The sequence below is a fragment of the Pseudomonas sp. LH21 genome, assembly GCF_036549575.1.
In the GTDB taxonomy this organism is placed as follows: Bacteria; Pseudomonadota; Gammaproteobacteria; order Pseudomonadales; family Pseudomonadaceae; genus Aquipseudomonas; species Aquipseudomonas peradeniyensis.
In genome coordinates, this window is record NZ_CP144367.1 from 4,410,823 (window position 1) to 4,468,493 (window position 57,671).

Genomic DNA, 57,671 nt, shown 5'->3' on the forward strand with positions numbered 1-57,671 from the left:
GCCCTTTTTACCGATCAAACAGAACTCAGTTCTGCTTGGCCATTGCTTCGCGCAGCAGCGCAGCCATGGTGGTGTCGGCAGCCGCTTCCGGAGCGTTTTTCAGGCTCTGGATGGCTTCGCGCTCTTCAGCGTCGTCCTTCGACTTGATGGACAGGCTGATGACGCGGGACTTGCGGTCGACGCTGATGATCTTGGCTTCGATCTCTTCGCCTTCCTTCAGCACGTTACGGGCGTCTTCAACGCGGTCACGGCTGATTTCGGAAGCTTTCAGAGTAGCTTCGATGTCGTCGGCCAGGGTCACGATAGCGCCCTTGGCGTCAACTTCCTTGACGATACCCTTGACGATAGCGCCCTTGTCGTTGACAGCAACGAAGTTGGAGAACGGATCGTCTTCCAGCTGCTTGATGCCCAGGGAGATGCGCTCGCGCTCTGGGTCAACCGACAGGATGACGGTTTCCAGCTCGTCGCCCTTCTTGAAGCGACGCACGGCTTCTTCGCCAGCTTCGTTCCAGGAGATGTCGGACAGGTGAACCAGACCGTCGATGCCGCCGTCCAGGCCGATGAAGATACCGAAGTCGGTGATCGACTTGATGGTACCGGTGATCTTGTCACCCTTGTTGAACTGGCCGGAGAAGTCTTCCCATGGGTTCGATTTGCACTGCTTGATACCCAGGGAGATACGACGACGCTCTTCGTCGATGTCCAGAACCATGACTTCCACTTCGTCGCCAACCTGAACGACTTTCGACGGGTGGATGTTCTTGTTGGTCCAGTCCATTTCGGAAACGTGCACCAGACCTTCAACGCCTTCTTCCAGCTCAGCGAAGCAGCCGTAGTCGGTCAGGTTGGTGACGCGAGCAGTCACGCGAGTGCTCTCTGGGTAACGGGCTTTGATAGCAACCCATGGGTCTTCACCCAGTTGCTTCAGACCCAGCGAAACGCGGTTGCGCTCGCGATCGTACTTCAGGACCTTGACGTCGATCTCGTCACCAACGTTGACGATTTCCGACGGGTGCTTGATACGCTTCCAGGCCATGTCGGTGATGTGCAGCAGACCATCGACGCCGCCCAGGTCAACGAACGCACCGTAGTCGGTGAGGTTCTTGACGATACCTTTGACCTGCTGGCCTTCCTGCAGCGATTCCAGCAGAGCTTCGCGCTCGGCGCTGTTTTCGGCTTCCAGGACGCTGCGACGGGAAACGACAACGTTGTTGCGCTTCTGGTCCAGCTTGATGACCTTGAATTCCAGCTCTTTGCCTTCGAGGTGGGTGGTGTCGCGCACTGGGCGGACATCAACCAGGGAGCCCGGCAGGAACGCACGGATGCCGTTAACGTCGACAGTGAAGCCGCCTTTAACCTTACCGTTGATAACGCCCTTGACCACTTCTTCAGCAGCGAAAGCAGCTTCCAGAACAATCCAGCACTCGGCGCGCTTGGCTTTCTCACGGGACAGCTTGGTTTCGCCGAAGCCGTCTTCGACCGCGTCCAGCGCAACGTGAACTTCGTCACCGACCTTGATGGTCAGTTCGCCAGTTTCGTTGTAGAACTGCTCGAGCGGGATGACACCCTCGGACTTCAGGCCAGCGTGTACGGTAACCCAGTCGCCGTCGATGTCGACAACGATACCGGTGATGATTGCACCCGGCTGAAGATTGAGGGTTTTCAGGCTTTCTTCAAAGAGTTCTGCAAAGCTTTCGCTCATTTTAATTCCTGTAGATTCGGGCGAAAAAGACGCCCATAGCCACATTCCAGACAATGTGGGTTTCGTTAAGTTAAGAAGCGCTGACAGGACGTTGACTGGTGCCCCTGCCCGCTCTCCTCTCCATCAGGCCAGGTCGCGCAGGGCGAGCTCGCTTCTGATGCGTTGCAGCACCTGTTCGATGGACAACTCCGTGGAATCCAGCTGAATGGCATCGGCCGCCGGCTTGAGCGGGGCCACTGCGCGCTGGGTGTCACGCTCATCGCGCGCACGGATCTCATCTAGCAGACTTGACAGACTAACATCTTCACCCTTGCCCTTCAACTGCAGGTAACGGCGACGGGCACGCTCCTCGGCGCTGGCGGTGAGGAACACCTTGAGCGGCGCGTCGGGGAACACCACGGTGCCCATGTCGCGACCGTCGGCGATCAAGCCTGGGGCTTCGCGGAAGGCGCGCTGGCGCTGCAGCAGCGCTTCGCGCACGGCCGGCAGCGAGGCGACCATCGAGGCGCCGGCGCCGACAGTCTCGGTACGGATGACGTGGCTGACATCCTCGCCCTCGAGAATGATCTGCTGCAGCTTGCCCGGCTCGGCGGCGATGAACTGCACATCCAGATGGGCAGCCAGGGCCTTGAGCAGCTCTTCATTGGTCAGGTCGACGCCATGGTTGCTGGCGTTGAACGCCAACAGGCGGTACAGGGCGCCGGAGTCGAGCAGGCGCCAGCCCAGCTCGCGGGCCAGCAGGCCCGCCACGGTACCCTTGCCCGAGCCGCTCGGCCCGTCGATGGTGATGACCGGTGCTTGCGAATTCACGACTTGCCCTCTTCGGCGACGCGGATGCCGACTTCCTTGCACAGCGCCAGGAAGTTGGGGAACGACGTGGCGACGTTGGCGCAGTCATGGATCACGATCGGCGCACTGGCGCGCAGCGAGGCGATGCTGAAGGCCATGGCGATGCGGTGGTCGCCGTGGCCGTGCACTTCGCCGCCGCCGATCTGGCCGCCGTCGATGATGATGCCGTCCGGGGTCGGCTCGCACTTCACGCCCAGGGCGATCAGGCCGTCGGCCATCACCTGGATGCGGTCCGACTCCTTGACCCGCAGCTCTTCGGCGCCACGCAACACGGTGCGCCCTTCGGCGCAGGCGGCGGCGACGAACAGTACCGGGAACTCGTCGATGGCCAGCGGCACCAGGTGCTCGGGGATGTCGATGCCCTTGAGCTTGGCGCCACGCACGCGCAGGTCAGCCACCGGTTCACCGCCGACTTCACGCTGGTTTTCCAGGGTGATGTCGCCGCCCATCAGGCGCAGGATGTCGATCACGCCGGTGCGGGTCGGGTTGATGCCGACGTGCTCCAGGACCAGCTCGGAACCTTCTGCGATGGACGCCGCCACCAGGAAGAACGCCGAGGAGGAAATGTCCGCCGGCACTTCGATGCGGGTAGCGGTGAGCTTGCCACCGGACTGCAGGGAGGCCACCGGACCGTTCGACTCGACCGCGTAGCCGAAGCCGCGCAGCATGCGCTCGGTGTGATCACGGGTCGGCGCAGGTTCGGTGACGGTGGTGGTGCCTTCGGCGTACAGGCCAGCCAGCAACAGGCAGGATTTGACCTGGGCACTGGCCATCGGCAGCGTGTAGTTCAGCGCCTTGAGCTTGTGGCCACCACGAATGGTCAGCGGCGGACGCCCTTCAGGGCCGGTCTCGACCACCGCGCCCATTTCGCGCAGCGGATTGGCCACGCGATTCATCGGGCGCTTGGACAGCGAGGCGTCGCCGGTCATGGTGGTGTCGAACGACTGCGCCGCCAGCAGGCCGGACAGCAGGCGCATCGAGGTACCGGAGTTGCCGACATACAGCGGCCCGGGTGGCGGCTTGAGACCGTGCAGGCCAACGCCATGGATGGTCACGCGGCCGTGGTGCGGGCCTTCGATGACCACGCCCATGTCACGGAAGGCCTGCAAGGTGGCCAGGGCGTCCTCGCCCTCGAGGAAACCTTCCACCTCGGTGGTGCCTTCGGCCAGCGAGCCGAGCATGATCGAGCGGTGGGAAATCGACTTGTCGCCAGGTACGCGGATCCGTCCGGACACGCGGCCACCCGGTTGGGCCAGGAAAATCAGATCGTTGGCGTTCATAGCGTCCACATAGGCCCGGCGGGCCAGGATTTTACTGAAATGCTCGCGGGCAACCCGGGCGCGGGTGAACACACCCAGCAGCTGGTGCCCGTCCCCAGCATCGACCGCGTCGCGCAAGGCGTCGAGGTCGCTGCGAAATGTATCGAGAGTGCGCAGGACCGCCTCGCGGTTGGCGAGGAAGATGTCGTGCCACATGATCGGGTCGCTGCCGGCGATTCTCGTGAAATCGCGAAAGCCCCCCGCAGCGTACCGGAAGATCTCCAGGTTTTCATTGCGCTTGGCCAGCGAATCGACCAGGCCGAAGGCCAGCAGGTGCGGCAGGTGGCTGGTGGCGGCCAGGACTTCGTCATGGCGCTCCACCGGCATGTGCTCGACATCGGCGTCCAGCGCGCGCCAGAGACGGTCGACCAGGGCCAGCGCCTGCGGGTCGGTTTCCGCCAGCGGCGTGAGGATCACCTTGTGGCGACGGAACAGCGCGGCATTGGAGGCTTCCACGCCGCTTTGCTCGGAGCCGGCGATCGGGTGCCCGGGCACGAAGCGCGGCAGGCGCTCGGCGAAGGCCTCGCGCGCTGCGCGCACCACGTTGCCCTTGGCACTGCCCACGTCGGTGATCACCGCGTCACCCAGGTCGAGCTGGGCGAGGCGGGCCAGGACTTTCTCCATGGCCAGGATCGGCACCGCCAGCTGGATGACATCGGCGCCGACACAGGCGGCGGCGAGATCTGCCTCGCAACGATCGACTACGCCCAACGCCACGGCCTGCTTGCGCGACTCGGCATCCAGGTCGACGCCAACCACTTCGCGGCACAGGCCGCTCTCACGCAGGCCCTTGGCGAAGGAGCCGCCGATCAGGCCGAGACCGACCACGACCAGGCGACCGACAATCGGTGCGGATTTGTTTGTTACAGCATCAACCACGAGTGCGAACCCTGTTCAGAAATCAAGACAGCCTGTAAGCCCATCGCGGGACAAGCCCGCTCCCACGAGGCCCGCGATGAACCTTGAAACATACGTCAGAGCACCGCCTTCGGATACGACCCCAGCACCTTCAGCGCCACAGCCTCCTGGCTGATCTGCTCCAGCACCGCCTTGATCAGCGGATCGCGGTGATGGCCGACGAAGTCGATGAAGAACACGTAGGTCCATTTGCCGCTGCGCGACGGACGGGTCTCGATGCGCGTCAGGTCGATGCCGTTCTCGTGGAACGGTACCAGCAGTTCATGCAGCGCGCCCGGCTTGTTGCTCATGGAGACGATGATCGAGGTCTTGTCGTCGCCAGTCGGCGGCACTTCCTGGCTGCCGATCATGAGGAAGCGCGTGGAGTTGTCCGGGCGGTCCTCGATCTTCTCGGCCAGGCGGGTCAGCCCGTACAGGTTGGCCGCCATGTCGCCGGCGATCGCCGCCGAATTCCACTCGCCCTTGACCCGCTTGGCCGCCTCGGCGTTGCTGGAGACAGCCACGCGCTCGACGTTCGGATAATGGGCGTCCAGCCACTTGCGGCACTGGGCCAGCGACTGGGCATGGGAGTAGATGCGGGTGATGCTGTCGGTCTTGGTGTTCTCGCCCACCAGCAGGTGGTGGTGGATACGCAGCTCCACCTCGCCGCAGATGACCATGTCGTGTTCGAGGAAGCTGTCCAGCGTATGGCTGACCGCGCCCTCGGTGGAGTTTTCCACCGGCACCACGCCGAAGTTGACGGCACCGGCCGCCACTTCGCGGAACACCTCGTCGATGGCCGCCATCGGACGACTGACCACGGCGTGACCGAAGTGCTTCATGGCCGCCGCCTGGGTGAAGGTGCCCTCTGGGCCGAGGTAGGCGACTTTCAGCGGCTCTTCCAGGGCCAGGCAGGAGGACATGATCTCGCGGAACAGCCGCGCCATCTCTTCGTTGTCCAGCGGCCCCTTGTTGCGCTCCATGACGCGCTTGAGCACCGCGGCTTCACGCTCGGGGCGATAGAACACCGGCGCCTCGCCTTCGGCCAGCGACGCAGTCTTGACCTTGGCCACTTCCTGGGCGCAACGGGCGCGCTCGCTGATCAGCTCGAGGATCTTCTCGTCGAGGCTGTCGATGCGCACGCGCAGGGCCTTGAGTTCCTGGTCGGACATCAGCCGTGCTCCTTCTCGAATTCAGCCATGTACTGCACCAGCGCCTCGACAGCCTCCAGGCCCAGGGCGTTGTAGATCGAGGCGCGCATGCCACCGACCGAACGGTGCCCCTTGAGGTTGAGCAGGCCACGGGCGTCGGCGCCGGCCAGGAAGGCCTTGTCCAGGCGCTCGTCGGCCAGGCGGAACGGCACGTTCATCCACGAACGGGCGTTGTGGCTGATCGGGTTGGTGTAGAACGCGCTGCTGTCGATGAAGCCGTACAGGCGGTCCTTCTTGGCGCGGTTGCGCTGCTCCATGGCCTCGACGCCACCCTGCTCCTTGAGCCATTCGAACACCAGGCCCGAGAGGTACCAGGAATAGGTGGCCGGGGTGTTGTACATCGAGCCGTTGTCGGCCGCGATCTTGTAGTCGAGCATGGTCGGGCAGCTGCTGCGGGCGTGGCCCAGCAGGTCTTCACGAACGATCACCACCACCAGGCCGCTGGGGCCGATGTTCTTCTGCGCGCCGGCGTAGATCATGCCGAACTGCGACACGTCGATCGGACGCGAGAGGATGTCGGAGGACATGTCGACCACCAGCGGCACGTCGCCGGTCTCGGGCACCCAGTCGAACTGCAGGCCACCAATGGTCTCGTTGGACGCATAGTGCACATAGGCTGCGTTCTTGGTCAGCTGCCACTCGTTCTGGCCCGGGATGGCCAGGTAGTCGTAAGGCTTGGCGCTGGCGGCGACATTGACGCTGCCGAAGCGACGCGCTTCCTCGATGGCCTTCTTCGACCAGATGCCGGTCTCGATGTAGTCGGCGGTGCCGTTCTCCGGCAGCAGGTTCAGCGGGATCTCGGCGAACTGCTGGCTGGCGCCGCCCTGCAGGAACAACACCTTGTAGTTGGAGGGGACGGACAGCAGGTCGCGCAGGTCCTGCTCGGCCTTTTCGGCAATGGCCACGTAGTCGTCGCTGCGATGGCTCATTTCCATCACCGACAGGCCCTTGCCGCGCCAGTCCAGCATTTCGGCCTGGGCACGCTGCAGGACAGCATCGGGAAGCGCGGCGGGGCCGGCGCAGAAGTTAAAGGCTCGTTTGCTCACATCCACTCTCGCTCTGCCAAATAGAACAAATCGTAAATCATCGATGCCAGCGGAAACCCTGTGGGAGCGGGTTCACCCGCGAACAAGGGCGAAGCCCTTGCCATGCACCGCGGTGTCTTCTTCGCGGGTAAACCCGCTCCCACAGGTCATGCGACCAACCTGCGGATCGGGCCAGGCCCTTATCAGTCAAACGGGGCGACCTTGGTCGCCCCGTTCGGGTTGTTGCTTCGGTTATTCCTGAGGTGCCTCTTCGGCGCCTGCGTTGTCCTCGTCCACCGCATCGAGCGGGGCGCCCTCCTCGTCCGTCTCGACCAGGTCGTCGAGTTCTTCCTCGGATGGCTCCTGGACACGCTCCAGGCCTACCAGCGTTTCGTCGGTGGCCAGCTTGATCAGCGTCACACCCTGGGTGTTACGGCTCAGGCTGGACACTTCGCCGACCCGCGTACGCACCAGGGTGCCCTGGTCGGAAATCAGCATGATCTCCTCGCCTTCCTGCACCTGGATGGCGCCGATCAGCAAGCCGTTGCGCCCCTTGGTACCCATGGCGATCACGCCCTGGCCACCACGGCCGCGACGCGGGAACTTGGACAGCGGGGTGCGCTTGCCGAAGCCACGCTCGGAGGCGGTGAGGATCTGCGCGCCGGACTCGGGAATCAGCATGGAGATGATCTGCTGGCCCTTGCCCAGCTTCATGCCGCGCACGCCACGGGCGGTACGACCCATTTCGCGCACCACGCTCTCGGCGAAGCGAATCACCTTGCCGGCGTCGGAGAACATCATGACTTCCTTGGCGCCGTCGGTGATGGCCGCGGCGATCAGGGTGTCACCTTCCTTGAGCTTCAGGGCGATCAGGCCGTTGGAGCGCGGACGGGCGAATTGCACCAGCGGGGTCTTCTTCACGGTGCCGGAGGCGGTGGCCATGAAGATGTAGGCGCCAGTCGGTTCGGCGACCCACTCAGGGGTGTCGCCGTCTTCCTCGTCGATCTCTTCGACTTCCACCAGCTCGCCTTCGATCACGCTGTCGTCGCTGTCTTCCAGCTCCTCGTCGGGATCTGCGTGCTGTTGCAACGCCTCCAGGTCGACCTGCAGCATGGCGGTGATGCGCTCACCCTCCTCCAGCGGCAGCAGGTTGACCAGCGGACGACCGCGGGCGGCGCGGGAGGCCTCGGGGATTTCGTAGGTTTTCTTCCAGTACACCTTGCCCTTGCTGGAGAACAGCAGAAGGGTGGCGTGGCTGTTGGCGACCAGCAGGTGCTCGATGTAGTCCTCGTCCTTGACGCCGGTCGCCGACTTGCCCTTGCCGCCGCGGCGCTGGGCCTGGTAGGCGGACAATGGCTGGGTCTTGGCGTAACCACCGTGGGAGATGGTCACCACGCGCACTTCTTCCGGGATCATGTCGCCGTAGTTGAGGTCGTGGCTGGCGTTGAGGATCTCGGTGCGGCGGGCATCGCCGTACTCGGCACGGATCGCTTCGAGTTCTTCGCGGATCACTTCCATCAGGCGCTCGGCGCTGCTGAGGATGCGGATCAGCTCGCCGATCTGCTCGAGGATCTCCTGGTACTCGGCCAGCAGCTTCTCGTGCTCCAGGCCGGTCAGGCGGTGCAGGCGCAGCTCGAGGATGGCCTGGGCCTGCTCCGGCGACAGGTAGTACTTGCCTTCACGCAGGCCGTACTGTTCCGGCAGGTCTTCCGGACGGCAGGACTCGGCGCCGGCGCGCTCGACCATGACCTGCACGGCGCTGGATTCCCAGGCGGTGCTGATCAGAGCTTCCTTGGCTTCGGACGGGGTCGGCGAAGCCTTGATCAGGGCGATGACCGGGTCGATGTTGGACAGCGCGACCGCCTGGCCTTCAAGGATGTGGCCACGCTCGCGGGCCTTGCGCAGCTCGAACACGGTGCGGCGGGTAACCACTTCGCGACGGTGGCGAACGAACGCCTCGAGCAGGTCCTTGAGGTTCAGCAGGCGCGGGCGACCGTCGATCAGGGCGACGATGTTGATGCCGAACACGCTCTGCAGCTGGGTCTGCTGGTAGAGGTTGTTGAGCACCACCTCCGGCACCTCGCCGCGGCGCAGCTCGATGACGATGCGCATGCCGTCCTTGTCGGACTCGTCGCGCAGCTCGGTGATGCCTTCGATCTTCTTCTCTTTGACCAGCTCGGCGATCTTCTCGATCAGACGCGCCTTGTTCAGCTGGTACGGCAGCTCGGTGACGACGATCTGCTGGCGGCCACCGACCTTGTCGATGTCCTCGATCTCGGAACGGGCACGCATATAGATGCGGCCACGGCCGGTGCGATAGGCCTCGATGATGCCCTGGCGACCGTTGATCAGGCCGGCGGTAGGGAAGTCCGGACCCGGGATGAACTGCATCAGTTCATCGACCGTGATGTCGGAGTTGTCGATCAGCGCCAGGCAGCCATCGATCACTTCGCCGAGGTTGTGCGGCGGCATGTTGGTGGCCATGCCCACGGCGATACCGCTGGAACCGTTGACCAGCAGGTTGGGGATCTTGGTCGGCATGACCGCTGGGATCTGCTCGGTGCCGTCGTAGTTGGGCACCCAGTCGACGGTTTCCTTGTGCAGGTCGGCCAGCAGCTCGTGGGCCAGCTTGGCCATGCGCACTTCGGTGTATCGCATGGCCGCGGCGTTGTCGCCGTCCACCGAACCGAAGTTGCCCTGGCCATCGACCAGCAGGTAGCGCAGCGAGAAGGGCTGGGCCATGCGCACGATGGTGTCGTACACGGCGGTGTCGCCGTGCGGGTGGTACTTACCGATCACGTCACCGACCACACGGGCGGATTTCTTGTACGGCTTGTTCCAGTCGTTGCCCAGTTCGCTCATCGCATACAGAACGCGGCGATGCACGGGCTTCAAGCCGTCACGCGCATCGGGCAGCGCTCGCCCGACAATAACGCTCATCGCGTAGTCGAGGTAAGACTGTCTCAGTTCGTCTTCGATATTGACCGGGAGGATTTCTTTGGCCAGTTCGCCCATGAGAAGCCTGATTCCTTTTTCTGGTGAAACTTCGCCTGATCCCTCGAAGGACGAACGAAGCTCGCCGCCGCAGCGCATATAGGGTGCGACGACTTACGACAAATCAATGAGTTGTGCCATGGATCTGCGCAATGAAGGCCACCGCAAAGAGCAGCCTTGGAAACTGCCGGATGGTATCACAAACACGGGACGCATGGGAGATGTGGCAGGTTGCCTTGCCGCGCCATCCAAACGGGTGAAAAAACGCCTCAATGGAGGCGTTTGCGGCACATCAACTGGGCGATTTTCGCCGTGTCCGGGCGCTCGACCACGCCCTTCTCGGTGACGATCACGTCGATCAGGTCCGCCGGGGTGACATCGACCACCGGGTTGTAGGCCTCGACGTCGGCCGTCACCTGGATGCCCGCCACTTCCAGCAGCTCTTCTTCGCCGCGGGTCTCCAGCGGGATATCCTCGCCGGTGGCCAGGTTCAGGTCGATGCTGGTGCTCGGCGCCACCACCATGAAGCGCAGACCGTGGTGCATGGCGTTCACCGCCATCTGGTAGGTGCCGATCTTCGCCGCCACGTCGCCATTGGCGGCGATGCAGTCGGCACCGACCACCACCCAGGTGATGCCCTTGGTCTTCATCAGGTGACCCATGGCCGCGTCGGCGACCACGGTCACCGGCACGCCGTCGGCGGCCAGCTCCCAGGCGGTCAGGCGCGAGCCCTGCAGCCAGGGCCGCGACTCGCAGGCATAGACCTGCTCGACCATGCCTTCCAGGGTGGCGGCACGAATCACCCCCAGGGCGGTGCCGAAGCCGCCGGTGGCCAGGGCGCCGGCGTTGCCATGGGTGAGCAGGGCCTGCTCGCTGCCCTGATGGCGGCGGATCTGCTCGACGCCGAACTGGGCCATGGTCAGGTTGGCCTCGCGATCGCTTTCGTGGATGGCCACCGCCTCGGCTTCCATTACCGCCAGCACGTCCTCGCCGGGACGCAGGCGCTGCAAGCGCTCGCGCATGCGGTTGAGCGCCCAGAACAGGTTGGCCGGGGTCGGACGCGCCTCGCCCAGCAGCATGAAGTCCTCTTCGAGAGACTCCTCCCAACCGTCGCCCTCGGCCAGCCGCTGGCGCAATGCCAGCACCAGGCCATAGGCGGCGCAAATACCGATCGCCGGGGCACCGCGCACGGCCATGTCACTGATCGCCTCGGCCACCTCGGCTGCCTCGGTGCAAGCCAGCCAGCACTGCTCCAGCGGCAGCAGGCGCTGGTCGAGCAGATACAGCACGCCGTCGCGCCATTCGATGCCCGTCACCGTCTCCGCCGCCATCAGTTGCTCGCGCATCGCCTCTCCCCGTCGCCCTGGCATCAAAAGCCGGCGATTATAGCGACCCTCAGCCGCGGACGCTCGGGTATACTGCGCGTTTAGTCGAACCGACCCAGGTATATGCCGCGCATGCCCACCGCCACTCCCCTCCTCGACCTGCTGCTTGTGCCGGACTGGCTGGTCCCCGTGGAGCCGGCCGGCGTGGTGCTCGAAGGCCATGCGCTGGGCGTGCTGGACGGCCGGATCGCCTGGCTCGGCCCCCGCGAGCGGGCGCCCCGGGCCCGGGAAGTACGCGAATTGCCCGACTGCGTGCTGACGCCCGGGCTGGTCAACGCCCACGGCCACGCCGCCATGACCCTGTTCCGCGGCCTGGCCGACGACCTGCCGCTGATGACCTGGCTGCAGGAGCACATCTGGCCGGCCGAGGGCCGCTGGGTGGACGAAGCCTTCGTGCGTGACGGCACAGACCTTGCCATCGCCGAGCAACTCAAGGGCGGCATCACCTGCTTCGCCGACATGTACTTCTTCCCCCGCGAGGCCTGCGACCGCGTGCACCACAGCGGTATCCGCGCGCAGATCGCAGTGCCATTGCTGGATTTCCCGATCCCCGGCGCGCGCACCCCGGACGAGGGCCTGCACCTGGCCATCGAGCTGTTCGGCGACCTGCGCCACCACCCGCGCATTACCGTCGCCCTTGGCCCGCACGCGCCGTACACGGTCAGCGATGCGAACCTGGAGAAGATCCGGGTGATCGCCGACCAGCTCGACGCACCGCTGCACATGCATATCCACGAGACCGCCGGCGAAGTCGAGCAGGCGCTCAAGGACAACGGTGAGCGCCCACTGGCCCGCCTCGCCCGCCTGGGCCTGCTGGGGCCGAACCTGCAGGCGGTGCACATGACCCAGGTCAGCGACGAGGATCTGGCCCTGCTGGTAGAAAGCAACACCAGCGTGGTCCACTGCCCCGAGTCCAACCTCAAGCTGGCCAGCGGCTTCTGCCCGGTGGAGCGCCTGTGGCAGGCCGGAGTGAACGTGGCGGTGGGCACCGACGGCGCCGCCAGCAACAACGACCTCGACCTGCTCGGCGAAACCCGTACCGCCGCGCTGCTGGCCAAGGCCGTCGCCGGCTCGGCCACCGCCCTGGACGCCCACCGGGCGCTACGCATGGCCACGCTCAACGGCGCCCGGGCGCTGGGCCTGGAGGCGACGACCGGCTCGCTCGAGGTGGGCAAGGCCGCCGACCTGGTCGCCTTCGACCTGTCGGGGCTGGCGCAGCAGCCGGTGCACGACCCGGTCTCGCAACTGATCTACGCCACCGGCCGCGAGTGCGTGAAGGACGTCTGGGTCGCCGGCCACGCCCTGGTGCTGGACCGCCGCCTGACGCGAATGGACGAGCAGGCCCTGGCCGCCAATGCCCGCGCCTGGGGAGCCCGCATCGGCGGGCGCAACGAATAACCGGGCGCCAGCCACGGCTGGCGCCCCGTGACACTTTCATAGAAGCTTCAGAGGACTGTTCAGATGAGCAACGTCGACCACGCCGAAATCGCCAAGTTCGAAGCCCTGGCCCACCGCTGGTGGGACCGCGAGAGCGAATTCAAGCCACTGCACGACATCAACCCGCTGCGGGTCAACTGGATCGACGAGCGCGTCGCCCTTGCCGGCAAGAAGGTGCTGGACGTCGGCTGCGGCGGCGGCATCCTCAGCGAGGCGATGGCCCAGCGCGGCGCCACCGTGACCGGCATCGACATGGGCGAGGCGCCGCTGGCGGTGGCCCAGCTGCACCAGCTGGAGTCCGGCGTGGCGGTGGAGTACCGGCAGATCACCGCCGAAGCCCTGGCCGAGGAGATGCCCGAGCAGTTCGACGTGGTCACCTGCCTGGAGATGCTCGAGCATGTGCCCGATCCTTCCTCGGTGATCCGCGCCTGCTACCGCATGGTCAAGCCGGGCGGCCAGGTGTTCTTCTCGACCATCAACCGCAACCCCAAGGCCTACCTGCTGGCGATCATCGGCGCCGAGTACATCCTCAAGATGCTGCCGCGCGGCACCCATGACTTCAAGAAGTTCATCCGCCCCTCCGAGCTGGGCGCCTGGAGCCGGGCCGCGGGCCTCGAGGTCAAGGACATCATCGGCCTGACCTACAACCCGCTGACCAAGCACTACAAGCTGAACAACGACGTCGACGTCAACTACATGATCCAGACCCTGCGCGAGGAATGAGCATGCGCCTGCGAGCAGTACTCTTCGACATGGACGGCACCCTGCTGGACACGGCGCCGGATTTCATCGCCATCTGCCAGGCGATGCTCGCTGACCGCGGCCTGCCGGCCATCGACGACGAGCGCATCCGCGAAGTGATCTCCGGCGGTGCCCGCGCCATGGTCGCCGCGACCTTCGCCATGGACCCCGAGGCCGACGGCTTCGAGGCCCTGCGCCTGGAATTCCTCGAGCGCTACCAGCGCGACTGCGCGGTGCACAGCAAGCTGTTCGACGGCATGCCGGAACTGCTGGCCGACATCGAGAAAGGCAACCTGCTGTGGGGCGTGGTCACCAACAAGCCGGTGCGCTTCGCCGAGCCGATCATGCAGCGCCTGGGCCTGGCCGAGCGCTCGGCCCTGCTGATCTGCCCGGACCACGTGAAGAACAGCAAGCCCGACCCCGAGCCCTTGATCCTGGCGTGCAAGACCCTGGACCTGGACCCGGCCAGCGTGCTGTTCGTCGGCGACGACCTGCGCGACATCGAGTCCGGCCGCGACGCCGGCACCCGCACCGCGGCAGTGCGCTACGGCTATATTCATCCAGAGGACAACCCCAACAACTGGGGCGCCGACGTGGTGGTGGACCACCCGCTGGAACTGCGCAAGGTGATCGACAGCGCGCTGTGCGGCTGCTGAAGAACCAACAGTCATAGACGCCCGTGGGAGCGGGCTTGCCCCGCGAGGCTGCCCGCCCAGGCAATGATGGTGTCCGCCCTGACGCCATCGCGGGGCAAGCCCGCTCCCACGGCACTATGCCATCAACAGGGAACCCGTTATGTTCGACTACACCGCCCGCCCCGACCTGCTCAAGGGCCGGATCATCCTGGTCACCGGCGCCGGCCGCGGCATCGGTGCCGCCGCCGCCAAGGCCTATGCCGCCCTGGGCGCCACCGTGCTGCTGCTGGGCAAGACCGAGGCCAACCTCAACGAGGTCTACGACCAGATCGAGGCCGCCGGCCACCCGCAGCCGGTGGTGATCCCGTTCAACCTGGAAACCGCCCTGCCCCACCAGTACGACGAACTGGCGGTGATGATCGAGGAGCAGTTCGGCCGCCTCGACGGCCTGCTCAACAACGCCTCGATCATCGGCCCGCGCACGCCGCTGGAGCAACTGTCGGGCGACAACTTCATGCGCGTGATGCACATCAACGTCGACGCCACCTTCATGCTGACCAGCACCCTGCTGCCACTGCTGAAACTGTCGGAGGACGCCTCGGTGGTGTTCACTTCCAGCAGCGTCGGGCGCAAGGGTCGGGCTTACTGGGGCGCCTATGGTGTGTCGAAGTTCGCCACCGAGGGGCTGATGCAGACCCTCGCTGACGAGCTGGAAGGCGTGGCGCCGGTGCGCTCGAACAGCATCAACCCGGGCGCCACGCGCACGGCGATGCGCGCCCAGGCCTACCCGAGCGAAAACCCGCAGAACAACCCGCTGCCCGAGGACATCATGCCGGTGTACCTGTATCTGATGGGGCCGGACAGCAAGGATGTGAACGGGCAGGCGTTGAACGCGCAGTAAAAACCATCGCGAGGCAAGTCGCATCGGCGAACCGCCGCTCCCACATATGCTGCACGACAACTGTAGGAGCGGCCTTGTGCCGCGATAGGGCTGCGCAGCAGCCCCAGGATTTCAGCGTTGAGCAGTAATGGCTGGGGCTGCTGTGCAGCCCTATCGCGGCACAAGGCCGCTCCTACAGCGGACGTGCAAGTTCATTGAGTGTGCGGTTTGCCGGCAAATAGGCCTGCAAATCCAACAACTATCCTCAACCCGCCGCCAACGCCGGACGCATACGCCCCGGCTGGCGCCCCTCGAGCTGCATGCAACGCTCCAGGAACAGGAACATGCAGTCGTAGCTCTTGCAGATCGCCCGACGCAGCTCGGTGCGCAGCCCCAGCGTCGGGCTCTCGCCCGCCAGGGTGCAGATGATCTCAAGCGCCTCCCACGGATGCGCGTCATCGTACTGCGCATGCATCTTCAGCCACTTCATGGCGCGCTTGCGGGTGTCCTCGGGGAAGCCCTGGGCATAGGTGTCCTCGGCGCAGACCACCGCCGACCACTCACCGGTAGCACCCTCGATGGCGTAGTTGGTGGCTGCCATGGCGATGGCCAGCGACTCGGTGGCGCATACCCGCCAGCACCAGTCGTTGAGGCCGTTGAGTTCCGGCGGCACCTCCTGGGACTGCAGCTCGTGCAGGTGGATACCGTGCGCCTGGCACCAGTGCACCCAGTAGTCGGCATGGTTGAGCTCGACCCGGATGTTGCGCATCAGCCAGCGGCGCGCCATGTCTTCGCCGGGGTGCCGGGCGTAGCGGGTCTTGGTGAGGTTGTGGGCCATGTAGAGGGAGAACTGCTCGACCACCGGCCAGCCGCCGATCAGGTACTGGCGGATGGTCGACTGCTTCAGCTGGCCATCGCGCAGTCGCTGGTAGAACTCATGCTCCACCACCCGGCGCTTGCTTTCGCGGCAATCCTCTATCAGTTGTTGGGCCCACTGCGGATAACTGGCCGGATCCATCAATGGTCCGATCCTTACGAACGCGTCGATCACTGTCAGCTCCTTGATTCCCTGTGATTTCCGGGCGTTGTTCAGCGAAAGGTCCCCGGCGCCCGGTGCAGAAGGGGCCTCGCGGCAATCCGTTGGCGCTGCAGGCTGTCGCAGGTGAAGACCTGCGGGCGTTCGATGAGGTATCCCTGGGCGTAGTCCACGCCGATCTCCTGCAAAGCCTGCTCGATCAGCGGCGTCTCGACGAACTCGGCAATGGTCCGCTTGCCCATGACGTGGCCGATGTGATTGATCACTTCGACCATCGCCCGGTTGATCGGGTCATCGAGCATGTCCTTGACGAAACTTCCGTCGATCTTCAGGAAGTCTACAGGCAAATGCTTCAAATAGGCGAATGACGACATTCCGGCGCAGAAGTCGTCGAGGGAGAATTTGCAGCCCAGTCCTTTCAATTCATTGATGAATCGGATCGCGCTGCCCAGATTGGCGATGGCGCTGGTTTCAGTAATTTCAAAACAGATCAGCCGTGGCGGGATGTCGAATTCGCCGAACAACCGCTGCAGGTACTCGAGGAACTTGTCATCGCCGATGCTCGAACCCGATAAATTGATGGCGCACATCGCCAAAGGCCCCTCCCGGCCCTCGTCCAGGCACTGGCGGATCACCTGGAACACGCTGCGCACCACCCAGCGGTCGAGCGCGGTCATCAGGCCATAGCGCTCCGCTGCAGGAATGAAGCTGTCGGGCAGGATGGTGCGCCCGCTTTCGTCGTGCAGACGTAGGAGGATCTCGATATGCCCGGGACCCTCGTGGGGGTGCAGGGGCGCGATCTCCTGGGCATAGAGGCAGAAGCGGTTCTCTTCCAGCGCCACGTGCAATCGCTGGATCCAGGCCATCTCACCAAAGCGCATGGACAGCTCGCTGTCGTCGGCGTGATACACCTGGACCCGGTTGCGGCCCTTCTCCTTGGCCATGTAGCAGGCCATGTCCGCCGCGCGCAACGATGCCTCCAGGGTGCTGGGCACCTGGGCGATGTGTACCAGGCCGAGGCTGACCGTGGTCACGAAGGGGCGCCCCTTCCACACGAAATGCAGGCTCTGCACGGCCTGGCGCAACTGCTCGGCAATCCGCTCGGCCTGCTCCGGCGGGCAGTTCTCCAGAAGCACGCCGAACTCGTCGCCACCCAGGCGCGCCAGGGTGTCGCCCTCGCGCAGGCCCGACTGCAGCACCGCGCAGATATGCCGCAGCAACTCGTCGCCGGCGGCATGGCCGCAGGTATCGTTGACCAGCTTGAACTGGTCGAGGTCGAGGAACATCAGCGAATGGCGCCCAGCCTGGCGGGCCAGGCCGTTGAGCGCCTGCTCCAGGCGATATTCGAACTCCCGGCGGTTGGCCAGCCCGGTCAGGGCGTCATGGGTCGCCTGCCAAGACAGGTTGGCGATGTACTGGCGCTCCTGGGTCATGTCGTGCAGCACCACGACGATGCCACTGACCTGCCCTTCGGTGAGGATGGGCGAGCCCACCAGGTTGACCGACACCGTGCTGCCGTCCAGGCGCTGGATCAGCCGGGCATGCTCGGCGCCGCCCTTGAGGCTGCCGCTGAGCACTTGCTCGACCAGCGTCAGACTGTCGCCCTCGGCGTTCTCGTCGACCAGGCTGAACAGAGCGGCCAGCGGCAAGCCCTGGGCCTGCACCGCCTGCCAGTGGGTCAACTGCTCGGCGGCCGGGTTCATGTAGCTGATGCAACCGTCGACATCGGCGGTGATCACTGCATCGCCGATCGACTCAAGGGTGATCTGCGCCCGCTCCTTCTCCTCCTGCAACGCACTGGCAAACGCCTGCCGCTGGGCCAGCAGCTTGCTCGAACGGCGCCAGGCCATGGCGATCAGGAACAGCGCGGTGGCCAGGTTGGTGAGCATCAGCACCTTGAGCAACATCCGCGAGCCTTCGCCCAGGGCATCGCTGAAGGCCTTGGCGGCGGGGGTCACACCGTCATTGATGGCGACGATGCGCGCCTTCCAGTTGGCCACCTGGTGCGGGTCGATCACGCCGCTGGCGAAGCCTTCGCGCATCTGCTGGGCCAGCACGTCGAGCTGGTTCAGGTAATCGTCACCGATGTCCCAGTAATCGATGGCGGTTTCCATATAGCTGATATGACGGAAGTTGCGGTAGAACCAGATGATCCGGGCGACGTCCTCGGGATGGTTGCCGCCCTGCAGCACACCCTGGCGCGCTGCTTCCAAGTCCGGTTCAGGTCGGTCCAGGGCCAGGCGCAGGTTGTGGTCGCCCTGGGGCACCAGGATCGCCCGGCGGTAGCGGGCGTAGGTCAGCGGATCGCGGTCGTCGGCATAGAGGTTAAGGTAATAGATGGCGTCCTTCTGTGCCTTGGACCACAGGCTCTCGCCCGCCACGTAGGCGCGCACGGCGGACAATGCATAAAGGCTCAGACTGCCCAGCAGTACCTGGAAAACCACAACCGCGACGAAGGGCCAGATGATGCCCAGCAGCCTTGGCGCTTCGAGAGTCCGATTTCCCTTCATGTAGTCCCTGTCATGGCGGCAGATAAGGCACGAATCGACCTAGACAAGCACAGCGTAGGCCATTTGCCATGCCTGTGACGTGGTTTTTGATGACAGGGAATAGGTGGTGAAGCCCTGTAGGAGCGGCCTTGTGCCGCGAAAGGGCTGCGCAGCAGCCCCACAAGATCGCCGGGGGCCGCTCTGCGGCCCTTTCGCGGCACAAGGCCGCTCCTACACGGACGTAGGTGGCTCAGGTTTGTTGCAGATGGCCGTAGAGTTTGGCGTACAGGCCGCCCTCGGCGATCAGCTGCTGGTGGCCGCCGTCCTCGGCCACATGGCCGCCGTCGAACACCAGCACACGGTCAGCCTGCTTCACTGCCGACAGGCGGTGGGCGATGATCAGCGTGGTGCGGCCACTGAGGAACCGCGCCAGGGCCTGGTGCAGGTTGTACTCGGTGGCGGCGTCCAGCGCCGAGGTGGCCTCGTCGAGGATGACCACCTTTGGCTCGGCCAGCACCATGCGGGCGATCGCCAGGCGCTGGCGCTGGCCGCCGGACAGGCGCACGCCGGAGCGCCCGACGATGCTGTCCAGACCCTGGGGCAGCGCGGCGATGGTGGCGTCCAGCTGGGCGATGCGCAGCGCCTGCCAGCAGGCATCGTCACTGCAATCGCGGCCCATGGTCAGGTTGGCGCGCACGCTGTCGTTGAACAGCGACGGGTGCTGCAGCACTACCGCGACGTTCTCGCGCAGGGTCTCCAGGCCGATCTCCTGCAGGCTGGCGCCGCCGAAGCGGATGGTCCCGGCCTGGGCGCTGTACAACCCCAACAGCAACTGCACCAGGGTACTCTTGCCGCCGCCGCTGGCGCCGACGATGGCCACCTTCTCGCCCGGGGCGATGGCCAGGTTCAGCTGGTCGAGCACCGGCTCGTCGGCGTAGGCGAAGCGCAGGTCGCGCACCTCGATGCCGACCGTGTCGCGCCCGGCGAACGGGTCGCTGGCCGCCGGGTACTGCGGCTCGTCGGCCCGCGCCAGCAGCTCGTTCAACCGGCTCAGCGCGCCGCCGGCGGCGTAGTAGGCATATTGCAGGTTCAGCAACTGCTCCACCGGGCCGATCATGAACCACAGGTAGCTGAACACCGCCAGCATCTGGCCGATCGACAGGTCGGAGAACAGCACGGTGAGCATCGCCGCGGCGCGGAAGATATCGATGCCGAACTGGAACAACAGGCCGCTGGCCCGGCCACTGGCGTCGCTCTTCCACTGCGAGGCCACCGCGTAGTCGCGCACCTCGCGGGCACGCAGACCCAGGCGACCGAGGAAGTAGCCCTGGCGGTTGCCGGCACGGATCTCCTGGATCGCATCGAGGGTCTCGGTCAGCGCCTGGGTGAAGCGCGCGGTGCTGTCGTTCTCGAGTTTCTTCAGGTGCTTGACGCGCTTGCCCAACTGCACGGTAAAGAAGATCACCAGCGGGTTGAACAGCAGGATCAGCAGCGCCAGCTGCCAGTGCATCCAGATCAGGATGGCGGCGGTGCCGGTCAGCGTAAGCATGGCCACCAGGAAGCGGCTCAGGGTTTCGCCGACGAACTTGTCGAGGGTGTCCAGGTCGGTGACCAGATGGGTGGTCACGGTACCGCTGCCCAGGCTTTCGTATTCCTTGAGCGAAATACGCTTGAGCCGCTCGATCAGGCGGATACGCAGGCGGTAGACGATGTCCTTGGCCAGACCGGCGAACAGCTTGGCCTGGACCACGTTGAACGCCAGCGCCGCCAGACGCAGGCCCAAGGTGGCGCAGAGCATCAGGCCGATATAGCCCGCGGCCACCTGCCAGCCCGCGGGCAGGAAGTTGTTCATCCATTTCAGGGCGGCGTCGCCATGGCCCAGCAGCACTTCGTCCACCAGCAGCGGCAGCAGCAAGGGAATGGGCACGCTGCACAGGGCGGCGAGCACGGCCACCAGATTGGCGGTCCACAAAGCCTTCTTGTGGTGCAGGGCCAGGCGGCGGATTTCCGCCCAGCTCAGGCGATCGGGCACAGCGGGGGACTTCCCTGGCACAGGGTCTGGCGACCCTGGCAGGTCAAGCACAGGCGGCCTGCTGCAGCCAGCGGCCGAGCAGCGGCTGCAGGCTGTCCAGCGACTGGTAGCCGTTGGTCAGCAACGCCAGCTGGCCATTGCGCTCGGCCAGCAGCGTGGGAAAACCGGCGATGCCCAGGTCCTGTACCCAGGCGAAGTCGGCGCTGGTGGCGGCGCGGGTATCGGTACTGGTGAAGCGCTGCGAGAACGACTCGCGGTCAAAACCGGCCTGTTCGGCCAGCTCCACCAGCTGCGGGGCGCGGGTGACATCCAGCCCCTGCTCGTAGAACGAGCGCTGGATCAGCTTGAGCAGCGTCCAGGCCCGTTCATCGTCCAGCTCACGCGCCGCAACCAATGCGCGGCACGCAGGCTCGGTGTCGTAGACGAAGCCGTCGGGCATCGCGCCGTCGAAACGGAACGGCTGCCCGGTGGCGTCATGCACCGCCTGCCAGTGCTCGAGGATGTACTTGCGGGTCGAGGTATCCAGGGCGCTGCCGCCGCTGCGCAGGCCACCGGGCACCAGGCGGGTGACGACACCCGCCTCACGCGCCTGGGCGATCAGCGCCTCGGCCACCGGGGCGAAACCCCAGCACCAGGAACACATCGGGTCCATCACATAGAGCAGGCGTGCGGACATGCATCAAGCCTCGGCTTTGTAGTTGTAGCCGATCGGGTGTGGCTGGTTGCGCGCCTTGGCCAGTTCGATCTGCTTCTGGCGGTCGATGGCGCTGCGCCGGGTCTTCTCGCTCAGGCTGTCCCAGCAATGCGGGCAGCTCACGCCTGGCGAATAGTGCTCCGACTCCCGGTCCTTCACGTCGATCGGGTGGCGGCAGGCATGGCACTGGTCGTACTCGCCCTCGCTCAGGTCGTGACGCACGGTGACCCGATTGTCGAAGACGAAGCAGTCGCCGTCCCAGAGGCTTTCTTCCTGGGCTACTTCCTCGAAGTATTTCAGGATGCCGCCCTTAAGATGATAGACGGCTTCGAAGCCCTCACCGAGCATGTAGCTGGAGGCCTTCTCGCAACGGATGCCACCGGTGCAGAACATGGCGACCTTCTTGTGCTTGCTCGGGTCGAAGTTGGCCTTGATGTAGTCGGGAAACTCGCGGAAGGTCTCGGTCTTCGGGTCGATGGCGCCCTTGAAGGTGCCGATGGCCACTTCGTAGTCGTTGCGGGTGTCGATCAGCAGCACTTCCGGGTCGCTGATCAAGGCGTTCCAGTCTTTCGGATCGACGTAGGTGCCGACTGCCTTGTTCGGGTCAACGCCCGGCACGCCGAGGGTGACGATCTCTTTCTTGAGCTTGACCTTGGTGCGGTAGAACGGCTGCTCGTCGCAGTAAGACTCTTTATGGTCGACATCCACCAGGCGTGGGTCGTTGCGCAGCCAGGCCAGCAGCGCGTCGATGCCTTCACGGGTGGCCGAGACGGTGCCGTTGATGCCTTCGTTGGCCAGCAGTAGGGTGCCTTTGACGCCGTTGTCTGCCATGGCCTTGAGCAGCGGCTCGCGCAGTTCGACGTAGTCTTCCAGGGTGACGAACTTGTACAGCGCCGCCACGACGATCGGTTGGGTCATTGCGTTGAATCTCCAGGTGGTCACCCTCGTAAGGGGCGGACCGGAATGACAAATGCAATCATGGCGACGCCATCGCGGGGCAAGCCCGCTCCCACGCTGCGCTCAGTGGCTGGCGTGGGAGCGGGCTTGCCCCGCGATGGCGTCGACAGGATGTCTGTGAGGCGTGCAGTCTACCAGAATCCCGGAAAGGATTCAGTGCTTGCCGCCACCGGCGCACACCGGCGAGGCAGGCGCCACGCCGACCGCCGCCCATTCCTCGGGCGTGTAGGTGTGAATCGCCAGGGCGTGGATCTCGCCCATCAGATCACCCATGGTGGCGTAGACCTTCTGGTGACGCTTGACGCTGTTCAGCCCGGCGAACTGCTCGCTGACCAGCACCGCCTTGTAGTGCGTTTCCTGGCCACGGCTGTGCATATGGCTTTCGTTGTGCACTTCGAGGTGGTCGGTGCCCAGCGGCGCCAGCTGCTGCTCGATGCGTTGCTGCATGTTCATCGCGTCAGGCTCACTTTTTCGCCGGAGCGGCTGCCTTGCCGGCGCTCGGGTCGAGTTCCTTGGTCATGTCGTCGAGCAGCTTGTTGACCACCGGCACCGCCGGTTCCAGGCTCTGCTGGGTCAGCTGGGCCGACTGTTGGGTGACCTTGGGCATCTCGCGCAGGACTTTCTTGCCCAGCGGCGACTCGTAGAACTTGACCAGGTCGTTCAGCTCGGCCTCGGTGAAGGTCGCGGTGTACAGGTCGACCATCTTCGGCTTGAGCTTCTTCCAGCCGATGGCGTTGTCCAGGGCGGCGTTGGCCTTGGCCTGGTAGCTGTCGAGCACGGTTTTCTTGGCGGCCGGCGCCTTGGTCTGTTCGAAACGCTGGGCGAACATCTGCTGGACCTGCATGTACACCGGGGTGCCCAGCTTGTCGGCATTGGCCAGGGTCAGGAATTTCTCGGCGGCGGCATTGTGGCTCGCGGTGGCGGCGAGTACCTGGCCGCTGGCGCAGGCCAGGGCAACGGCGGCAAAGAGGACACGAAGACGGGTCATTGCATTTCCTTCAAGAAAGGGAGGCGAGTACCTCAGGGTAGAGCATTCTGCGCCGTGATGGCGAAGTGCTCAAGTGGCACGACGAGCGACTGAACCGCTGTGTCGAATCAGGGCCTAAACTGCGATTTCTGACTACAAAGGAGTGAGCGCAGCATGAGCCGTATCGAGACAGACAGCCTGGGCCCGGTCGAAGTTCCAGAGGACGCCTATTGGGGTGCGCAGACCCAGCGTTCGCTGATCAACTTCGCCATTGGCAAGGAGCGCATGCCGCTGGCGGTGCTGCACGCCCTGGCGCTGGTCAAGAAAGCCGCTGCCCGGGTCAACGATCGCAACGGCGACCTGCCCGCCGACATCGCCCGGCTGATCGAGCAAGCCGCCGACGAAGTGCTCGCCGGCGACCACGACGACCAGTTCCCGCTGGTGGTGTGGCAGACCGGCAGCGGCACCCAGAGCAACATGAACGTCAACGAGGTGATCGCCGGGCGCGCCAACGAGCTGGCCGGCAAGGGCCGCGGCGGCAAGCTGCCGGTGCACCCGAACGATCACGTCAACCGCTCGCAGAGCTCCAACGACTGCTTCCCCACCGCCATGCACATCGCCGCGGCCCAGGCCGTGCACGACAAGCTGCTACCGGCGATCGCCGAGCTGTCGGCGGGGCTGGCCGAGCTGTCGGCGCGCCACACGCACCTGGTCAAGACCGGGCGCACGCACATGATGGACGCCACGCCCATCACCTTCGGTCAGGAGGTCTCGGCCTTCGTCGCCCAGCTCGACTACGCCCAGCGCGCCATCCGCGCGACGCTGCCGGCGGTCTGCGAGCTGGCCCAGGGCGGCACCGCCGTGGGCACCGGCCTCAACGCCCCGCACGGTTTCGCCGAAGCCATCGCCGCGGAGCTGGCGGCGCTGTCCGGCCTGCCGTTCGTCACCGCGCCGAACAAGTTCGCCGCCCTCGCCGGCCACGAGCCGCTGACCAGCCTGGCTGGCGCGCTGAAGACCCTGGCCGTGGCCCTGATGAAGATCGCCAACGACTTGCGCCTGCTGGGTTCCGGCCCGCGCGCGGGGCTTGCCGAGGTACGCCTGCCGGCCAACGAGCCGGGCAGCTCGATCATGCCCGGCAAGGTCAACCCGACCCAGTGCGAGGCGCTGTCGATGCTGGCCTGCCAGGTGCTGGGCAACGACGCGGCGATCGGCTTTGCCGCAAGCCAGGGCCACTTGCAGTTGAACGTGTTCAAGCCGGTGATCATCCATAACCTGCTGCAGTCGATCGAGCTGCTGGCCGATGGCTGTCGCAACTTCCAGCAGCACTGCGTGGCCGGCATCGAGCCGGATGCCGGGCAGATGGCCGCGCACCTGGAGCGCGGGCTGATGCTGGTGACGGCGCTGAACCCGCACATCGGCTACGACAAGGCGGCGGAAATCGCCAAGAAGGCCTACAGCGAAGGCAAGACCCTGCGCGAGGCGGCGCTGGAGCTGAAGTACCTGACCAACGAGCAGTTCGACCAGTGGGTAAGGCCAGAGAACATGCTGGCGCCTGGCGGCAAGGGCTGATCCGGTGGCCTCATCGCGGGGCAAGCCCGCTCCCACGCCAGCCACCAACCGCTGCGTGGGAGCGGGCTTGCCCCGCGATGAAATTATCAATCAACCCGCACCCGACGTACTTTCCACCCCGCGATCAGCGACGGCCCCAACGCCACCAACGCCGACCCCAGCACCACCGTCACCGCCCCGACATAGCCCAGGCCATTGATCTGCTCGGCATGCACGTAATCCGGCCACAGCCAGGCCGCCAGCGCCACCGCGACGAAGGTCACCAGCGGCGTCAGCGCCAGGGTCGCGCTGACCCGCGAGGCCTCCCAATGCGCCAGCGCCTCGGCGAACGCGCCATAGGCCACCAGCGTGTTCAGGCAGCAGGCCAGCAGCAACCAGCCCTGCAACGGGCTGAGCTGCAACGCCTCCAGCGGATGCACCCAGGGCGTGAGCAGCAGCGCGCAGCACAGGTAGATCACCATCATCACCTGCTGCGAGTTCCACACCGTCAGCAGCTGCTTCTGGCTCAGGGCATAGAACACCCAGATGCTGGTCGCCAGGATGATGGTCAACACGCCGGTGGTGTAGGTGCCGAGCGAAGTGAGCAGCTCTTCCAGGCGCTGGTTGAAGAACAGCCCGAAGCCCATCAGCAGCACCAGCAGGCCCAGGCCCTGCCCCAGGCTGAAACGCTCCTTGAACACGAACACGCTGGCCACCAGCAACAGCACCGGCCCCAGCTGCACCACCAGTTGCGCGGTGCCGGGGCTGAGCAAGCTCAGGCCAACCAGGTACAGCACATAGTTGCCGACCAGGCCGGCCACCGCGACGGCCACCAGTCCCTTGCCCTTCATCCCGAGACGGCTGAACGAAGGCAGCCGCCGATTGGCCGCCAGCCAGGCGAACAACAGGCCGCCGGACACGCTCAGGCGGTACCAGGTGACGGTTACCGGGTCCATCACCTGCAGCACCTGCTTGAGCTTGATCGGCAGGATGCCCCAGAGCAACGCGGTCAACAGCGCCAGCAGAAGGCCCTGGACCCAGCGTCCGGAAGAAATGTGCATGGTGTCCTCGAGTCGGGCCTTGGTGGGGGAAGGTGCAGTCTACGGGCTTGGCGGGGAACGTGTGGCGGGAAAAGATTTCATCAGGTCATTCCTCGGGGGCATGCCCTGAACGACTGAGCTGGCCTCTTCGCGGGTAAACCCGCTCCCACAGGGATCATCGTTCCCCATGTGGGAGCGGGTTTACCCGCGAATGAAGCCAGCGCGGATTATTTCTTGTCCTTGGCGAACGCTGCCTCCAACGCCTGGTTGATCGTGCGCAACACCTTTACCCGCGCCCAGCGCTTGTCGTTGGCCTCCACCAGGGTCCATGGCGCGATCTCGGTGCTGGTGCGGTCGACCATGTCGCCCACCGCCTCGGAATAAACATCCCACTTGTCGCGGTTGCGCCAGTCTTCCTCGGTGATCTTGTAGCGCTTGAACGGAATCTGCTCGCGCTCCTCGAAGCGTTCAAGCTGGGTCTGCTGGTCGATGGCCAGCCAGAACTTGACCACCACCACCCCGGCGTTGCTCAGCTGCTCCTCGAAGTCATTGATCTCGCCATAGGCGCGCATCCAGTCCGCCGGGCTGCAGAAGCCCTCGACCCGCTCCACCAGCACCCGGCCATACCAGGAGCGGTCGAAGATGGTGAACTTGCCCCGCGCCGGGATGTGCCGCCAGAACCGCCACAGGTACGGCTGGGCGCGTTCTTCCTCGGTGGGCGCGGCAATCGGCACGATGCGGTACTGACGCGGGTCCAGCGCCGCCGCCACGCGGCGGATCGCCCCGCCCTTGCCGGCCGCGTCATTGCCTTCGAATACCGCCACCAGGGCATGGCGGCGCATGCGCTTGTCGCGCAGCAGGCCGGCCAGGCGCGCCTGTTCGGTGACCAGCTGTTCCTGGTAGTCGTGCTTGCCCAGGCGCAGGGTCATGTCCAGGGCGCCGAGCAGGCTCTTCTGGTCGATGCTGCGCCCCAGCGGCGCGACGTTGCCCTGATGCTTGCCCTTGGGGTTGTTGGCCAGGGCCGCCTGCAGGCTCTCCAGCAGGATACGCCCCACCGCCAGGCTGCGGTAATGCGGGTCGACGCCCTCGACCACATGCCAGGGCGCGTAATCGCGGCTGGTGCGGCGCAGCACCCGCTCGCCGAAACGCACGAAGCGGTCGTAGGTTTCCGACTGCTGCCAGTCCAGCGGGCTGATGCGCCAGTTGTGCAGCGGGTCTTCCTTGAGCGCCTTGAGCCGCGCCTTCATCTGTTTCTTGGATAGGTGGAACCAGAACTTGATGATCAGCGCGCCTTCGTCGCAGAGCATCTGCTCCAGGCGCTCGGCGCCGGCGATGGCCTGGTCGAGCACGGCGTCCTTGAACTGGCCGTGCACGCGGCCTTCGAGCATCTGGCTGTACCAGTTGCCGAAGAACACGCCCATCCGCCCCTTCGGTGGCAGCGCCCGCCAGTAGCGCCAGGCCGGTGGCCGGGCCAGTTCCTCGTCGGTCTGCTGGTCGAAGGTGCGCACCTCGATCAGCCGCGGGTCCATCCACTCGTTGAGCAGCTTGACCGTCTCGCCCTTGCCGGCGCCCTCGATGCCGTTGATCAGCACGATCACCGGGAAGCGCGCCTGCTGCTTGAGTTCGTACTGGGCTTCGAGCAGCGCCTCGCGCAGGGCGGGGACTTCCGCTTCGTAGGTGTCCTTGTCGATGCTGTGACCGATTTCGGCGGATTCGAACATGGAGGGCTCCTTCAATGGATAAGCAAGATTAGCGGATTTGCGCCATCCGTATCGATCCTGTCGCGCCGTGCGATAAGGCCGACACTTGCCGCGCGGATCGCTTAAAATCCGTGATCCGCTGCAACCGAGCCGACCATGTCCGACACCACCCTCCCCCAGCACGCCCAGATCGACTGGGACGACCAGGGCCGCCCCCACTCCCGGCAATACGACGATGTCTATTTCGCCATCAACGAAGGCATCGACGAGACCCTGCACGTGTTCATCGAGCAGAACCACCTGCGCCAGCGCTTCGCCGAGCTGGCGCCGCGGGACTGCCTGGTGATCGGGGAAACGGGGTTCGGCACCGGCATGAACTTCTTCTGCGCCTGGCAGCTGTTCGCCGAGCTGGCCCACGCCGAGGCGCGCCTGCACTTCGTCAGCGTGGAAAAGTACCCCCTGAGCCGCGACGACCTGGAGCTCGCCATGCAACTGTGGCCGGCGCTGGAGCCCTTCACCCGGCCCCTGCTCGATCAGTACGTGGCGATCCATCCGGGTTTCCAGCAACTGAGCCTCGATGACGGCCGCGTCACCCTCACGCTGATGATCGGCGATGCGCTGGAGCAACTGCCGCAACTGGACGCGCGCATCGACGCCTGGTTCCTCGACGGCTTCGCCCCGGCGAAGAACCCCGACATGTGGACGCCGGAGCTGTTCGCCCAGCTGGCACGGCTGTCGTACCCCGGCACCACCCTCGGCACCTTCACCACCACCGGCTGGGTGCGCCGCTCGCTGATCGAGGCCGGCTTCACCATGAAGAAGGTGCCCGGTATCGGCAAGAAATGGGAAGTGATGCACGGCGTCTACAGCGGCGCGCCAGCCGCCCCCGCGGCGCCCTGGTACGCCCGCCCGGCGCCCTTGCCGGGGCCACGCGAGGCGCTGGTGATCGGCGCCGGCCTGGCGGGCAGCGCCACGGCGCGCAGCCTGGCGGCCCGGGGTTGGCAGGTCAGCGTGCTGGAGCGTCACGATGGGCCGGCCCAGGAGGCCTCGGGCAACCCACAGGGCGTGCTGTACCTCAAGCTGTCCGCCCACGGCACTGCCCTGTCGCAGATGATCCTTTCCGGCTTCGGCTACACCCGTCGCTGGCTTGAGCACCTGCAACGCGGCCAGGACTGGGACGCCTGCGGCGTGCTGCAACTGGCCTTCGACGACAAGGAAGGCGAACGCCAGGCCAAGCTGGCGAGCGCCTTCGACAACAGCCTGCTGCGCCAGCTCGACCGGGCACAAGCCGAAGCCGTGGCGGGCGTGGCGCTGGCCAGCGGCGGCCTGTTCTACCCCGAGGGTGGCTGGGTGCACCCGCCGGCGCTGTGCCAGGCTCAGCTGGACCATCCGCGCATCCGCCTGCTCGGCCATGCCAACGTCATCGCGCTGCGCAAGGCCGACGGCCTGTGGCAGGCCTGGGACGGCGAGCGCCTGCTGGCCAGCGCGCCGCTGGTGGTGTTGGCCGGGGCTGCCGATGTCCGTCACTTCCCGGCCTGCGCCGGGCTGCCGCTCAAGCGCATTCGCGGGCAGATCACCCGCCTGCCGGCCACCGTGGCCAGCCGGGAACTGCGCACGGTGGTCTGCGCCGAAGGCTATGTGGCGCCGCCCCGTGGCGATGAGCACACCTTGGGCGCCAGCTTCGACTTCCACAGCCAGGACACCACACCGACCGTAGCCGAGCACCAGGGCAACCTGGCAATGCTGGACGAGATTTCCACAGACCTGGCCGAGCGATTGGCCGTCGGCAAGCTCGATGTCGAGCAACTGGAAGGTCGCGCGGCGTTCCGTTGCACCAGCCCGGACTACCTGCCCATCGTCGGGCCGCTGGCCGATGCCGAGGCGTTCAACAAGGCCTACGCCATGCTGGCCAAGGATGCGCGACAAGTGCCCGATGTCGCCTGTCCGTGGCTGGAGGGGCTGTATGTGAACAGTGGACATGGCTCGCGCGGTTTGATTACTGCACCGCTGTCCGGAGAGCTGATCGCCGCCTGGGCCAGTGGCGAGCCCTTGCCGCTGCCCAGGGCGGTGGCCGAGGCCTGTCATCCCAACCGTTTCGCGCTGCGCCGGCTGATTCGAGGTAAATAGCCAGATCGCCGGGGGCGCTTTGCGCCCCTATCGCGGCACAAGGCCGCTCCTACAGGGAATCGAGGTCGCCTGTGTAGGAGCGGCCTTGTGCCGCGAATGGACCGCATAGCGGTCCCAGTACCCGACATTCACATATAACAGATCGATCTAAAACTCTCGCAATCCATCCAGGTCCCTACCTAAGTGCCCACCTTCGCGGCACACCCTCCCCAACGGCAAAACCGGTAAGGACTTATGTGCGGATTAGCAGGAGAGTTACGTTTCACCCCCATCGACCAAGCCCCACGCCCGGCGGACCTCGCCGCGGTGGAGCGCATCACCCACCACCTGGCGCCCCGCGGCCCCGACGCCTGGGGCTTCCATAGCCAGGGCCCGATCGCCCTCGGCCACCGGCGCCTGAAAATCATGGACCTGTCCGACGGCTCGGCCCAGCCCATGGTCGACAACACCCTGGGCCTGGCTCTGGCCTTCAACGGCGCCATCTACAACTTCCCCGAACTGCGCGAGGAGCTGCAGGCCCTGGGCTACAGCTTCTGGTCCGATGGCGACACCGAGGTGCTGCTCAAGGGCTACCACGCCTGGGGCGCGGCGCTGCTGCCCAAGCTCAACGGCATGTTCGCCCTGGCCATCTGGGAGCGCGACAGCCAGCGCCTGTTCCTGGCCCGCGACCGTCTGGGGGTCAAGCCCCTGTACCTGTCGCGCAACGGCGAGCGCCTGCGCTTCGCCTCGACCTTGCCGGCGCTGCTCAAGGGTGGCGATATCGACCCGATGATCGACCCGGTGGCACTGAACCACTACCTGAATTTCCACGCCGTGGTGCCGGCGCCACGCACCCTGTTGGCCAATGTGCAAAAGCTCGAGCCCGGCACCTGGATGCGCATCGACCGCCATGGCGAGGTCGAGCGCCAGACCTGGTGGCAATTGCACTACGGCCCGAACCCGGACGAGCGCGAGCTCGACCTGGAGGGCTGGACCAGCCGCGTGCTCGACGCCACCCGCGACGCCGTGGCGATCCGCCAGCGCGCCGCGGTGGACGTCGGCGTGCTGCTCTCCGGCGGCGTCGACTCCAGCCTGCTGGTCGGCCTGCTGCGCGAGGCCGGGGTGGACGACCTGTCGACCTTCTCCATCGGTTTCGAGGACGCCGGCGGCGAGCGCGGCGACGAGTTCCAGTACTCCGATCTGATCGCCAGGCACTACCACACCCGCCACCACAAGCTGCGCATCGCCGAGCACGAGATCATCGAGCAGTTGCCGGCGGCCTTCCGTGCCATGAGCGAGCCGATGGTCAGCCATGACTGCATCGCCTTCTACCTGCTCTCGCGGGAGGTGGCCAAGCACTGCAAGGGTGTGCAGAGCGGTCAGGGCGCTGATGAGCTGTTCGCCGGCTACCACTGGTACCCGCAGGTGAACGGCGCCGAGGATGCCTTCGCTGCCTATCGCGAGGCGTTCTTCGACCGCAGCCACGCCGAATACCGCGACACCGTGCAGGCGCCGTGGCGCCTGGACAACGACGCGGCCGGCGACTTCGTCCGCGAGCACTTCGCCCGCCCCGGCGCGCCGGACGCGGTGGACAAGGCCCTGCGCCTGGACAGCACGGTGATGCTGGTGGATGACCCGGTCAAGCGGGTGGACAACATGACCATGGCCTGGGGCCTGGAGGCGCGCACGCCGTTCCTCGACTACCGCCTGGTGGAGCTGTCGGCGCGCATCCCGGCGCGCTTCAAGTTGCCTGACGGCGGCAAGCAGGTGCTCAAGCAGGCGGCGCGCCGGGTCATCCCCCACGAAGTGATCGACCGCAAGAAAGGCTACTTCCCGGTGCCCGGCCTCAAGCACCTGCAAGGCGCTACCCTGGACTGGGTGCGCGAGCTGCTGACCGACCCCAGCCAGGATCGCGGGCTGTTCGACCCGACCATGCTCGACCGCCTGCTGAGCAACCCCCACGGCCAGCTCACCCCGCTGCGCGGCTCCAAGCTGTGGCAGCTGGCAGCCCTGAACCTGTGGCTCAGCGAACAAGGAATCTGACCGATGAAAGCCCACGAGATCGCCTACGGGCAGCGCCTGTTGCGAGGCCAGGCGCCGTCCTATGAGCGTCTGCAGGCACGCCTGGCCGGCGACGGCAGCGAGCCCCACGACCAACCGCGGGCCGTGCATTGCGGCTGGGGGCGGCTGCTGATCGGGCATACCTATCCCGATCCGCTCAGCCTGGCCGAAGCGCTGCTGCAAGAACAGGCTGGCGAGCGCGACATTGCCCTGTACGTCGCCGCCCCGCAGCAGGTATTGGCCCAGGCGCCGCAACAACTGTTCCTCGATCCGTCGGACACCCTGCGCCTGTGGTTCACCGACTACCGACCGGCGCAGCGCGTGTTCCGCGGCTTTCGCATTCGCCGGGCGCAATGTGCGGCGGACTGGCAGGCGATCAATGCGCTGTACCAGGCCCGCGGCATGCTGCCGGTCGATCCCGAGCTGCTCACCCCGCGCCACCTCGGCGGGCCGGTGTACTGGCTGGCCGAGGACGAAGACAGCCACGCGGTGATCGGCAGTGTCATGGGCCTGGACCACGGCAAGGCCTTCGACGACCCCGAGCACGGTTGCAGCCTGTGGTGCCTGGCGGTGGACCCGCACTGCACCCGCCCGGGCGTCGGCGAAGTGCTGGTGCGTCACTTGATCGAGCACTTCATGAGCCGTGGCCTGGCCTGCCTCGACCTGTCGGTGCTGCACGACAACCGCCAGGCCAAGCGGCTTTACAAGAAGCTGGGGTTCCGTACCCTGCCGACCTTCGCCATCAAGCGCAAGAACGGCATCAACCAGCCATTGTTCCTCGGCCCCGGCCCAGAGGCAGGGCTCAATCCCTATGCGCGGATCATCGTCGACGAAGCGCTGCGCCGAGGCATCGAGGTCCAGGTGGATGACGCCGATGCCGGGCTGTTCACCCTGAGTTTGGGCGGGCGGCGCATCCGCTGTCGCGAATCGTTGAGCGACCTGACCAGCGCCGTGACCATGACCCTCTGCCAGGACAAGCGCCTGACCCGCCAGGCCTTGCACAACGCTGGCCTGCAGGTACCGGCACAGCAACTGGCGGGGAGCCTCGATGACAACCAGGCGTTCCTCGACGAGCATGGCGCGGTAGTGGTCAAGCCGGTGGATGGCGAGCAGGGTCAGGGGGTGGCGGTCAATATCACCACCCTCGAAGCGCTGAGCCACGCCGTGGAGCAAGCCCGCGCCTTCGACAGCCGCGTGCTGCTGGAGAGCTTCCATGCAGGCGTCGACCTGCGCATCGTGGTGATCGGCTACGAAGTGGTGGCCGCGGCGATCCGCCATCCGGCCCAGGTGATCGGCGACGGCAGGCAGAGCCTGCGCGCACTGATCGAGGCCCAGAGCCGGCGCCGCCAGCTGGCCACGGGTGGCGAGAGCCGAATCCCGCTGGACGAAGAAACCCAGCGCACGCTCAAGGACGCCGGGCTTGGCTACGACGACATCCTGCCCGCCGGGCAACGGTTGGCCGTGCGCCGCACCGCCAACCTGCACACCGGCGGCACCCTGGAGGATGTCACCGCGCGCCTGCACCCAGTGCTGGTCGATGCCGCCGTACGCGCCGCCCGCGCCCTGGAAATCCCGGTGGTGGGCCTGGACTTGATGGTCCGCGATGCCGAGCACCCGGACTACGTGATCATCGAGGCCAACGAGCGTGCGGGGTTGGCTAATCATGAACCGCAGCCCACGGCTGAGCGCTTCGTCGACCTGCTGTTCCCGCATAGCCGCCCCTTGGCCTGACAGCCTCTCGATTTTTTGTAGGAGCGGCCTTGTGCCGCGAAAGGGGTGCGAAGCGCCCCCAGGATTTCAGCTTCGCTGCATCTATCGCCGGGCCCGCTTTGCGGGCCTTTCGCGGCACGAGGCCGCTCCTACAAAAGCCTTGCCCACAGTTTGGAAATTTCATCCCGACCGGAGACCTGGACATGTCCGAACGACTCCCCGAACCCGATCTCGACTACCTCAAACGTGTACTGCTGGAGATGCTCGCCATCCCCAGCCCCACCGGTTTCACCGACACCATCGTGCGCTATGTAGCCGAGCGCCTGGACGAACTGGGCATCCCCTTCGAGCTCACCCGTCGCGGCACCATCCGCGCCACCCTCAAGGGCCGCCAGAGCTCGCCCGACCGCGCCGTTTCGGCGCACCTGGACACCATCGGCGCCAGCGTGCGCCAGTTGCAGGACAACGGTCGCCTGGCCCTGGCGCCGGTGGGCTGCTGGTCGAGCCGTTTCGCCGAGGGCAGCCGGGTCAGCGTATTCACTGACACCGGCGTGTACCGCGGCAGCGTGCTGCCGTTGATGGCCAGCGGGCACGCGTTCAACACCGCCATCGACCAGATGCCGATCAGCTGGGAACATGTGGAGGTGCGCCTGGACGCCTACTGCGCCACCCGCGCCGACTGCGAGGCGCTGGGGGTCGCCATCGGTGATTGCGTCGCCTTCGACCCGCTGCCGGAGTTCACCGAAAGCGGCCATATCAGCGCCCGCCACCTGGACGACAAGGCCGGCGTGGCGGCCTTGCTGGCGGCGCTCAAGGCCGTGGTGGAAAGCGGTCGCCAACCACTGATCGACTGCCACCCCTTGTTTACCATCACCGAGGAGACCGGCTCGGGCGCCGCGGCCGCCCTGCCCTGGGACGTGAGTGAGTTCGTCGGCATCGACATCGCCCCGGTGGCGCCGGGGCAGGCATCCAGCGAGCACGCGGTGAGCGTGGCCATGCAGGATTCGTCCGGGCCCTACGACTATCACCTGTCGCGCCACTTGCTGAAGCTGGCCGGCGATGCTGATTTGCCGGTACGCCGCGACCTGTTCCGCTACTACTTCAGCGACGCCCATTCGGCGGTGACCGCCGGGCATGATATCCGCACTGCCCTGGTGGCCTTCGGCTGCGATGCCACCCATGGCTACGAGCGCACCCATATCGACAGCCTGGCGGCGCTCAGCCGGCTGCTCGGCGCCTACCTGCTCAGCCCGCCGGTGTTCGCCAGCGACTCGCAGCCGGCCAATGCCTCACTGGAGCGCTTCAGCCACCAGCTGGAACACGACGCGCAGATGGAAAGCGATACCCGTGTGCCGGCGGTGGACAGCCTGGTGGGCAACAAAGGCTAAGCTCATACGCCTACCCCTGTAGGAGCGGCCTTGCCGAGGCGTCGGACCGGTCGGAAAGGGGTGCGAAGCGCCCCCAGATCTGTGCATCAAGTTGATATTGCCGGGGCCGCTTTGCGGCCCGTTCGCGGCACAAGGCCGCTCCTACAAGGGAATTGCAAATTCACGTAGCATGCCCCCATTCCCACAACCGCCGCCCAGACCATGCTGATCCCCTACGACCAACTCGAAGCCGAAACCCTGACCCGCCTGATCGAAGACTTCGTCACCCGCGACGGCACCGACAACGGCGACGACACGCCGCTGGAAACCCGCGTGCTGCGGGTGCGCCAGGCCCTGGCCAAGGGGCAGGCGTTCATCCTGTTCGACATGGACAGCCAGCAGTGCCAGTTGCTGGCCAAGCATGAGGTGCCGCAGGAGTTGTTCGAGTAGCAGGCCTTCAAGCTTGTTGCTTCTCCAGCTCCAGTGCCTTGATGCGCTTGTACACCTCGACCCGGTGCACCTCCACCTCGCGCGGCGCGCAAATACCGAAACGGACCTGGCCGTTCTCCACGGACATCACCTGGATCCTGATGTTTTCGGCAATGACGATGACCTCGCCCACTTCTCGTCCGATTACCAGCATGCTCCGATCCTCCCGCTCAATGGAAAATCGGAGACTGCCCCGCCAGCTTTGGCCTACTCAATCCTTCTTCGGATAAATAGACATAACCTACCGGCGAAGGTAAAAAAACCTACAGAAACTTCCCTCAATGCGCGGTCTTGCGTGCCTTCGCCCGCATTTTCACCGCCATGTCCGCCATCTCGTCGTACAGCCGCTGAGGCGCCTGGCATTTGAGCTGCCAGGCCTGGCGCCCGGCTTCATGGGGCAGGATCAGGAACTCGCCGGCGGCGACCCGTTGATAGATGTGCTCGGCGATATCGGCGGCATTGATCGGCGAGCCTTCCAGCAGTTTGCCCACCTGTGCCTTCATCGCCGGATCCGGCCCGCGGAACGAGTCGAGCAGGTTGGTCTGGAAGAACGACGGGCAGACCACGTGCACCGCCACCTCGACCTGACGCAACTCCACCAGCAGGCTCTCGGACAAGGCCAGCACCCCGGCCTTGGCCACGTTGTAGTTGCTCATGCCCGGCCCCTGCATCAGGGCGGCCATGGAGGCGATGTTGATGATCCGCCCGCGGCTGCGCTCGAGCAGCGGCAGGAACGCCTTGCAGCCCTTGACCACGCCCATCAGGTTGACCGCGATCTGCCAGTCCCAGTCCTCCAGGGACAAATCGGCGAAGAACCCGCCCGAAGCCACCCCGGCATTGTTGACGATCACGTCGATGCCGCCGAGCTTCTCCTCGCAGGCCTGGGCCAGGGCGGTGAGCTGGCTGTAGTCGCGCACGTCGCAGCGCTGGATGAAGCCATCACCGCCTGCGCCACGCACCAACTCCAGGGTCTCGCGCAGGCCCGCTTCATTGACATCGGCCAAGGCCAGGCGCCAGCCATCGCGGGCCCAGCGCAGGGCGATCTCGCGGCCAAGGCCGGAGCCTGCGCCAGTGATCATCATTCGGTTGTGCATGGTCAGCTGCCTTGAACAGTGGGATTGGCCTGGAGTCTAGCCAGAACGCGGGCCACAGCGGTGCAGCATCAGAATGCTGAATGGGGATTCATCCACCCGGGCCTGCACAGCCGATGGAATCTTTGCCCACCGCCCACAGTCGGAACAGTAAGCGCCCAGCATTCCGAGGCCCTTGACCCTCAACCACGCAAGGACTCCATCATGACCACGATCCTCATCATCATCCTGATCCTGCTGCTGGTCGGTGGCTTACCGGTCTTCCCGCACTCGCGCAGCTGGGGCTACGGTCCTTCCGGCATCATCGGCGTGGTGCTGGTAGTGTTGTTGATCCTGTTGCTGCTCGGTCGGATATGAGCCAGGCATTGCAGCTGGCTCCCCGTTGAACGAAAACGCCCCGGCAAGCCGGGGCGTCGTTCAGACAGCAACCAGGATCAGTGGGAAACCGCCCCGCTGGCCCCAAGGCCGGTCTGCGAACGGACAAACTGCGGGAAGAACAGCGCGCGCTCGTTCTCGGCAGCCTTGGACTTGTCGGTGACCGAGAAGAACCAGATGCCGGCGAAGGCGATGATCATCGAGAACAGCGCCGGGTACTCGTACGGGTAGATGGCTTTCTCGTGACCAAGGATCTGCACCCAGATGGTCGGGCCGAGGATCATCAGGCCCACCGCGCTGACCAGGCCCATCCAGCCGCCGATCATGGCGCCGCGGGTGGTCAGTTTCTTCCAGTACATCGAGAGCAGCAGCACCGGGAAGTTGCAGCTGGCGGCAATGGAGAAGGCCAGGCCGACCATGAAGGCGATGTTCTGCTTCTCGAACAGAATCCCCAGGCCGATCGCCAGCACGCCCAGGGCGATGGTGGTGATCTTCGACACGCGGATCTCGTCCTTGTCGTTGGCCTTGCCCTTGCGCCAGACGCTGGCGTACAGGTCATGGGACACCGCCGAGGCACCGGCCAGGGTCAGGCCGGCGACCACCGCCAGGATAGTGGCGAAGGCCACCGCCGAGATGAAGCCGAGGAACACGCTGCCACCCACGGCATCGGCCAGGTGCACCGCCGCCATGTTGTTGCCGCCGATCAGGGCGCCGGCGGCGTCCTTGAAGTCGGGGTTGGTGCTGACCAGCAGGATCGCGCCGAAGCCGATGATGAAGGTCAGGATGTAGAAGTAGCCGATGAAACCGGTGGCGTACAGCACGCTCTTGCGCGCTTCCTTGGCGTCGCTGACGGTGAAGAAGCGCATCAGGATGTGCGGCAGGCCCGCGGTACCGAACATCAGTGCCAAGCCCAGCGAGAACGCGGAGATCGGGTCCTTGACCAGGCCGCCCGGGCTCATGATCGCCTCGCCCTTGGCGTGCACCTTGATCGCCTCGGAGAACAGGGTGTTGAAGTCGAAGCCGACGTGCTTCATCACCATCAGCGCCATGAAGCTGGCACCGGACAGCAGCAGCACCGCCTTGATGATCTGCACCCAGGTGGTGGCGAGCATGCCGCCGAACAGCACGTACAGGCACATCAGGATGCCCACCAGGATCACCGCCACGTGGTAGTCCAGGCCGAAAAGCAGCTCGATGAGCTTGCCGGCACCGACCATCTGCGCAATCAGGTAGAACGCCACCACCACCAGCGAGCCCGAGGCCGACAGGGTGCGGATTTCCTTCTGCCCGAGGCGATACGAGGCCACGTCGGCGAAGGTGTACTTGCCCAGGTTGCGCAGGCGCTCGGCAATCAGGAACAGGATGATCGGCCAGCCGACCAGGAAGCCGATGGAGTAGATCAGGCCGTCGTAGCCCGAGGTGAACACCAGCGCGGAAATACCCAGGAACGAGGCCGCCGACATGTAGTCGCCGGCGATCGCCAGGCCGTTCTGGAAGCCGGTGATCTTGCCGCCGGCGGCGTAGTAGTCGGCCGCCGACTTGTTGCGTTTGGAGGCCCAGTAGGTAATGCCCAGGGTGAAGGCGACGAAGGCCACGAACATGGCGATCGCCGAGACGTTCAGCGGCTGTTTCTGCACCTCGCCGGTCAGGGCATCGGCGGCCCACACGGCGGGTGCGAAGGCACCGCAGGCCAGGACGGCCAGGGTTTTGGCGTGACGGATCATTGCTTGGCCTCCTCGAGAATGGCCTTGTTCAGTTCATCGAACTCGCCGTTGGCGCGACGCACGTAGAGCGCGGTGAGCACGAAGGCCGAGACGATCAGGCCGACGCCCAGGGGAATGCCCCAGGTGATCGACGAGTCGGGGCTGAGCTTGGCGCCCAGCACGTGCGGGCCATAGGCGATGAGGAGGATGAAGGCGCAGTAGAGGCCGAGCATGATCGCCGAGAGAATCCAGGCGAAGCGCTCGCGCTTGGTGACCAGTTCCTTGAAGCGCGGACTGTTCTGTATCGATTGGTAAATGCTGTCATTCATTGTTTTTGTCCTAGCAGCACAGAGTAGGGAGAACCCGACTCCAACTTTATGCTGCCGCTGGACGCCAACCAGACGACCTTAGTCTTAGATGCAACGGTGTTTTACAGATTTCGCAACAACCAAAACCCGAGTAGGGCCATTCGCGGGTAAACCCGCTCCCACAGGTAAGCCACAATGTTCAAGTTTGTGGTGATCCTGTGGGAGCGGGTTTACCCGCGAAATAGTCGTACTGGCTTCTACGGCGGGGTTACTTGCCGGTCCACTCCTTGACCCGCTCCGGATGCTTGGCCACCCAGTCCTTGGCCGCCGCCTCCGGCTTGGCGCCTTCCTGGATCGCCAGCATCACCTCGCCGATCTCGTCCTTGGACTGCCACTGGAACTTCTTCAGGAACTCGGCCACTTCCGGCGCCTTGCTCGCCAGCTCCTTGCTGCCGATGCTGTTGACCGTTTCGGCGGCGCCGTACACGCCCTTGGGATCCTCGAGGAACTTGAGTTTCCACTTGGCGAACATCCAGTGCGGCACCCAGCCGGTCACGGCGATGGACTGCTGCTTGGCGTAGGAGCGGCCCAGCTCGGCGGTCATCGCCGCGCCGGAGCTGGCGGTCAGCTTGTAGCCGGCCAGGTCGTAGTCCTTGATGGCCTGCTCGGTCTTGAGCATGACCCCGGAGCCGGCATCGATGCCGACGATCTTGTTCTTGAAGCTGGTATCAGTCTTGAGGTCGGCGATGCTGTTGGCCTTGACGTACTCGGGAACGATCAGGCCGATCTTGGCGTCCTTGAAGTTCGGCCCGTAGTCGACGACGTTGTCCTTGTTCTTGGCCCAGTACTCGCCATGGGTCACCGGCAACCAGGCCGAGAGCATGGCGTCGAGCTTGCCGGTGGCCACGCCCTGCCACATGATCCCGGTGGCCACGGCCTGCAGCTTCACGTCGTAGCCAAGCTTCTGCCTGATCACCTCGGCGGCCACGTTGGTGGTGGCCACGCTGTCCGACCAGCCGTCCACGTAACCGATGCTCACTTCCTTGGCCATGGCCTGCGCAGTGCTCATGGTCAATACCAGGGCGGCGCCCACACTCAGGAAACGTCGTACTCTTGTAAAAGTCGCCATCAAAGCATCCCCTCGTCAGGTCTTGGAGAGAGCATCATCGACCTGCCCCCGCGCACGACCTGCTCTGTAAGCGACCTCCAGCGAACGATCAGCGACAGCACTGTGCCATTAACGTCATGCCACCCGAGCGGCCTGCGCGATCCTTGCATGCCAAAGGCTTGGCGCCGGTCATTTGCGGCTATCATCTAGCCCTTTGTGCTTGCCGACGGACCGCCCGATGCCCATTAACACCCGACTGCTCCTGCCTGCGTACCTGCTCGCCTGCCTGCTCGCCCTCATCGGGCTGTGGGCGCTCTGGTACGGCCTCGGCAAGCCGGTGCACCTGCCCGATGCGGCGAGCCCGACGCACAAGTTGCAGTGCGCGTCCTACACCCCGTTCGACAAGGACCAGTCGCCGTTCGACCAGCCGTTTCGCCTGCGCCCGGCGCGCATGGACGCCGACCTGGCGCTGCTGAGCGAGCGATTCCAGTGCATCCGCACCTATTCGATGACCGGCCTCGAGGCCATCCCGGCGCTGGCCCGCAAGCACGGCCTGAAGGTGATGCTCGGTGCCTGGGTCAACTCAAGCCCCGTGGACACCGACAAGGAAATCGAATTGCTGATCGCCGCGGCCAACGCCAACCCCGACGTGGTCAGCGCGGTGATCGTCGGCAACGAGGCGCTGCTGCGCAAGGAAGTCACCGGCGAGCGCCTGGCCGGGCTGATCAAGAAAGTGAAAAGCCAGGTGAAGGTACCGGTGACCTACGCCGACGTCTGGGAATTCTGGCTGCAACACCCGCAGATCGCGCCGGCGGTGGACTTCCTCACCATCCACCTGTTGCCCTACTGGGAGGACGACCCGCGTGGCATCGATGCGGCGCTGACCCATGTGGCCGAGGTGCGCCAGGTGTTCGGTAACCGCTTCGCGCCCAAGGACATCCTGATCGGCGAGACCGGCTGGCCCAGCGAAGGACGCCAGCGCGAGACGGCGGAACCGAGCCGGGTCAACGAGGCGCGTTTCATCCGTGGCTTCGTCGCCCTGGCCGAGGCCAACGGCTGGCGCTACAACCTGATCGAGGCCTTCGACCAGCCCTGGAAGCGCGCCAGCGAAGGTGCCGTGGGCGGCTACTGGGGGCTGTACGATGCCGACCGCCAGGACAAGGGCGTGCTCGAAGGGCCGGTGAGCAACCTGGCGCGGTGGCCGCAGTGGTTGCTGGCCAGCGTGTTGCTGATGCTGGCGACCCAGGCCCTGGCCGGACGCCCGGCAAGCCGCCGCGCCGCCCTGCTGCTGCCGTTGCTGGCGGCCCTGGGTGCCGGCAGCCTGGGACTGTGGGGGGAACTGATGCGCACCAATGCCCGCTTTGCCGGGGAATGGTTGTGGGCGGTGGCCCTGGCCGGCTTGAACCTGTTGGTGCTGGCCCATGGCGCGCTGGCCCTGGCCCGTCGAGACGGCTGGCGCCAACGGTTGTTCGCCTGGCTGGAAAAGCATGCCGGCACATGGCTGCTGGCGGCCGGATTCGCAGCGGCGGTGAGCATGCTGGCGATGGTGTTCGACCCGCGCTATCGCAGCTTCCCCAGCGCGGCGTTGCTGCTGCCGGCGGTGGTCTATCTGCTGCGGCCGGTGCCGGCGCGACGGGCGGAGGTGGCGTTGCTGGCCTTTATCGTGGGGGCCGGGGTGGCGCCGCAGTTGTTCCAGGAAGGGTTGGCGAATCGACAGGCATGGGGTTGGACGGTGGTCAGCGTGTTGATGGTTGGCGCGTTGTGGCGAAGCTTGCGCAAAGCCTGATAGCCCATCGCGGGGCAAGCCCGCTCCCACGTTGAAGCTAACGCCTTGTGTGAGCGTGGGAGCGGGCTTGCCCCGCGATAGGACCCTGTCAGGCAACGGATGATCGCCGCACCAGCCGCAACCCCGCCAGCACCACCGCAAACACCGCGATGCTCGCGGTATACAGCACCAACGCCGGGATCCCGAACAGCAGCGCCAGCGCCGCCAGCCACCACCCACCTCGGTCAGACACGAATTGGCAAAGCAACGCCAACCCCAATGCCCCCCAGGCAATGATCTGGAAATGTATCCCCAGGCCCAGCAGCGATCGCGCCTGGCATTGCCAGACCTCCCCCGGCACGCTGCACAGCCCGACCCACCGGGCATCTTCCATCAGCCCATAACGCACGCCATAACTGGCCGCCAGCCACAGCGGCAGGAACAGCAACAGGGCAACGACCGGCCACCAACGCGCCATGCGGATCTCCAATAGCGGTAATCGAAACGTTGCATGATCGCCCAGGGGCCGCGACAAGGCAAAATCATGGCCCTGCAGCTATGTTGCACAAGACAAACGTTGTCCGGCGCGGCAACATCTTGTGCGACGAACGACAGGGCGACGGGCAACTTTGTCCGACATGCCGTGGTCCTAGCCTGCGTACTGCACGACCTTGCGTTTTCCCTGGGGGACATAAATGCTTCGATCTTTGCGCCTCGCCGCCCTGCTCGGCGGCCTGCTCATGGCTGCGGCCGCATCGGCGCGGGATATAGACGCGGCGAGCTACGGCTATCCGTTGACCAACCCGTTCGAGGCGACCATCGCCACCACGCCGCCGGAGCAGCGGCCGACGCTGCCCAGCGACGACGACATCGACCAGGCCGATTACAGCCTTACCCTGCGCCCGGAGCGCGAGTTCACCCTGCCCGACAACTTCTGGTCGGTGAAGAAACTGCGCTACCGCCTGGCCAAGCAGGACCACGAGGCGCCGTTGATCTTCCTGATCGCCGGTACCGGCGCGCCCTATTCCAGCAGCATCAACGAGTACCTGAAGAAGCTGTTCTACCAGGCCGGCTACCACGTGGTGCAGCTGTCGTCGCCGACCAGCTGGGACTTCATGAGCGCCGCTTCGCGCTTCGCTACCCCCGGGGTGACCAGCGAGGATGCCAAGGACCTGTACCGGGTCATGCAGGCAGTGCGCGCCCAGCAGGCACACCTGCCGGTCAGCGAGTACTACCTCACCGGCTACAGCCTCGGTGCGCTGGACGCCGCGTTCGTCAGCAAGCTCGACGAAACCCGCCAGAGCTTCAACTTCAAGCGCGTGCTGCTGCTCAACCCGCCGGTCAACCTGTACACCTCGATCACCAACCTGGACAAGCTGGTGCAGACCCGGGTCAAGGGCATCGACCGCAGCACCACCTTCTACGAGTTGATGCTGGAGAAACTCACCCGCTACTTCCAGGACAAGGGCTACATCGACCTCAACGAAGCGCTGCTGTATGACTTCCAGAAGTCGCGCCAGCACCTTTCCAACGAACAGATGGCCATGCTCATCGGCACCTCGTTCCGCTTCTCGGCCGCCGACATTGCCTTCACCTCCGACCTGATCAACCGCCGCGGCCTGATCATTCCGCCGAAATTCCCGATCACCGAGGGCAGCAGCCTGGAGCCCTTCTTCAAACGGGCGCTGCAATGCGACTTCGACTGCTACCTGACCGAGCAGGTGATCCCCATGTGGCGAGCGCGCACAGACGGCAACAGCCTGCTGCAACTGGTCGACCAGGTGAGCCTGTACGCGCTGGAGGACTACCTGCGCGCCAGCCCCAAGATCGCCGTGATGCACAACGCCGACGACGTGATCCTCGGCCCCGGCGACATCGGTTTCCTGCGCCGGGTGTTCGGCGAACGGCTGACGCTCTACCCCCATGGCGGCCATTGCGGCAACCTCAACTACCGCGTCAACAGCGACGCCATGCTGGAGTTCTTCCGTGGTTAACAGACTGCTGCTCGTCACCGCCCTGCTCGCCAGCGGCTGCGCCCTGGCCGAGGAAGTCGCGCCGCGTGCCAGCGTGGTCGAGGCCGACAAGACCGAAACCCTCACCGTGGAGGCCGACGGTTTCGTCGATCCGCTGCGCGAGCTCAAGTTCAACCCTGGCCTGGACCAGCGCGAGTTCGAACGCTCGACCCTGGCCGCACTGAACATCTACGACCCGCTGGAGTCGCTGAACCGGCGCATCTACCACTTCAACTACCGCTTCGACCAATGGGTGTTCCTGCCGGTGGTCGATGGCTACCGCTACGTCACCCCCGGTTTCGTGCGTACCGGGGTCAGCAACTTCTTCAACAACCTGGGCGATGTGCCCAACCTGTTCAACAGCGTGCTGCAGCTCAAGCCCAAGCGTTCAGCGGAAATCACCGCGCGGCTGATGTTCAACACCATCATCGGTGTCGGCGGCCTGTGGGACCCGGCGACCAAGATGGGCCTGCCCCGCCAGAGCGAGGACTTCGGCCAGACCCTGGGCTTCTACGGGGTGCCGGACGGGCCATACCTGATGCTGCCGATCCTCGGGCCGTCGAACCTGCGCGATACCACCGGGCTGGTGGTCGACTACGTGGGGGAAAAGGAGATCAACTACCTGAACGTGCCCGACACCGCCAGTGACCATCCGGAACTCACCGTGCTGCGGGCGGTGGACAAGCGCTACACCACCAACTTCCGCTACGGGCAGACCAACTCGCCGTTCGAGTACGAGAAACTGCGGTACGTGTATACCCAGGCGCGCAAGTTGCAGATTGCCGAGTAAGCGCAACCCCGATCCCCTGTAGGAGCGGCCTTGTGCCGCGAAAGGGGCGCGCAGCGGCCCCAGGTTCTTAGCCAAAGCACATATCGCCGGGGCCGCTTTGCGGCCCTTTCGCGGCACAAGGCTCCTACAGGGTCAGCCGGGCAATCCCAGGAACTGACACAACTCCCGCTTCTTGGCCAACGCATCCTTGCGCCCCAGCTCGATCAGCTCACTGCAATAGCTCGCCTCGAACAGCAGGTAGCTCAGCACCCCCGCGCCGCTGGTCTTGGTAGCGCCAGGCCCGCGCAGGAACAGCCTCAACGCCGCCGGCAGTTCGCGCCGATGACGGGCGGCAATCTCGTCCAGCGGCTGGCTGGGCGCCACCACCAGCACCTCGATCGGCGCCAACCCCAAGCGCCGGGCGTCCAGGTGCGCCGGCATCAGGTGGCTGAGGTGGTTGAGCCGCTGCAGCAACTCGATATCGTCCTCGAGGCTGTCGATGAAGGTGCTGTTGAGCATGTGCCCACCGATCTGCGCCAGGCTTGGCTGCTGGCCGCTGAACACGCGCTGGGTCGGCAAGGGCGGTGCCGGGCGCTGGGGGTTGCCACTGACGCCGACCACCAGCACGCGACTGGCGCCCAGATGCAGCGCCGGACTGATCGGTGCCGACTGGCGCACCGCGCCGTCACCGAAGAACTCATCGCCCAGGCGCACTGGCGCGAACAGCAGCGGGATTGCCGAGCTGGCCAGCAGATGGTCGATGGTCAGCGGCGTGGGCATGCCGATGCGCCGGTGGCGCAGCCAGGGTTCGATGGTGTCGCGGCCCTGGTAGAAGGTCACCGCCTGGCCGGACTCGTAGCCGAAGGCGGTCACGGCGATGGCGCGCAGCTGATTGGCCGCCAGGGAGTGGGCGATGCCGTCCAGGTCCAGGTGCTCATGCAGCAGGCGGCGCAGCGGGCGGCTGTCAAGCAGCGCCACCGGCACCTGGCCGCCGAGCCCCAGCAGGCTGTGGCCAACGAAGCGGCTGGCCTGGCGGATCACCCCGGGCCAGTCGCTGCGCAGCACCAGGTGGCTGCGAAAGTTCTGCCAGAAGGCGGTCAGGTGCTGCACCGATTCGGCGAAGCGGGTAGCGCCGCTGGCCAGCTTGACGGCGTTGATGGCGCCAGCAGAGGTGCCGACGATCACCGGGAAGGGGTTCACCGCCCCAGGGGGCAGCAGTTCGGCGATGCCGGCCAGCACGCCGACCTGGTAGGCGGCGCGGGCACCGCCGCCAGAGAGGATCAGGCCGGTGGTTGGGGACATGCTTCCTTCCTGGATCATGGTTGACAGGTCTGGCCTCTTCGCGGGTAAACCCGCTCCCACAGGTACAGTGCCGGCCTTAGCATATACATACCCCCTGTGGGAGCGGGTTTACCCGCGAAGAGGCCGGCCCTGCTATAGCAACAGTCAGCGTTTCTTCTTGTCGTACAGCCGGGGCTCGCCCTCGGGCCGCGACTTGAAGCGTCGGTGCGCCCACAGGTACTGCTCCGGGCACTCGCGCAGCACGCCTTCGACCCACTGATTGATGCGCAGGCAGTCGGCCTCCTCGGTTTCGCCGGGGAAGTCCGCGAGCGGTGGATGCACCACCAGACGATAGCCGCTGCCGTCCTCCAGGCGCCGCTGGGTGAACGGGATCACCCGGGCCTTGCCCAGCCGGGCGAATTTGGTGGTGGCGGTGACGGTGGCCGCCGGGATGCCAAACAACGGCACGAAGATACTCTGTTTGATGCCGTAGTCCTGGTCCGGTGCGTACCAGATCGCCCGGCCCTTGCGCAGCAGCTTGAGCATGCCGCGCACATCGTCGCGCTCCACGGCCAGCGAATCAGGGTTGTGGCGCTCGCGGCCGCGGCGCTGGATGAAGTCGAACACCGCGTTGCCGTGCTCGCGGTACATGCCGTCGATGGTATGGGCCTGGCCCAGCAGCGCGGCGCCGATCTCCAGGGTGGTGAAGTGCACGGCCATGAGGATGGCGCCCTCGCCTTCGCGCTGGGCGGCCTGCAGGTGCTCGATGCCTTCGATGTGAGCCAGGCGCGCCAGCCGGGCCTTTGGCCACCACCAGCTCATGGCCATCTCGAAGAAGGCGATGCCGGTGGAGGCGAAGTTTTCCTTGAGCAGATGTTGCCGTTCGTCGCCGGACAGTTCGGGGAAACACAGTTCGAGGTTGCGCGCGGCAATGCGCCGGCGCTCGCCGGCCACCCGGTACATCACCGCGCCCAGGGCGCGGCCCAGGCCCAGCAGGGCGCGGTACGGCAGCTGGGCGACCAGCCATAGCAGGCCCAGGCCCAGCCACAGGCCCCAGAATCGCGGGTGGAGGAAAGAGGATCGAAAACGCGGGCGTTCCATTGAAGCTTCCGGCAAGACATGAGCCCGGCATTCTACATCGGTTGCGGGCAATCGGTCTTATCGCTATAAGTCAGGGCACTTTTTTCGCAACAAGCCGTCTATGCAGACCATGAGCCCCAACCAGACACCCGACAACGCCCCCGTGTTCCAGCTCAAGGGCAGCATGCTTGCCATCACCGTGCTGGAACTGGCGCGCAACGACCTCGAATCCCTCGACCGCCAGCTGGCGGCGAAGGTGGCGCAGGCGCCGAATTTCTTCAGCAACACCCCGCTGGTGCTGGCCCTGGACAAGCTGCCCCATGACTCGGGCGCCATCGACCTGCCCGGGCTGATGCGCATCTGCCGTCATCATGGCCTGCGCACCCTGGCGATCCGTGCCAGCCGCATCGAGGACATCGCCGCGGCGATCGCCATCGACCTGCCGGTGCTGCCGCCGTCCGGGGCCCGCGAACGCCCGCTGGAACCCGAGCCGGAAGTGAAGACGCCCGAGCCTGCACCCGCTCCACCAGCGGCGCCGGCCGAACCCGAGGTGCGCCCGACCCGCATCATCACCTCGCCGGTGCGCGGCGGCCAGCAGATCTACGCCCAGGGCGGCGACCTGGTGGTGACAGGCTCGGTAAGCCCCGGCGCGGAACTTCTCGCCGATGGCAACATCCATGTGTACGGCGCCATGCGCGGCCGCGCCCTGGCCGGTATCAAGGGCAACACCAAGGCGCGCATCTTCTGCCAGCAGATGACCGCGGAAATGGTCTCCATCGCTGGCCAGTACAAGGTCTGCGAGGACCTGCGCCGCGACCCGCTGTGGGGCTCGGGCGTGCAGGTCAGCCTGTCCGGTGACGTGTTGAACATCACCCGTCTTTAACGGATACTTGCCGGCATTTTTAGCGCAACTTTTTTCCCGTTGCCGTTTTTTGTATTTGCAGGGACCCGCGTCCCGTTTATTTAGGGGTGAAACACCTTGGCCAAGATTCTCGTCGTCACTTCCGGCAAGGGGGGTGTGGGCAAGACCACTACCAGCGCCGCCATCGGTACCGGCCTCGCACTGCGCGGCTACAAGACTGTCATCGTCGACTTCGACGTCGGCCTGCGTAACCTCGACCTGATCATGGGCTGCGAGCGCCGCGTGGTGTACGACTTCGTCAACGTGGTCAACGGCGAGGCCAACCTGCAGCAGGCCCTGATCAAGGACAAGCGCCTGGAGAACCTGTTCGTGCTGGCCGCCAGCCAGACCCGCGACAAGGACGCCCTGACCCAGGAAGGCGTGGAAAAGGTCCTGATGGAGTTGAAAGAACAGTTCGACTACGTCATCTGCGACTCGCCGGCCGGTATCGAGAAAGGCGCGCACCTGGCGATGTACTTCGCCGACGAAGCCATCGTCGTGACCAACCCCGAGGTCTCCTCGGTACGCGACTCCGACCGCATGCTGGGCATCCTGTCGAGCAAGTCGCGCCGCTCCGAGAACGGCGAGGAGCCGATCAAGGAACACCTGCTGATCACCCGTTACCACCCCGAGCGCGTCGAGAAGGGCGAAATGCTCAGCATCGCCGACGTCGAAGAGATCCTGGCGATCAAGCTCAAGGGTGTGATTCCCGAGTCGCAAGCCGTTCTCAAGGCCTCCAACCAGGGCATCCCGGTCATCCTTGACGACCAGAGCGATGCCGGCCAGGCGTACAGTGACACCGTCGACCGTCTGCTGGGCAAAGAGAAGCCCCTGCGGTTCATTGACGTGCAGAAGCAAGGATTCTTCGCGCGTCTGTTTGGAGGCAAGTAAACCATGAACCTTTTTGACTTCTTTCGTGGCAGACAGAAACAGACCAGCGCGTCGGTAGCGAAAGAGCGTCTACAGATCATCGTGGCGCACGAGCGCGGCCAGCGCAGCACCCCGGACTACCTGCCCGCCCTGCAGAAGGAGCTGGTCGAGGTGATCCGCAAGTACGTCAACATCGGCAACGACGATGTGCAGGTGGCGCTGGAGAACCAGGGCAGCTGCTCGATCCTCGAGCTGAACATCACCCTGCCCGAGCGCTGATCCAGCGCCTTCGGGCCGATCCTGGGGCTGCTTTGCAGCCCTTTCGCGGCACAAGGCCGCTCCTACAGGGATTGCGTAACCCCTGTAGGAGCGGCCTTGTGCCGCGAAAGGGCCGCAACGCGGCCCCAGTGGTTTCCATACGCAAAGAGAACCTGCAATGCCGCTGTCGAACATCCAGATCCTTCACGAAGACGCCGCTATCCTGGTGATCAACAAACCGACCCTGCTGCTGTCGGTGCCGGGCCGCGCCGAGGACAACAAGGACTGCCTGATCACCCGCCTGCAGGAAAACGGCTACCCCGACGCCCTGATCGTCCACCGCCTGGACTGGGAAACCTCGGGGATCATCCTGCTCGCCCGCGACGCCGACAGCCACCGCGAACTGTCGCGCCAGTTCCACGACCGCGAGACGGAAAAGGCCTATACCGCGCTGTGCTGGGGCCAACCGACCCTGGACAGCGGCAGCATCGACCTGCCGCTGCGCTACGACCCGCCGACCAAGCCGCGCCATGTGGTCGACCACGAACAGGGCAAGCACGCCCTGACCTTCTGGCGCATCGTCGAACGCTGCGCCGATCATTGCCGGGTCGAGCTGACACCGATCACCGGGCGCTCGCACCAGTTGCGTGTGCACATGCTGTCGATCGGCCACCCGCTGCTGGGCGACCGGCTTTACGCCAACCCCGAGGCGCTGGCGGCCCATGAACGGCTGTGCCTGCATGCGTCGATGCTGAGCTTTACCCATCCGGTTTCGGGCGAGCGGTTGAAGTTCGAGTGTCCGGCACCGTTCTGATCCATCGGCGCTGGATTCTTCGCGGGTAAACCCGCTCCCACGGGAGAGTGCCTAACTTGAAATCTGCGCGGTACCTGTGGGAGCGGGCTTGCCCCGCGATAGCGCCGACACAAATTTTCGAGTATTTACGCTAAACTCGCGCCACTGCTGTCTGGAGTGACTTATGCGCGATGCCCTGAATGCCGGCCTGATCGAATTCCTCAAGGCCTCCCCGACGCCCTTCCATGCCACCGCCAGCCTCGCGCAGCGCCTCGAGGCCGCCGGCTACCAGCGCCTGGACGAACGCGACAGCTGGGCCACCGTGCCCGGTGGTCGCTACTACGTGACCCGCAACGATTCCTCGATCATCGCCATCAAGCTCGGCAAGCTCTCCCCGCTGCTGGGCGGCATCCGCATGGTCGGCGCCCACACCGACAGCCCGTGCCTGCGGGTCAAGCCGCAGCCCGAGCTGCAACGCCAGGGTTTCCTGCAACTGGGCGTGGAAGTGTACGGCGGCGCCCTGCTCGCCCCCTGGTTCGACCGCGACCTGTCGCTGGCCGGCCGGGTCACCTTCCGCCGTGATGGCAAGGTCGAGAGCCAGCTGATCGACTTCAAGCTGCCGATCGCGGTGATCCCGAACCTGGCGATCCACCTCAACCGCACCGCCAACGAAGGCTGGCAGATCAACCCGCAGACCGAGCTGCCACCGATCCTGGCCCAGGTGGCCGGCGACGAGCGCGTCGACTTCCGCGCCCTGCTCACCGAGCAGCTGGCCCGCGAGCACGACCTCAACGCCGACGTGGTGCTCGACTACGAGCTGAGCTTCTACGACACCCAGGACGCCGCGTTGATTGGCCTGAACGGCGACTTCATCGCCGCCGCCCGCCTGGACAACCTCTTGTCGTGCTACGCCGGCTTGCAGGCGCTGCTGGGCGCCGACAGCGACGAGACCTGCGTGCTGGTGTGCAACGACCACGAGGAAGTCGGCTCGTGCTCGGCCTGCGGCGCCGACGGCCCGATGCTCGAGCAGACCCTGCAGCGCCTGCTGCCCGAGGGCGACGACTACGTGCGCACCATCCAGCGCTCGCTGATGGTCTCGGCCGACAACGCCCACGGCGTGCACCCCAACTACGCCGACAAGCACGACGGCAACCACGGCCCCAAGCTCAACGCAGGCCCGGTGATCAAGGTCAACAACAACCAGCGCTACGCCACCAACAGCGAAACCGCCGGGTTCTTCCGCCACCTGTGCATGGCCGAGGAAGTGCCGGTGCAGAGCTTCGTGGTGCGCAGCGACATGGGCTGCGGCTCGACCATCGGCCCGATCACCGCCAGCCACCTGGGCGTGCGCACGGTCGACATCGGCCTGCCGACCTTCGCCATGCACTCGATCCGCGAGCTGTGCGGCAGCCATGACCTGGCGCACCTAGTGAAAGTGCTCAGCGCGTTCTACCGCAGTCGCGAACTGCCCTGACGGCCAACCCGCTCCCACGCGGATCTGTGGGAGCGGCGGTGCGCCGATGCGACTTGCCCCGCGATTCAGGGGGCACCTGCCCCCGATCAATCCGCTGCGCTTGCAAAGCGCTATGCTTAAGACATGCCCCACAGCAAAAGGATTGCCGTCCATGTCATCCCCCTTCCTGTCCCTGTTCGTGCCGGTGTTCCTGTTCCTGATGCTGCTGACCATCGGTTTCAGCCTGCGCGAGCGCAATGTCGGCGTGCTGATGATGTGGATCGGTACCCTCGGCATCTTCGGCCTCACCTGCTGGAAGATCCTCGAGAAACTGCCGTCGTAAACCACTACACTCGGGCAAACGTTTGACCTGAGGTAGAGTTTCCGGTGCCAGCCCTCCTGCGTTGCATCACGCTGCTGTTCCTGTTGTTCGTCACCCCGGTGCACGCCGCCGGCCTGCCGGGCCTGCTCGGCTCCAGCCCCCCCGCCCAGCCCGAAGCCAGCGAACCGCTGGGCAAGTCGCTGGACGAGGTGATCAAGAACCTGGAGAACGACCAGCAACGGGCCAAGCTGCTGGCCGACCTGAAGAAGCTGCGCGACGCCAGCAAACAATCGCAACCCACCGTCGAACAGGGCGTGCTCGGCCTGATCGGCGGCGCCCTGCATGACTTCGAGCAGCAGTTCAGCGGCGATGCCAGCCCGTTCAAGCGCTGGTCGCTGGAAATCGACCAGGCACAGGACGAGCTGGCCGCGCTGGTGGTGCCGGTGCACCAGTGGCCGGCGATCCTGTTCGGCTTCGCCGGGGTGATCCTGGTCTGGAGCCTGCTGGCCTACGCCTTCAACTGGATCGGCCACCGCGTGCGCCTGCGCTTCGGCCTGACCGAGGAACTGCCCCAGCACCCGCGCACCTGGGACCTGGTGCGCTTCGCCCTGCGCAAGCTGGGGCCGTGGCTGGTGGCGCTGGTGTTCACCGTGTACCTGAGCTTTGCCCTGCCCTCCTCGCTGGGCAAGTCGATGGCCATGGTGCTGGCCTACGCGCTGGTGGTCGGCACGCTGTTCTCGGCGATCTGCGTGATCGCCTTCTCGCTGCTCGACGGCCCGCACCGTCACCGCGCCCTGTACATCCTGCGCCACCAGGCATTTCGCCCGCTGTGGCTGATCGGCAGCTTCGCCGCGTTCGGCGAGGCGATGAGCGACCCGCGCCTGACCACCGCCCTGGGCAGCCACCTGGCCCATGCCCTGGCCACCCTGGCCAATGTCGTCGCCGCGCTGTGCACCGGGCTGTTCATCCTGCGCTTTCGCCGCCCGATCGCCCACCTGATCCGCAACCAGCCCCTGTCTCGGCGCCTGACCCGGCGCACCCTGAGCGACACCATCGAGCTGCTCGGCAGCTTCTGGTACGTCCCGGCGCTGATCCTGGTGGCGATCTCGCTGTTCGCCACCTTCGTCTCCGCCGGCGACACCAGCACCGCCCTGCGCCAGTCGCTGATGTGCACGGTGCTGGTGGTGGTGTGCATGGTGCTCAACGGCCTGGTCCGGCGCCACGCCGCCAAGCCCAGGCGCGCCAACAAGCGCCAGGCGGTCTACACCGAGCGCCTGCGCAACTTCGGCTACGTGCTGGTGCACTTGTTCATCTGGCTGGTGTTCATCGAACTGGGCCTGCGCGTCTGGGGCCGCTCGATGATCAGCTTCGCCGAGGGCGACGGCCATGAAGTCAGCCTGCGCCTGCTGGGCCTGGCCGGCACGCTGATCGTCGCCTGGCTGGTGTGGATCCTCGCCGACACCGCCGTGCACCATGCCCTGGTGCGCTCGCGCCGCGGCCTGGCCAACGCCCGGGCGCAGACCATGATGCCCTTGATCCGCAACGTGATGTTCGTGGTGATCTTCATCATCGCGGTGATCGTCGCCCTGGCCAACATGGGCATGAACGTCACCCCGCTGCTGGCCGGTGCCGGCGTCATCGGCCTGGCCATCGGTTTCGGCGCCCAGTCGCTGGTGGCCGACCTGATCACCGGATTGTTCATCATCATCGAGGACTCGCTGGCGATCGACGACTACGTCGACGTCGGCGGCCACCTGGGCACGGTCGAGGGCCTGACCATCCGCACCGTGCGCCTGCGCGACATCGACGGCATCGTGCACACCATCCCGTTCAGCGAGATCAAGAGCATCAAGAACTACTCGCGGGAGTTCGGCTATGCGATCTTCCGCGTGGCCATCCCGCACAGCATGAACATCGACCAGGCCATCACGCTGATCCGCGAAGTGGGCCAAAAGCTGCGCAACGACCCGCTGATGCGCCGCAACATCTGGTCGCCGCTGGAGCTTCAGGGGGTGGAGAGCTTCGAGTCGGGCTCGGCGATCCTGCGGGCGCGGTTCAAGACCGCGCCGATCAAGCAGTGGGAGGTGTCGCGGGCGTTCAACCTGGCGCTGAAAAGGCAGCTGGACGAGGCGGGGCTGGATCTGGCGACGCCAAGGTTGTCGGTGCAGGTGGTGACGGCCGGAGGGGGCCAGATGGCGGAAACCGGGTCCTCCAGTTAGGGCCCTTTCGCGGGTAAACCCGCTCCCACAGGATTGCCACACATTCGAAAATTGTGGGGTCCCTGTGGGAGCAGGTTTACCCGCGAAGAATCCAGCACCTTATCCCGCCTGGGCACGGATGCGGATCGCGTCGTGCCGCCAATATTCCAGGTCACAGTCGATCAGATGCCCATGCTGGTCGCTGTTGACCCGGGTGATGTGCAAACCCGGGCTGCCCGCCGAAACCTTCAGCGCCCCCGCCGCCGCCACCGGCAACGCGGTCGGCAGGATCTCGAAGCACACCTTTCCATAGTGAATGGCATATTCCCGCGCATAGATCTCGGTCAGCGACCGCGCCAGGTCCAGCTCGAGGATCCCCGGGAAGTAGCGCGGGTTGAGATAGTGCTCGGCATACAGCACCGCACGCCCGTCGATGCGGCGCAGACGGCAGATCCGCACCACGCTGGACAACGCCGACAGGCGCAGGCGCGCGCAGATCGCCGCCGAGGCCGGCTGCAGGCGCGCCGACAGCAACTCGGTGCTCGGCACCCGCCCCTGGTCGCGCACCATCGCATGGAAGTGGCTGCGCTCGATCAGGTCGTAGGTCAGCCGCTCGGGCGCGACGAACCAGCCACGGCGCTCCTCGCGATAGATCAGGCCCTGGGCCTCCAGCTGCACCAGCGCCTCGCGCAGGGTGATGCGCGTGGTGTCGAACACTTCGCTGAGCCTGCGCTCGGCCGGCAGCTTGCCGCCGGGAGCCAGCAGGCCGTGTTCGATCTGCTCCTGCAGGGCATGGCAGATGGCTGTTACCGCGCGCGGTGGCGTCGCTTGCATCAAAGGTTACCTATCTGGACTAGTCCAGCCCCATAAAGGGGCATGTGGCGATGGCTACAAGCCTAGGCAAGGCTGATGAACATCCTGTGACAAAGCCTCGTACAGGGACTTGCCAGATCCGGGCCAGGCCACGCGATTCAAGGCTTTCGATGTGGTCTACGCTGTATTCCCAGAGCCATCGGCCTGCCACCCACGCCCTCTCCTTACATCAAACTGTCACGCAACAGGCCTACCTTGGCTCAAGGTTTGCTGACCTAGACCAAGGGTTCGCAAGCACCGCTTCTGTTCATAACAACGAATGCAAGGCACCCACCAAAGGAGCTTCGGATGAAAAAGTTGTTCATGGCGTCACTGCTCGGTTCGGCCATCGCTTTTTGCACCTCGGCCATGGCCCAGGACCTCAAGGCCCTTGAAGACGCCGCCCGCAAGGAAGGCACCGTCAACAGCGTGGGCATGCCCGATGCCTGGGCCAACTGGAAAGGCACCTGGGAAGACCTGGCGAAAAAATACGGCCTCAAGCACAGCGACACCGACATGAGCTCGGCCCAGGAGATCGCCAAGTTCGACGCCGAGAAGGACAACGCCAGCGCCGATATCGGCGATGTCGGCGCCGCCTTCGGCCCGATCGCGGTCGCCAAGGGCGTCACCCAGGCCTACAAGCCCAGCACCTGGGACCAGGTGCCGGCGTGGGCCAAGGACCAGGACGGCCACTGGGCGCTGGCCTACACCGGCACCATCGCCTTCATCATCAACAAGGATCTGGTCAAGGAAGGCGAACGCCCGACCACCTGGCACGACCTGGAAAAGGGCAAGTACAAGGTCGCCATCGGTGACGTCGGCACCGCCGCCCAGGCCGCCAATGGCGTGCTCGCCGCCGCCATCGCCTACAAGGGCGACGAGAGCAACATCGAGCCGGGCCTGCAGCTGTTCACCAAGCTGGCCCAGCAAAAGCGCCTGTCGCTGGCCAACCCGACCATCCAGACCCTCGAGAAGGGCGAGGTGGAAGTCGGCGTGGTGTGGGACTTCAACGGCCTGAGCTACCGCGACCAGATCGACCCGAAACGCTTCGAGGTGCTGATCCCATCGGACGGTTCGATCACCTCCGGCTACACCACCATCATCAACAAGTACGCCAAGCACCCAAATGCGGCGAAGCTTGCCCGTGAGTACATCTTCAGCGACGCCGGGCAGACCAACCTGGCCATCGGTCACGCCCGGCCAATCCGCGCCGAGCACCTGAAACTGCCAGCGGATGTGCAGGCCAAGCTGCTGCCGAACGAGCAGTACAAGGCCGCCCAGCCGATCAAGAACGCCGAAGCCTGGGAAGCGACCTCCAAGGCCCTGCCGCAGAAGTGGCAGGAGCAGGTGATCATCGAGATGGAATAAACGCCATCATCCTCGTGGGAGCGGGCTTGCCCCGCGATCGCCATCGCGGGGCAAGCCCGCTCCCACGAAGCCTCGTTTCCCTGGAGCCAACATGCAACACAACGTCATCCTGGTCCTGCTCGACGGCCTCAACCACCAGGTCGCGCACCACGCCATGGGCCACCTGCACGCCTACGTCGAGGCCGACCGCGCCGCGCTGTACCGGCTTGAATGCGAACTGCCGTCGCTGTCGCGACCGCTGTACGAATGCATCCTCACCGGCGTGCCGCCGATCGACAGCGGCATCGTGCATAACAACGTCAATCGCCTGTCCAACCAGCGCAGCGTGTTCCACTACGCCCGCGAGGCTGGCCTGGGCACTGCCGCTGCGGCCTATCACTGGATGAGCGAGCTGTACAACCGCTCGCCCTTCGACCCGCTGCGCGACCGCCATACCCACGCGCCGAAGCTGCCGATCCAGCACGGCCTGTTCTACTACGCCGACCATTACCCCGACTCGCACCTGCTGGCCGACGCCGAATACCTGCGCCGCCGCCATGCGCCGAACTTCCTGCTGGTGCACCCGATGAACATTGACGACGCCGGCCACCGTCACGGCCTGGACAGCAGCCAGTACCGCAACGCCGCGCGCAACGCCGACATCCTCCTGGCCGACTACCTGCCGCGCTGGCTCGAAGAGGGCTACCAGGTGCTGGTCACCGCCGACCACGGCATGAACAACGACCGCTCGCACAACGGCTTGCTGGCCGAGGAACGCGAAGTGCCGCTGTTCGTGTTCGGCGAGGCGTTCAGCCTCGACCCCGCGGCCAAGCCGTTGCAGACCGAGCTGTGTGGCACGATCTGCGAGCTGCTCGGCGCCGCCCACGACAAACCGGTCTGCCGGGAGCTGCTCAAGTGAATGCAAGCCATCGCGGCCGCTACCTGGCCCTGCTCTGCCTGCTGCCGTTCGCCGTGTTCTTCATCATCTTCCAGGTCGCGCCGCTGGCCTGGGTCGCCCTCAACAGCCTGCAGAGCGAGAGCGGCTGGGGCCTGGCCAACTTCAGCAAGATCTTCGCCTCGAAGTTCTACCTGCAGGCGCTGCAACGCAGCCTGGAGATCAGCTTCTGGTCGAGCCTGTGCGGCATCGTCATCGCCACCCTGGGCGCCTATTCGCTGCGCCGGGTCGACTCGAAGCTGCGCGACTTCGTCAGCGCCTTCGCCAACATGACCAGCAACTTCGCCGGCGTGCCCCTGGCGTTCGCCTTCATCATCCTGCTCGGTTTCAATGGCGCGCTCACCCTGCTGCTCAAGCAGATGGGCCTGCTCGGTGACTTCAGCATCTATTCCAAGACCGGCCTGATCCTGGTGTACACCTACTTCCAGATCCCCCTCGGCGTGCTGCTGCTCTACCCGGCCTTCGACGCCCTGCGCGAGGACTGGCGCGAGTCCGCCGCACTGCTCGGCGCCAGCCACTGGCAGTTCTGGCGGCATATCGGCCTGCCGGTGCTCACCCCGGCGCTGCTCGGCACCTTCGTCATCCTGCTGGCCAACGCCCTGGGCGCCTACGCCACCGTCTACGCCCTGACCACCGGCAACTTCAACGTGCTGCCGATCCGCATCGCGGGCCTGGTGGCCGGCGACATCAGCCTCGACCCGAACCTGGCCAGCGCCCTGGCGATGGTGCTGGTGGGGTTGATGACCGTGGTCACGGTGGTCCATCAATGGCTGCTCAAGAGGAGCTACCATGCGCGCTGAAAACAACGCCGGCGGGCTCTACCACCGAGTGGTGGTGTACCTGCTGTTCCTCATCCTGCTGCTGCCGCTGGCCGGCACCCTGCTCTACTCGCTGGCCACCAGCTGGTCAGCGACCCTGCTGCCCAGCGGGCTGACCTTCAAGTGGTACCTCGCGCTGTG

50 protein-coding genes (1 of these 50 running past the window's edge) are annotated in these 57,671 nt (G+C 65.5%); 25 read left to right on the top strand and 25 right to left on the bottom strand.

Annotated features, from left to right (window positions below; genetic code table 11):
* Positions 1-25: 25 nt before the first annotated feature.
* From rpsA to mtnA, 7 genes are all read right to left on the bottom strand, one after another.
* The gene (gene rpsA, locus VUG52_RS20165) at positions 26-1,702 is read right to left on the bottom strand and encodes a 30S ribosomal protein S1 (protein ID WP_046856619.1); all 1,677 of its coding nucleotides are present in this window, start codon (positions 1,700-1,702) and stop codon (positions 26-28) included.
* A gap of 123 nt (positions 1,703-1,825) precedes the next feature.
* Complete coding sequence (gene cmk / locus VUG52_RS20170; protein ID WP_028690823.1) at positions 1,826-2,512, bottom strand: (d)CMP kinase; 687 nt, start codon at positions 2,510-2,512, stop codon at positions 1,826-1,828.
* Positions 2,509-4,716, bottom strand: coding sequence for a bifunctional prephenate dehydrogenase/3-phosphoshikimate 1-carboxyvinyltransferase (locus tag VUG52_RS20175; protein WP_050704665.1), 2,208 nt, complete (start codon positions 4,714-4,716; stop codon positions 2,509-2,511). Before VUG52_RS20175 ends, cmk begins: the two co-directional genes overlap by 4 nt.
* Before the next feature lie 128 nt (positions 4,717-4,844).
* A complete protein-coding gene (pheA, locus tag VUG52_RS20180; protein ID WP_028690825.1) occupies positions 4,845-5,939 on the bottom strand; it encodes a prephenate dehydratase in 1,095 nt (364 codons plus the stop codon).
* Positions 5,939-7,024 (bottom strand): 3-phosphoserine/phosphohydroxythreonine transaminase, encoded by a 1,086-nt coding sequence (gene serC, locus VUG52_RS20185; protein ID WP_050704611.1) that lies wholly within the window; start codon positions 7,022-7,024, stop codon positions 5,939-5,941. The genes pheA and serC overlap by 1 nt, the downstream gene beginning before the upstream one ends.
* A gap of 231 nt (positions 7,025-7,255) precedes the next feature.
* Positions 7,256-10,018 carry a DNA gyrase subunit A gene (gyrA, locus tag VUG52_RS20190; protein ID WP_331832008.1) on the bottom strand — a complete coding sequence of 921 codons (2,763 nt, stop codon included), beginning with the start codon at positions 10,016-10,018 and terminating at the stop codon, positions 7,256-7,258.
* A gap of 248 nt (positions 10,019-10,266) precedes the next feature.
* The gene (mtnA, locus tag VUG52_RS20195) at positions 10,267-11,343 is read right to left on the bottom strand and encodes an S-methyl-5-thioribose-1-phosphate isomerase (protein WP_050704609.1); all 1,077 of its coding nucleotides are present in this window, start codon (positions 11,341-11,343) and stop codon (positions 10,267-10,269) included.
* 111 nt (positions 11,344-11,454) lie between these two features.
* Between mtnA and VUG52_RS20200 the strand changes: the two genes are divergently transcribed.
* The 4 genes from VUG52_RS20200 (at position 11,455) to VUG52_RS20215 (ending at position 15,096) form a co-directional block, all read left to right on the top strand.
* The gene (locus VUG52_RS20200) at positions 11,455-12,780 is read left to right on the top strand and encodes a TRZ/ATZ family hydrolase (RefSeq protein WP_331832009.1); all 1,326 of its coding nucleotides are present in this window, start codon (positions 11,455-11,457) and stop codon (positions 12,778-12,780) included.
* 63 nt (positions 12,781-12,843) lie between these two features.
* The gene (ubiG, locus tag VUG52_RS20205; RefSeq protein ID WP_050704607.1) at positions 12,844-13,542 is read left to right on the top strand and encodes a bifunctional 2-polyprenyl-6-hydroxyphenol methylase/3-demethylubiquinol 3-O-methyltransferase UbiG; all 699 of its coding nucleotides are present in this window, start codon (positions 12,844-12,846) and stop codon (positions 13,540-13,542) included.
* A gap of 2 nt (positions 13,543-13,544) precedes the next feature.
* Positions 13,545-14,216, top strand: a complete 672-nt coding sequence (mupP, locus tag VUG52_RS20210; protein ID WP_050704606.1) for an N-acetylmuramic acid 6-phosphate phosphatase MupP — start codon at positions 13,545-13,547, stop codon at positions 14,214-14,216.
* Between the two features lie 139 nt (positions 14,217-14,355).
* The gene (locus VUG52_RS20215) at positions 14,356-15,096 is read left to right on the top strand and encodes a YciK family oxidoreductase (RefSeq protein WP_050704605.1); all 741 of its coding nucleotides are present in this window, start codon (positions 14,356-14,358) and stop codon (positions 15,094-15,096) included.
* A gap of 244 nt (positions 15,097-15,340) precedes the next feature.
* Here VUG52_RS20215 and VUG52_RS20220 read toward each other — a convergent pair whose 3' ends face one another.
* From VUG52_RS20220 to VUG52_RS20250, 7 genes are all read right to left on the bottom strand, one after another.
* Positions 15,341-16,126, bottom strand: coding sequence for a TenA family transcriptional regulator (locus tag VUG52_RS20220; RefSeq protein ID WP_050704604.1), 786 nt, complete (start codon positions 16,124-16,126; stop codon positions 15,341-15,343).
* Positions 16,127-16,164: 38 nt separating this feature from the next.
* Entirely contained in the window at positions 16,165-18,621 is a 2,457-nt protein-coding gene (locus tag VUG52_RS20225) for an EAL domain-containing protein (RefSeq protein WP_050704603.1), read from the bottom strand.
* 229 nt (positions 18,622-18,850) lie between these two features.
* Positions 18,851-20,683, bottom strand: coding sequence for an ABC transporter ATP-binding protein (locus tag VUG52_RS20230; RefSeq protein WP_050704602.1), 1,833 nt, complete (start codon positions 20,681-20,683; stop codon positions 18,851-18,853).
* The gene (locus VUG52_RS20235; protein ID WP_050704601.1) at positions 20,676-21,308 is read right to left on the bottom strand and encodes a DsbA family protein; all 633 of its coding nucleotides are present in this window, start codon (positions 21,306-21,308) and stop codon (positions 20,676-20,678) included. The genes VUG52_RS20230 and VUG52_RS20235 overlap by 8 nt, the downstream gene beginning before the upstream one ends.
* A 3-nt stretch (positions 21,309-21,311) precedes the next feature.
* Positions 21,312-22,244 carry an oxygen-dependent tRNA uridine(34) hydroxylase TrhO gene (trhO, locus tag VUG52_RS20240; RefSeq protein ID WP_050704600.1) on the bottom strand — a complete coding sequence of 311 codons (933 nt, stop codon included), beginning with the start codon at positions 22,242-22,244 and terminating at the stop codon, positions 21,312-21,314.
* Positions 22,245-22,436: 192 nt separating this feature from the next.
* On the bottom strand, positions 22,437-22,736 hold the full coding sequence (locus VUG52_RS20245; RefSeq protein WP_050704599.1) for a BolA family protein: 300 nt from the start codon (positions 22,734-22,736) through the stop codon (positions 22,437-22,439).
* A 10-nt stretch (positions 22,737-22,746) separates the two neighbouring features.
* The gene (locus VUG52_RS20250; RefSeq protein ID WP_050704598.1) at positions 22,747-23,271 is read right to left on the bottom strand and encodes a DUF2059 domain-containing protein; all 525 of its coding nucleotides are present in this window, start codon (positions 23,269-23,271) and stop codon (positions 22,747-22,749) included.
* A gap of 153 nt (positions 23,272-23,424) precedes the next feature.
* Between VUG52_RS20250 and VUG52_RS20255 the strand changes: the two genes are divergently transcribed.
* Positions 23,425-24,819: a class II fumarate hydratase gene (locus tag VUG52_RS20255; RefSeq protein WP_050704597.1), complete on the top strand. Its 1,395-nt coding sequence runs from the start codon at positions 23,425-23,427 to the stop codon at positions 24,817-24,819.
* An 86-nt stretch (positions 24,820-24,905) separates the two neighbouring features.
* On the opposite strand, the gene VUG52_RS20260 is transcribed toward VUG52_RS20255, so the two are convergent.
* Positions 24,906-25,859 (bottom strand): DMT family transporter, encoded by a 954-nt coding sequence (locus VUG52_RS20260; protein WP_331832010.1) that lies wholly within the window; start codon positions 25,857-25,859, stop codon positions 24,906-24,908.
* A gap of 206 nt (positions 25,860-26,065) precedes the next feature.
* The gene (pap, locus tag VUG52_RS20265) at positions 26,066-27,559 is read right to left on the bottom strand and encodes a polyphosphate:AMP phosphotransferase (RefSeq protein ID WP_331832011.1); all 1,494 of its coding nucleotides are present in this window, start codon (positions 27,557-27,559) and stop codon (positions 26,066-26,068) included.
* Between the two features lie 135 nt (positions 27,560-27,694).
* Here pap and mnmC point away from each other — a divergent pair, with 135 nt between their 5' ends.
* The 5 genes from mnmC to VUG52_RS20290 all read left to right on the top strand — a co-directional run bounded on the left by mnmC (position 27,695) and on the right by VUG52_RS20290 (position 35,232).
* Positions 27,695-29,665 carry a bifunctional tRNA (5-methylaminomethyl-2-thiouridine)(34)-methyltransferase MnmD/FAD-dependent 5-carboxymethylaminomethyl-2-thiouridine(34) oxidoreductase MnmC gene (gene mnmC, locus VUG52_RS20270; protein WP_331832012.1) on the top strand — a complete coding sequence of 657 codons (1,971 nt, stop codon included), beginning with the start codon at positions 27,695-27,697 and terminating at the stop codon, positions 29,663-29,665.
* Between the two features lie 234 nt (positions 29,666-29,899).
* Positions 29,900-31,687 (top strand): N-acetylglutaminylglutamine amidotransferase, encoded by a 1,788-nt coding sequence (locus tag VUG52_RS20275; protein WP_050704593.1) that lies wholly within the window; start codon positions 29,900-29,902, stop codon positions 31,685-31,687.
* Between the two features lie 3 nt (positions 31,688-31,690).
* Positions 31,691-33,436: an N-acetylglutaminylglutamine synthetase gene (gene ngg, locus VUG52_RS20280; protein ID WP_331832013.1), complete on the top strand. Its 1,746-nt coding sequence runs from the start codon at positions 31,691-31,693 to the stop codon at positions 33,434-33,436.
* 182 nt (positions 33,437-33,618) lie between these two features.
* Positions 33,619-34,803, top strand: coding sequence for an osmoprotectant NAGGN system M42 family peptidase (locus VUG52_RS20285; protein ID WP_331832014.1), 1,185 nt, complete (start codon positions 33,619-33,621; stop codon positions 34,801-34,803).
* A gap of 201 nt (positions 34,804-35,004) precedes the next feature.
* Positions 35,005-35,232, top strand: a complete 228-nt coding sequence (locus VUG52_RS20290; protein WP_050704590.1) for a YheU family protein — start codon at positions 35,005-35,007, stop codon at positions 35,230-35,232.
* Between the two features lie 7 nt (positions 35,233-35,239).
* Here VUG52_RS20290 and VUG52_RS20295 read toward each other — a convergent pair whose 3' ends face one another.
* A complete protein-coding gene (locus VUG52_RS20295) occupies positions 35,240-35,425 on the bottom strand; it encodes a carbon storage regulator (RefSeq protein WP_050704589.1) in 186 nt (61 codons plus the stop codon).
* Between the two features lie 124 nt (positions 35,426-35,549).
* Complete coding sequence (locus VUG52_RS20300) at positions 35,550-36,365, bottom strand: SDR family oxidoreductase (protein ID WP_050704588.1); 816 nt, start codon at positions 36,363-36,365, stop codon at positions 35,550-35,552.
* Between the two features lie 201 nt (positions 36,366-36,566).
* Here VUG52_RS20300 and VUG52_RS20305 point away from each other — a divergent pair, with 201 nt between their 5' ends.
* Positions 36,567-36,719: a DUF3309 family protein gene (locus VUG52_RS20305; RefSeq protein WP_082337667.1), complete on the top strand. Its 153-nt coding sequence runs from the start codon at positions 36,567-36,569 to the stop codon at positions 36,717-36,719.
* A gap of 77 nt (positions 36,720-36,796) precedes the next feature.
* Here the strand turns inward: VUG52_RS20305 and VUG52_RS20310 are convergent, their stop codons facing one another.
* The 3 genes from VUG52_RS20310 to VUG52_RS20320 all read right to left on the bottom strand — a co-directional run bounded on the left by VUG52_RS20310 (position 36,797) and on the right by VUG52_RS20320 (position 39,877).
* On the bottom strand, positions 36,797-38,461 hold the full coding sequence (locus VUG52_RS20310) for a cation acetate symporter (RefSeq protein WP_050704587.1): 1,665 nt from the start codon (positions 38,459-38,461) through the stop codon (positions 36,797-36,799).
* Positions 38,458-38,769: a DUF485 domain-containing protein gene (locus VUG52_RS20315; RefSeq protein ID WP_028690856.1), complete on the bottom strand. Its 312-nt coding sequence runs from the start codon at positions 38,767-38,769 to the stop codon at positions 38,458-38,460. Before VUG52_RS20315 ends, VUG52_RS20310 begins: the two co-directional genes overlap by 4 nt.
* A 247-nt stretch (positions 38,770-39,016) precedes the next feature.
* Positions 39,017-39,877: a glycine betaine ABC transporter substrate-binding protein gene (locus tag VUG52_RS20320; RefSeq protein WP_050704586.1), complete on the bottom strand. Its 861-nt coding sequence runs from the start codon at positions 39,875-39,877 to the stop codon at positions 39,017-39,019.
* Positions 39,878-40,094: 217 nt separating this feature from the next.
* Between VUG52_RS20320 and VUG52_RS20325 the strand changes: the two genes are divergently transcribed.
* Positions 40,095-41,642: a glycoside hydrolase family 17 protein gene (locus tag VUG52_RS20325; RefSeq protein ID WP_331832015.1), complete on the top strand. Its 1,548-nt coding sequence runs from the start codon at positions 40,095-40,097 to the stop codon at positions 41,640-41,642.
* An 88-nt stretch (positions 41,643-41,730) separates the two neighbouring features.
* Here the strand turns inward: VUG52_RS20325 and VUG52_RS20330 are convergent, their stop codons facing one another.
* Positions 41,731-42,099, bottom strand: a complete 369-nt coding sequence (locus tag VUG52_RS20330; protein ID WP_050704584.1) for a hypothetical protein — start codon at positions 42,097-42,099, stop codon at positions 41,731-41,733.
* 217 nt (positions 42,100-42,316) lie between these two features.
* On the opposite strand from VUG52_RS20330, the gene VUG52_RS20335 reads away from it, so the two are divergent.
* Both VUG52_RS20335 and VUG52_RS20340 read left to right on the top strand, forming a co-directional pair.
* Positions 42,317-43,615, top strand: coding sequence for a serine/threonine protein kinase (locus VUG52_RS20335; RefSeq protein ID WP_050704583.1), 1,299 nt, complete (start codon positions 42,317-42,319; stop codon positions 43,613-43,615).
* Positions 43,608-44,423: an MlaA family lipoprotein gene (locus VUG52_RS20340; RefSeq protein ID WP_050704582.1), complete on the top strand. Its 816-nt coding sequence runs from the start codon at positions 43,608-43,610 to the stop codon at positions 44,421-44,423. Before VUG52_RS20335 ends, VUG52_RS20340 begins: the two co-directional genes overlap by 8 nt.
* A gap of 132 nt (positions 44,424-44,555) precedes the next feature.
* Here VUG52_RS20340 and VUG52_RS20345 read toward each other — a convergent pair whose 3' ends face one another.
* The gene (locus VUG52_RS20345; protein WP_262951037.1) at positions 44,556-45,704 is read right to left on the bottom strand and encodes a patatin-like phospholipase family protein; all 1,149 of its coding nucleotides are present in this window, start codon (positions 45,702-45,704) and stop codon (positions 44,556-44,558) included.
* A gap of 144 nt (positions 45,705-45,848) precedes the next feature.
* Entirely contained in the window at positions 45,849-46,784 is a 936-nt protein-coding gene (locus tag VUG52_RS20350) for a lipid A biosynthesis lauroyl acyltransferase (RefSeq protein ID WP_331832016.1), read from the bottom strand.
* A gap of 100 nt (positions 46,785-46,884) precedes the next feature.
* On the opposite strand from VUG52_RS20350, the gene minC reads away from it, so the two are divergent.
* The 7 genes from minC (at position 46,885) to VUG52_RS20385 (ending at position 53,579) form a co-directional block, all read left to right on the top strand.
* On the top strand, positions 46,885-47,646 hold the full coding sequence (minC, locus tag VUG52_RS20355) for a septum site-determining protein MinC (RefSeq protein WP_050704579.1): 762 nt from the start codon (positions 46,885-46,887) through the stop codon (positions 47,644-47,646).
* Between the two features lie 96 nt (positions 47,647-47,742).
* Positions 47,743-48,555, top strand: a complete 813-nt coding sequence (minD, locus tag VUG52_RS20360; protein WP_050704578.1) for a septum site-determining protein MinD — start codon at positions 47,743-47,745, stop codon at positions 48,553-48,555.
* A 3-nt stretch (positions 48,556-48,558) separates the two neighbouring features.
* Positions 48,559-48,813 (top strand): cell division topological specificity factor MinE, encoded by a 255-nt coding sequence (minE, locus tag VUG52_RS20365; RefSeq protein ID WP_011532731.1) that lies wholly within the window; start codon positions 48,559-48,561, stop codon positions 48,811-48,813.
* A 157-nt stretch (positions 48,814-48,970) separates the two neighbouring features.
* Positions 48,971-49,606 carry an RluA family pseudouridine synthase gene (locus VUG52_RS20370; protein WP_028690867.1) on the top strand — a complete coding sequence of 212 codons (636 nt, stop codon included), beginning with the start codon at positions 48,971-48,973 and terminating at the stop codon, positions 49,604-49,606.
* Positions 49,607-49,769: 163 nt separating this feature from the next.
* The gene (locus VUG52_RS20375; protein WP_028690868.1) at positions 49,770-51,059 is read left to right on the top strand and encodes a M18 family aminopeptidase; all 1,290 of its coding nucleotides are present in this window, start codon (positions 49,770-49,772) and stop codon (positions 51,057-51,059) included.
* Between the two features lie 151 nt (positions 51,060-51,210).
* A complete protein-coding gene (locus VUG52_RS20380; protein WP_167388396.1) occupies positions 51,211-51,381 on the top strand; it encodes a hypothetical protein in 171 nt (56 codons plus the stop codon).
* Positions 51,382-51,425: 44 nt separating this feature from the next.
* Positions 51,426-53,579 carry a mechanosensitive ion channel family protein gene (locus tag VUG52_RS20385; protein ID WP_050704576.1) on the top strand — a complete coding sequence of 718 codons (2,154 nt, stop codon included), beginning with the start codon at positions 51,426-51,428 and terminating at the stop codon, positions 53,577-53,579.
* Between the two features lie 99 nt (positions 53,580-53,678).
* Here VUG52_RS20385 and VUG52_RS20390 read toward each other — a convergent pair whose 3' ends face one another.
* A complete protein-coding gene (locus VUG52_RS20390) occupies positions 53,679-54,392 on the bottom strand; it encodes a UTRA domain-containing protein (protein WP_050704575.1) in 714 nt (237 codons plus the stop codon).
* Positions 54,393-54,719: 327 nt separating this feature from the next.
* Here VUG52_RS20390 and VUG52_RS20395 point away from each other — a divergent pair, with 327 nt between their 5' ends.
* The 4 genes from VUG52_RS20395 to VUG52_RS20410 form a co-directional block, all read left to right on the top strand.
* On the top strand, positions 54,720-55,778 hold the full coding sequence (locus VUG52_RS20395; protein WP_050704574.1) for an ABC transporter substrate-binding protein: 1,059 nt from the start codon (positions 54,720-54,722) through the stop codon (positions 55,776-55,778).
* Positions 55,779-55,869: 91 nt separating this feature from the next.
* Positions 55,870-56,676: an alkaline phosphatase family protein gene (locus VUG52_RS20400; RefSeq protein ID WP_050704573.1), complete on the top strand. Its 807-nt coding sequence runs from the start codon at positions 55,870-55,872 to the stop codon at positions 56,674-56,676.
* Positions 56,673-57,512 carry an ABC transporter permease gene (locus VUG52_RS20405; RefSeq protein WP_331832017.1) on the top strand — a complete coding sequence of 280 codons (840 nt, stop codon included), beginning with the start codon at positions 56,673-56,675 and terminating at the stop codon, positions 57,510-57,512. The genes VUG52_RS20400 and VUG52_RS20405 overlap by 4 nt, the downstream gene beginning before the upstream one ends.
* Positions 57,502-57,671, top strand: partial view of an ABC transporter permease gene (locus VUG52_RS20410; RefSeq protein ID WP_050704572.1) — the 5' portion only. Its footprint extends 625 nt past the window's final position; 170 of the gene's 795 nt are visible here — the first part of the coding sequence; it begins with the start codon at positions 57,502-57,504; its stop codon lies beyond the right edge, outside the window. The genes VUG52_RS20405 and VUG52_RS20410 overlap by 11 nt, the downstream gene beginning before the upstream one ends.

Coding starts and splice junctions, on each gene's coding strand:
- rpsA (WP_046856619.1), bottom strand. CDS start 1,702: ATGAGCGAAAGCTTTGCAGAACTCTTTGAAGAAAGCCTGAAAACCCTC.
- pheA (WP_028690825.1), bottom strand. CDS start 5,939: ATGTCCGACCAGGAACTCAAGGCCCTGCGCGTGCGCATCGACAGCCTC.
- gyrA (WP_331832008.1), bottom strand. CDS start 10,018: ATGGGCGAACTGGCCAAAGAAATCCTCCCGGTCAATATCGAAGACGAA.
- mtnA (WP_050704609.1), bottom strand. CDS start 11,343: ATGCGCGAGCAACTGATGGCGGCGGAGACGGTGACGGGCATCGAATGG.
- VUG52_RS20200 (WP_331832009.1), top strand. CDS start 11,455: ATGCCCACCGCCACTCCCCTCCTCGACCTGCTGCTTGTGCCGGACTGG.
- ubiG (WP_050704607.1), top strand. CDS start 12,844: ATGAGCAACGTCGACCACGCCGAAATCGCCAAGTTCGAAGCCCTGGCC.
- mupP (WP_050704606.1), top strand. CDS start 13,545: ATGCGCCTGCGAGCAGTACTCTTCGACATGGACGGCACCCTGCTGGAC.
- VUG52_RS20215 (WP_050704605.1), top strand. CDS start 14,356: ATGTTCGACTACACCGCCCGCCCCGACCTGCTCAAGGGCCGGATCATC.
- VUG52_RS20225 (WP_050704603.1), bottom strand. CDS start 18,621: ATGAAGGGAAATCGGACTCTCGAAGCGCCAAGGCTGCTGGGCATCATC.
- VUG52_RS20235 (WP_050704601.1), bottom strand. CDS start 21,308: ATGTCCGCACGCCTGCTCTATGTGATGGACCCGATGTGTTCCTGGTGC.
- trhO (WP_050704600.1), bottom strand. CDS start 22,244: ATGACCCAACCGATCGTCGTGGCGGCGCTGTACAAGTTCGTCACCCTG.
- VUG52_RS20245 (WP_050704599.1), bottom strand. CDS start 22,736: ATGAACATGCAGCAACGCATCGAGCAGCAGCTGGCGCCGCTGGGCACC.
- VUG52_RS20250 (WP_050704598.1), bottom strand. CDS start 23,271: ATGACCCGTCTTCGTGTCCTCTTTGCCGCCGTTGCCCTGGCCTGCGCC.
- VUG52_RS20255 (WP_050704597.1), top strand. CDS start 23,425: ATGAGCCGTATCGAGACAGACAGCCTGGGCCCGGTCGAAGTTCCAGAG.
- VUG52_RS20260 (WP_331832010.1), bottom strand. CDS start 25,859: ATGCACATTTCTTCCGGACGCTGGGTCCAGGGCCTTCTGCTGGCGCTG.
- pap (WP_331832011.1), bottom strand. CDS start 27,559: ATGTTCGAATCCGCCGAAATCGGTCACAGCATCGACAAGGACACCTAC.
- mnmC (WP_331832012.1), top strand. CDS start 27,695: ATGTCCGACACCACCCTCCCCCAGCACGCCCAGATCGACTGGGACGAC.
- VUG52_RS20275 (WP_050704593.1), top strand. CDS start 29,900: ATGTGCGGATTAGCAGGAGAGTTACGTTTCACCCCCATCGACCAAGCC.
- ngg (WP_331832013.1), top strand. CDS start 31,691: ATGAAAGCCCACGAGATCGCCTACGGGCAGCGCCTGTTGCGAGGCCAG.
- VUG52_RS20285 (WP_331832014.1), top strand. CDS start 33,619: ATGTCCGAACGACTCCCCGAACCCGATCTCGACTACCTCAAACGTGTA.
- VUG52_RS20290 (WP_050704590.1), top strand. CDS start 35,005: ATGCTGATCCCCTACGACCAACTCGAAGCCGAAACCCTGACCCGCCTG.
- VUG52_RS20295 (WP_050704589.1), bottom strand. CDS start 35,425: ATGCTGGTAATCGGACGAGAAGTGGGCGAGGTCATCGTCATTGCCGAA.
- VUG52_RS20300 (WP_050704588.1), bottom strand. CDS start 36,365: ATGCACAACCGAATGATGATCACTGGCGCAGGCTCCGGCCTTGGCCGC.
- VUG52_RS20305 (WP_082337667.1), top strand. CDS start 36,567: ATGACCACGATCCTCATCATCATCCTGATCCTGCTGCTGGTCGGTGGC.
- VUG52_RS20310 (WP_050704587.1), bottom strand. CDS start 38,461: ATGATCCGTCACGCCAAAACCCTGGCCGTCCTGGCCTGCGGTGCCTTC.
- VUG52_RS20315 (WP_028690856.1), bottom strand. CDS start 38,769: ATGAATGACAGCATTTACCAATCGATACAGAACAGTCCGCGCTTCAAG.
- VUG52_RS20320 (WP_050704586.1), bottom strand. CDS start 39,877: ATGGCGACTTTTACAAGAGTACGACGTTTCCTGAGTGTGGGCGCCGCC.
- VUG52_RS20325 (WP_331832015.1), top strand. CDS start 40,095: ATGCCCATTAACACCCGACTGCTCCTGCCTGCGTACCTGCTCGCCTGC.
- VUG52_RS20330 (WP_050704584.1), bottom strand. CDS start 42,099: ATGGCGCGTTGGTGGCCGGTCGTTGCCCTGTTGCTGTTCCTGCCGCTG.
- VUG52_RS20335 (WP_050704583.1), top strand. CDS start 42,317: ATGCTTCGATCTTTGCGCCTCGCCGCCCTGCTCGGCGGCCTGCTCATG.
- VUG52_RS20345 (WP_262951037.1), bottom strand. CDS start 45,704: ATGTCCCCAACCACCGGCCTGATCCTCTCTGGCGGCGGTGCCCGCGCC.
- VUG52_RS20350 (WP_331832016.1), bottom strand. CDS start 46,784: ATGGAACGCCCGCGTTTTCGATCCTCTTTCCTCCACCCGCGATTCTGG.
- minC (WP_050704579.1), top strand. CDS start 46,885: ATGCAGACCATGAGCCCCAACCAGACACCCGACAACGCCCCCGTGTTC.
- minE (WP_011532731.1), top strand. CDS start 48,559: ATGAACCTTTTTGACTTCTTTCGTGGCAGACAGAAACAGACCAGCGCG.
- VUG52_RS20370 (WP_028690867.1), top strand. CDS start 48,971: ATGCCGCTGTCGAACATCCAGATCCTTCACGAAGACGCCGCTATCCTG.
- VUG52_RS20375 (WP_028690868.1), top strand. CDS start 49,770: ATGCGCGATGCCCTGAATGCCGGCCTGATCGAATTCCTCAAGGCCTCC.
- VUG52_RS20380 (WP_167388396.1), top strand. CDS start 51,211: ATGTCATCCCCCTTCCTGTCCCTGTTCGTGCCGGTGTTCCTGTTCCTG.
- VUG52_RS20390 (WP_050704575.1), bottom strand. CDS start 54,392: ATGCAAGCGACGCCACCGCGCGCGGTAACAGCCATCTGCCATGCCCTG.
- VUG52_RS20395 (WP_050704574.1), top strand. CDS start 54,720: ATGAAAAAGTTGTTCATGGCGTCACTGCTCGGTTCGGCCATCGCTTTT.
- VUG52_RS20400 (WP_050704573.1), top strand. CDS start 55,870: ATGCAACACAACGTCATCCTGGTCCTGCTCGACGGCCTCAACCACCAG.